This is a genomic window from Leptospira kirschneri serovar Cynopteri str. 3522 CT, assembly GCF_000243695.2.
Classification (GTDB): domain Bacteria; phylum Spirochaetota; class Leptospiria; order Leptospirales; family Leptospiraceae; genus Leptospira; species Leptospira kirschneri.
On sequence record NZ_AHMN02000020.1, the window covers coordinates 70172 to 127842 of the forward strand.

Consider the following 57671-nt stretch of genomic DNA (forward strand, 5'->3'; position numbering starts at 1 on the left):
ATGGATGTGTAAGTTGCTTGCTGATCCTTCGGCTTGTGGAGGAAAAGAAATTCCAGGAATGAAATGTATTCCCGCCGGAGAATTTATACGCGGAAGTAATGTTTACGATGCAGATGAAAAACCGGAAGAGAAGGTTTATGTAAGTGACTTTTATATGGATGTCTATGAGGTCACCAACGAAGATTTTGACAAATGTAAAAACGCAGGCAAATGCCAAGAGTGTTTAAAAACCGGAAAGTGTAATTATATCGGTCCACGTTATGGTAAACCTTACTTAGGCCCTAAACAACCTGTAACAGGAGTTAGTTGGTATACTGCCAAAGAGTTTTGTGAATGGGCCGGTAAAAGACTTCCAACGGAAGCGGAGTGGGAAAAAGCTGCCAGGGGGCCGAACGGAAATTTATATCCCTGGGGAAATGAACCGGCAACATGTGAAAGAGCGGTCATTGAAGTAGGGGACGTTAAAGGATGTGTCTCTAAAAAGACGGAAAAACCTCATTTAATGCCGACTGCAAATGTAGGCACAAAAGCTCCTGGAGTTTATGGATTGTTTGATATGGCTGGAAATTCCTGGGAATGGACCGCGGATTGGTATTCCACTTCCTTTAAGGCTTGTGGCGATTTTTGTAGAGGAAAAGATCCTAAGGGACCTTGTGACGGAAAGGAAGTTTGTCCAGGTTATAAGAAAAAAGTTTTAAAAAGTGGTTCTTGGTGGTGGCCCGCTCATTATGCGAGAGGCTCTAAAAGAAGATCTCATATTCCGGAAAATTTTCCAGAATATCACCATTTCGGATTCCGTTGTGCAAGGGATGTAAATAAATAATATGTTCAATTATTTTAAATTAAGAATTTATGTTATTCTTATGTTTTTTTCTTTTGTTTTTTCGTTCTGCTCTGGACCAAAAAAAATCGAAGAAAATCAAGTTGGTTCTTTAAATGGGGAGGATATAGTTTCTAAACTTAAAGAAACTCCTCAGGAAACTCTCGTTCCTACCAAGTGGGACGTGGGTGACACTACGGTTTCTAACGAAGACCGTTTGGATCTTCTCATTCCTCACGTTCGAAATTTAGGAAACGTTTACGTTGGAGTTGGTTCGGAACAAAATCTTACGATTGCTGCTTGGGCTAAGTCGGATTTTATTTATCTTATGGATTTCACTCAGATTGTGGTTCACGCGAATATGATCACGATTCTCTTTCTACAAAAAGGTGAAAAGAAAGAGGATTTCATTCGTCTTTGGGGAAAAGAGGGGGAAAAGGAAGCGCTTGAATTGATTCAGGTTTCTTTTTCGGATCCGGAAATTTACAAAAAGGTTTATAAACAGGCCTCTCCATTTATTCGAAAACGTCATAGAACCAATTTGATGCTTTCTAAGAAATATGATTATAAGATGTTTCAGACAGACGATGAACAATATTCTTATATTCGAAAGTTGGCTATTGAAGGAAAAATTTTACCGGTTCGAGGAAATCTTTTAGGGAATATTACGTTAACCGGTATTGGCAACACTTTGAAAAAAATAGGCCGTAAAGTGGGGGTTATTTATTTTAGTAATGCGGAAGAATATTTCGCTTATCCTCAAGAATTTAAAAACTCTATCCTCAATCTTCCAATTGCAGAAAATTCTCTTGTGGTGAGAACGATTTCGGTTCGTAAGGATTTGTTTCCTTGGTCTCCCGGATCGGAGATTTCTACGGATCGAGGTTTTCATTATTGTGTTCAAAAAATTTCCAACTTTCAAAAATGGTTATCCAGTGGCAAACCGGGGCTTCGTTCTTTACAAGTAATGGTGGAAGGTGGAACCGTGGATAAGAAAAATGGTATCACGGTTGTTGATAAGGAACCGGTCGTTACGGATGATAAATTGCCTAAGACGGGTGGTTAAATATAAATCATTGTCGTTCTATGGTTAAGTATAGATGATTGGCGTATTATAGTTAAATGGTTTAATAAATATTAAAATTTAATTATATTCAAAAGTTATATTTTTTCTTTTTGTTTGTTTAAACGGCTGCTTTTAGGTGTGCAGGAAATCTGCATTCAAAATTCAATCTCTTTTTTTAGAGACGTAATTTATGTGAGTTCCCACAAATCGTGGATTTACAGTTAAACTTTGAAAATTGTGGGAACTACTATGAAACGCTAAAAGAACCATCGTCCAATTCGATTTTTACACAAAATTACTGTTTTATGGCCATCATCAAAATTTAAAATCCCATTTTAATGTGAGTTTAGCTTAAGAAATAATTTTCTAAAAGTAGTAGTTCCTACAATTTTAGAATTTGTTCGTAAAATCGTGATTTGTGAGAGTTCCCACATCTGAATACGATAGGTTTAATTGTTATAAACTTCCATTTTTTAAATTGTGGTAGTTCCCACGTCTTTAGAGTTTCACAGTAAAATAACGATTTTAAAAACTACTTCACTTGAATTGGGTATAACGCGAAAGGGATCGATGTGAGAGAACTTAAGCAAAACGCTCTCTCAAACTAAAGCGTCTCACTCCCCATCATAACTTTACCCACAAATATTTGGATCTCAATAGAGTTGTTGAAAAATGAATTCTCCATCTGTTTCTATTTCATGGAAACGAGCAATTGAAATAGTTTTGTTAAACTGAACTATGGAATTTTTTAACAACTCTAATATAAATCTGTGGGAATTACGACAAATCCTCTGTAAAAAGATCGGCCCCGCCCCACAACGCGACCCATAGGAAAGCGTTGTGTTGAGTTTCCAACGCGACCCTTAGGAAAGCGACACGCTGAGTTTCCAACGCGATCCTTAGGAAAGCGACACGCTGAGTTTCCAACGCGATCCAGGAAGCTCAGCAAATGCTTCTCTAAGGATCGGCATTCAGGGAGCCGATGCATTGAGTTTGAGGAAGTGTTGTGCTTGAGTTCAATTTTGATTCTAAAATCCTCTTCAACTTGTGTGGGTTGGTTATGGCCTCTACAGATCGCATTGTATATTAAAACTAAAGATAATTATTATATAATGTTTACTGTATACAATTTATTAACCAAAGTCCGGTTCGGTTGCCTGTGGCAAGCCGGATTCGCCCAATCTTTCTTTACATTATTGAAGTTTAAAACGATTTGGTATCTTATTGTATAATCTTGAGTAACAGATAAATTCTGAAATAAAATAATATAGCTAATGAGTATTAGGTGATATATGTAGAGGAAATAAATTTTTAATCTGGTTTTTTAAACTTGTCGCATCGAAAGAACTAACTTTTCGTCCCAGATCTTGAACTACTGCTAAAATATTTTGAATTAAAAGATTAGTTGCGATATCGTCATTCGCTTTTTCGAAATGTTCAAAATCAATATAAAGTCGGTAGTCTGCGGAATTTTGTTTTTTCTGATAGAGTCTACGCTCTTTATAAAATTCTTTAAGATCCGTACGAATTAAGATAGGGATCACACCAATGGATTTAATATTGGCTCCATAGTCTTTATCTAAGAAATGTTTGTTTAGAATCGATTCTACGCTTTTTCTAACGCGGCGAAATTTGTCTGGAACGTTTTGACTGAAACGTCCGTCGATTTCGGAGCTGATAAAAAATTTCATGTTCGTTTATTTTAAATTATTTTCTTTCAAGGTAAAGAATAAAACCTTGCGATAACGTGATTTAATATAATAAGAATCTGTCGAGCGTCAATAGAAGTGAGGCACTTTCGTTATTCAGATTGATCTTTCTGATAAAGTGCGATTTGGTTTTGAGACACCTGTAAGTTAACTGGAGAAAATTGAGTTGTGGTACGTTTTGAGTATAGAGCGGTAAAATAAAAATTTCTAGAAATTCTAATCAAGTATATTATAATTCTCTAAAATATTAATTAACAATTGTTTTCCAAGAAGAAGAAAGTCTAGAGATTTTGCCGTTTTCGGTCTTTTGTATCCTTTCCTTAAATAAAGATTTGCTGTAGTTTTAAAGAACTTGGGTTGAATCAATTCATTTTATAAACCTGAAATTTATCATAAAAAGCTGAATATCGGAATTTATACAATCTGTGATTTTTATAGATAAATTCAGAAAGTTCTAAATCGAACTTATGTTAAATAAAAGAAGAAACGCATGTCTTAGGAATCGATCCCACATAAAATAGTCCTTCTTAAACAAAGGAAGAAACAAATAAAGAATCAAAATTAAACACTAATTACAAAGTTTCAATCCACTTCCTTCTTAAACAAAGGAAGAAACCTGATTGATTTTTTCTCATCGTTTGAAAGCCAACCCGTTTCAATCCACTTCCTACTTAAACAAAGGAAGAAACAGCGGCTGCACAGTCTCTAATTGATGTATTAGGAAAAGATTTATTAGTTTCTCTAGACATAATTATCGCGAACCTACTGACGCCATACTGTATAAACGTTAAGCAAAACTGTTCAATCGCTAAACGGTGGTTATTCGTTTGAGTGCGAATGGGCCGCAATTGATCGGGAGAAACAGGTTCGCAAAAAGCGCTTCATCATAAAATGGTCCGCTTTTTAAAGTCAAGAATATAAACTATAAATTCTTTAGTTTTAAGTCTAAGTAGATGGATATCTAGGAATGAATTTTCAGAAGATTGATTTAAACGTTTAGTAAAAATTCGGTCTCAATAACTCATTTTATAGAGTATGGAATTTTTCTCTTACTTTATGACTACATAAAAGAACCCAATCCAATAAAGAGCATTCTGCTTTAGTTCTAAAAAATGGAGAGCCGTAAGTTTTACTGCAAAACCCTAAAATACTGGGAAATTGATTGTATGGTTCTGAATAAGAACCATGGATTTAAAACAGTTTAAATTTGAACGTACTTTTTATACCATCCTAAATTGATTTGGATCAAGTATAAAAATATTATTAATTTAGTAAATTATATAGTTTTAATGTTATATTAAGAAGATAAATTTATTTTAAGTATAACCTAAGTGACGTTAGTTTATTTTGATCTCCCTTTAGAAATATGTATTTTTATTTATGATAAAAATTGCAAAGGTTTAAACACATTTTTTGTTTTCGTTTTTAAAGTAAACATGAGTCAAAAGATAAACTTCGGATTAAATTAATTTTTATTATTTACACTATATAATAATTTCAGAAAATATTAAACCTCAAAAGGGGAAAGTGAATAGATGAAGAATTATATAATGCGAGGAGGAGAACAGGAACTTCCTCCCCCTTATAGGATGAAACAAGTTGAATTTTATGCTTTTTGTATACAAGGAAATCAGAATGCAATTCAATCGATTGTGGATCGTGAATTAAACGCCCCTGCAAGTGGAAGGGCACACTATCACGTGTTTAGCGACTACTTGTTTTTAGTATTTGCAAAGCAACAATACCTTGCTCCGGGTAATGATTGTGGCTGGGTAGAAGAAACGGATGTAGGTTTTTGGATACCTCTTTTTGAAAAAGAGATTCATGGAATCCGTTTTTATCAACCGTATCTCTTTGTGGACATATCTACTGCTATGGCAACCGGAAGAGAAATTTATGGTTTTCATAAAATTCAAGGTCAATTCCAAATTCCTTCTCTTCGAGTTCCTCCGGAATACTTTTCTGTGGACGCGATTACACCTCGTGGTAAAGATCGTCAGGCTATTTCTCAAAGGATGTTTACTCTTAGTTGTACTCCCGGAGAATCTAGAACAAAAAAATCGTACGATGAATTTTCTAAACTCGGAAATCATCTCGTTGAAATTCTTTTTGATGATCCTTCTAAAATCAAAATTCCTGACGCTAATATTACGATCAATCTCTGGGACAATTTATTTCATTCAGAAATTATAATGGTTTTTTTAAAACAATTTAGGGATGCGGCCGATCCTACATTGGCCTGTTATCAAGCGATCGTAGAAGCGAGTAGTAACGTTACCTGTTTTCGTAAAGGTGGAGATTTAGAAGGAAATTACATTTTAGATGTATTAAGTAATCCATACTTTCCTTTTGTTTCAGATTTCGGTTTAAAAAGTACTTCAATACCGATTCAATTTGGAATTTGGTGCGATTTTGATTTCGATTTTTCTCCAGGGAGAATTATTCATCAAAACGTCTAGAATTTTGTCTCAAAGAAGTATCGTTTATTAGGGTTGAACTGATTTTAAGATGGTTTGTAGGCGATAATAAAATTTTAAAATATAATTTAATTATTGTTAGGTGTATTTATGAAAAATAAAAAAGAAAAAGTAATTATACTCGGCGGGGGATTGGGATCTCTCGTTACAGCTTACGAGATCACTTCTAAACCCGACTGGAAAGAACATTACGATATTACGATTTATCAATTAGGTTGGAGGCTTGGCGGAAAAGGTGCAAGCGGTAGAAATCAAGACGTATTTAACAGGATCGAAGAACACGGATTACATATCTGGTTCGGATTTTACGATCACGCTTTTCAACTGATTAGAAAATGTTACGAAGAACTTTCAAGACCTCTTACCAGTCCATTAGCCATCTGGGAAGAAGCTTTTAAACCGGCTAATTTTTTTGTACTTCAGGAATTCGTCAATGGAAGTTATCAACCTTGGCCGTTTCATTTTCCAATGAACGACCGGATTCCGGGTGATACGACTGAACTTCCAGATCCTGCGGTTTATCCTTCTATGATTTTAGAATATTTGAATGAATATTATAAAAATCGTAAGCAATATATTTTCCCCGAAAATGAATGTGCAAAAGATCATACCATTTGGAAAGAAATTTTAGAATGGATAGGGGACGCGGCGGACGAAACGGATTTGGACGTGATTGGAAAAGCCATTCTCGTTTTGAAAAATCTTTTGAATCAATTAAGCAAAGATTTTTCCCATGATCGTTTTCTGAAACTTATAGATCAATTCGTTGATGGTCTTTGGACAAAGATGGAGAAAAGAATTGAATCGAATACGGAGGCGAGAAGGTTTTGGATTCTCGTCGATTTCAGTCTTATGAATATTAAAGGAATGATCCGAGACAAAGTTTTTGAAAATGGTTTTGAAAGTATAGACGACTTTGATTATAGAGAATGGTTGAAACTTCATGGAGCGAACGAACTTACGATCAACTCCGCAATTGTACAGGGGATTTACGGTCTCGTTTTTGCGGGAAGAAGTCAATATACGTTTGCCGCCGGCACGGCTCTCAAAGGCGCTTTGAGAATGTTATTCACTTATAAAGGCGCGGTTGCATATAGAATGCAAGCTGGAATGGGAGACGTCATTTTCACTCCTATATATGAAATATTGAAACAACGGGGAGTTCAGATTAAATTCTTTCATAGAGTGAGGGAATTGATTCCAGGAAGTTCGGATGGACAATCCTGGATTCAAACCGTAAAAATTGGTAAACAGGTAAACTTAAAAAAAGATGAATATTCTCCTTTGGTCGACGTAAAAGGACTCGGTTGTTGGCCGAGTGAACCTATTTACGATCAGATTGTAGAAGGAGAAACATTAAAAAAAGATCATATAGATTTGGAAGACTATTGGTCTAAATGGCAGGACAAAGAAGAAATTGTTTTAGAGTATGGAAAAGATTTTGATCGAATTGTGTTTGGGATTTCCATTGGTGCAATTCCATTTTTGTGTCCAAAAATTTTAGAACAGAATTCCAATTGGAAACAAATGATAGAATCGGTTCAAACGTGTCTAACGGATGCGTTTCAACTTTGGATGTATCCGGATATCGCAGGGTTAGGGTGGAAGTATTGGAAAAATGAACCTCCCGTATTGGGCTCATATGTAGAACCTTTTGATACTTGGTGTGATATGAGTCATTTGATCAATAGAGAATCTTGGTCTGATTCTCTCTCACCAAATCATATTGCCTATTTTTGCGGACCTTCTCCGCCAGGAATCGCCCCTATCGATCCTTTAGTTGATCCAAATATATCAAAGCAGATGGAAAAATTAAAAGAAAGAGTAATTCAATTTTTACAAGAAAACGCACAAAGTATTTGGCCTAATTCTGTACAAGCCGCCGGATTCAATTGGGATTTATTGTTGGATCCGAACAAGACCAAGGGGTCGAAGAGAATCGAATCCCAGTATCTTCGTTTAAATATTCAGCCTACGGAAAGATATGTTTTATCTATAAAAGGTTCTACAAAATACAGGCTTTCCGCGGGAAAAAATGGATATTCTAATCTTGTGATTACAGGGGATTGGATCGAAAATTCGGTGTTAAACGCCGGATGTGTGGAAAGTACAGTAGTAAGTGGCATCCAAGCCGCTAAGTGTTTTTGTTAGATATTTTGAATGATTCGATCCTAAGTTTATTTAAAAAGATAATAAGTCGGTGCTTCAATTTACTAAAATAGGTATATTATGAAAGTTAAATATTATAAGTCGAAACATATAGGACAACAATTTGACGAATTTATTGAAGAACGTATATATATTTCGTTTTAATTTGCTATTTTATATTCTTCAGGTTTTTGTTTCGGACTCGTATTTTTTTAAAGAGAAAGAATGAAAATCCCCGGTTTCGAAATATTAGATTTATTTTCTGAAAATTATAAATTTATTATATATAAAGCTTTTGACCAAAGGTTTGGAAGAAAAGTTCTTATCAAAACAATTTCTCAGAAAAAGACGGATGTTCAAGAGATTTATCGAGATTTTAGGATTTCAAATTTTATAAAAGGATCAAAAACCCAAAATCCTCTTGAATTAATACGACATGAAGACGTTCCGGTTCTTATATTAGAGGACTTTAATTCAGTTCCACTCTCAAAACTTTTTCCTAATGGAGTAGATTCCGTTCATAAATTTTTCGAAATTGCTTTAGAAATTTCTTTTGCACTTCAAGAAATTCATGAAAGAAGGATTTTACACAAGTCATTATATCCAGAGAATATTTGGATTCAAGCAGATACTGGGATAGTAAGGATTGCGGACTTTTCATCTTCTACTTTTTCGGGTAAGGATATTTCTCCTTCTAATACACCTAGCTTACCTCTTGAAGTTTTTTCTTATATAGCACCTGAATTGACGGGCAGGTTATCCCGTATTTTGGATCTTCGGACTGATTTTTATTCTTTGGGAATTATTTTCTATGAGATGGCGACCGGAACTGTTCCGTTTGTTTCTAAAGATAGAAACGAAATTTTACACTCTCATCTTACTAAAATACCCGCTCCTATTCATACAATTAGAAATGATTTCCCAATTTCAATTTCTATTATCGTTTCTAAGTTGCTCGAAAAAGGTTTAAATTTACGTTATGCTTCCATTCAAGGATTGATATATGATTTAGAAATTTGTTTTAAAGATTTTCAAAATGGAAAAATTAATTCTGAATTTATTCCTGGTTCAAAAGATAATCCTGAAATTATATTAGATTCTTCTAATTTATATGGAAGAGAAAAAGAGATTTTAGTTTTACAATCTTCTTTAGATAAGACGTCCCAAGGAGAAACTAGGGTTGTTTTTATCACTGGTGTTTCCGGTTCAGGAAAATCTGCGCTAGTGAAATCCTTTTTAAAGAGTATTTCAAATATTTTTGTCCAAGGAAAGTTCAGTCAATATGAAACTTCAATGCCGTTTGGAGGACTGATTCATTCTTTACAAGATTTGGTTTCGATTTTGCTTTCTAAAGATGAAAAAGAAATTCAAGAATTTAAAGAACTAATTTATGAACATATAGGAGACAATGGGAAAATTCTTTTAAATCAGTTTCCAGAGCTAGAATTTATTTTGGGTCCTCAGCCAGAGTTGTCCAGACTTCCTCCGGATGAAAATCAGAATCGTTTCTACCATACACTCAGTAATTTTATCAAAGTTCTTACCAAAATTAGTAGGCCATTTGTACTTTATTTAGACGATTTACAATGGGCTGATTCAGCAAGCCTCAGGTTTATAGAAACTATATTAGTACATTCGGAAATTAAAAATTTATTATGTATTCTATCTTTTAGATCTGAGGAGGTTGGTCCTTCAAATACTTTTTCCAGTGTATTAAAAAAAATTGAGAACAGCAAGGCTAAGATAAACCGAATCAACGTAGGTTTGTTAGATGAAAAAAACGTTTATAGACTTATTCAGGATTTATTTCCTGGATGGGAAGAACAGTCTAAATTTGCAACTTCTATCTTTCTAAAAAAAACGTCCGGAAATCCTTTGGCGATTATTCAACTTCTCGAGATTTGTCAAAAAAAACGCCTCATCACTTATCAGTTTAAATCTAAACTTTGGAAATGGGATCTTGAAAAGATAGAAAGGCTTTCAATTTCGGATAATGTAGTGGATCTACTTTGTGCTAGGATTGAAGCTCTTTCTCCAGAACTTCAGGAACTTTTGGGTGTATGTTCTTGTTTGGGAAAAAAATTTACTTTAGAATTTTTATCTAAATTAAGTCTTTTTAATACTACAAAGTTAGAGAAATTACTTTGGTTTGCAGTAAAGGAAGGGTTTTTAAATATTTTTTTTAGTGAGAATCATTTTCTTTTTGAAGAGAAGCTGTTTTCAGAACGAATTTTTAGTTTTTCACACGATAAAATTCAACAAGTTATTTATGACTTACTGGAAGAATCAAAACGAAAAAAAATCCACAAACACATAGGAATGACCCTACTTACAATTTACGGATTACGATCTAAAGACAAGATTCTTTTTCAAATTGTACAACATCTTAATCATACAATTGATACGCTCGAAGAAGAGTCTATAAAAAATGATCTTACGATTTTAAATTATAAAGCGGGTCTTCAAGCTAAAAATTCAGGATCATATGAAAGTTCTCTTCAATATTTGAATTTTGCTTTGAATTTTTTGAATAAGGAGGCTTCCGTTGAGAACTTTGAACTGTATGTAGACGTAATTTTAGAAATTGCGGAAACGGAATATCTTTTAAGTAATTATGAAAGGGTGGAATCTTTTTTAAGATTATTAGAAAATAAAAATATAACAAATTTACAATACGTTCGTAAGGAGACAATTCTAGTTCGTTTGTATTCTAAAATGAATAAGATAGAGGATGCGGTTTTAGCGGGTTTGCGAGGGATGAGACGTTTTAAAATTTATATACCTTCTTTTTACTGCAGGATTGTTTTGGCACTTTTTAAGGAATTGTTAATTTCTATAATTTTATCCATAAAAAAATCCGATTTGGAACTTATTTGTGTAAAAGAAAATTCGGAACCCGAATACGAGGCTTTGATCGATCTTTTTGCGGAGTTGGGTCCTTCAGCTTTTACCTACAATCAAAATTTATTTGCCCTTATTGTATTAAAAATGTTTAATGTTTCTTTGACAAAAGGAGTTTCTAGAAGTAGCGCAATTGTATACAGTGGATACGGTATGATCGTTAATCAGGTTCTGAGGGATCTGAATCAGGCGGTGCGTTATTCTAAACTCGCAATGGATTTGAACAAAAAAATTCCGTTCGATCTTGTAAAGTGGAAGGTAAAATACGTATATTCTGCCTATATCTGTCACTGGGTAAGGCATATCTCTTTCGATATAGGTCTGTTAGACGAAGTTCATAATGGGGCTTTACAAAACGGAGATGTTTTTTTTGCCGGATTTAGTCTTCAGGCCAAGATCCAGAAAAAAATTTTTGCTTCATATTCTATCAATGAACTTTTAACGGACATAGATAATGCGGAAAAGTATTTTAAAATTACAAGAGACGATTTCGCTTCCGTAATTTCAAAAAGTTCTCATCAGTTTATCAGGGCTCTTGCGGGAAAAACCTCTTCCTGTGATTCTTTAGAAGATTCTGAGTTTCGATACCAAGATTTTGAAAATAAAATAATAAAAGATAAAAATTACACGGCACTTTCCTATTATTATCATGACCTCACTAAACTTTATTATTTTTCAGGTAAATATCAAAAAGCTATATTATATGCTACAAAGTGTGAAAAGTTGATTCGGAACGCTTTTGGTTTGATTCCTTTTGCCGAATATTGGTTTTATTATGGAATTGTAATTTTAGCTAATTTTCATAAATTCAATTTTTTTCAAAGAATTAAATATTTAAAAAAACTGAATATTATACTTTCATACTTTAAAAGATGGAGTAGAGATTGTCCGGAAAATTTTATGGGACTTCTGGAGCTTCTTAACGCCGAGAAAAAAAGAATACGCGGAAAGGTTTACGATACGATTGTAGGTTATGAAAGGGCAATTAAACTTTTTCAAGAATCAGGTTTTATCTCATTTCAGGCCTTATCGAGCGAAATGGCTGCGGTGTTTCATTATAAACTTGGAAATTTTTCCCTTGGAAATCATTATTTAGGATACGCGATCAATTTGTATTCCAAATGGGGAGCCTTGTCTAAAGTGTCTGATTTAAAAAGTCGTTTTTCGAACCGACTCCACCTTTGTTTTCTGAACGAAAACGGTGAAAAAAAATCCTTAGCACAAGATCTTGTTTTGGATTGGGAAATTATATTAAAAGCTTATAATGTTATTTCTAAAGAGATTGTTTTAGATAATCTTCTTAAGAAATTGATGCAGATAACGATGCAGACTGCCGGAGCTACAAAAGCAGTTTATTTTAATTTGTACGATAAAAATCCAATGGTTTATCTTATTGGACAAAACGAAAAGACAGGGATTAAGATTGAAAAATTTCCGGAATTAGATAAACCTCAATATCCGGTCTCTTATCTGAATTACGTTTTTAGAACGGGTAAATTGATTTCTACTTTTGATTTTTCTGCGATTAAAGATTTTAGCGATCAATATATCAAAGAAAAAAATCCACAGTCTATGATTTGTATTCCCTTAACGCACATTGGAAAATTGAAGGGAATACTCTATTTAGAAAATGAATTCGTCAAAGGAATGTTTACTGAAAGTAATATTCAAATTTTGAAACTGATCGTTGGACAAGCGGCGATTTTTATAGAAAATGCTAACCTTTATGCGGAATTAGAAGAAAAGGTAAAACAAAGAACTTCCGAACTCGATAATACGATTCATCTACTTCGAAAAGATTTGCTCTATGCTCAAAAGATTCAGGATAAAATTTTACCAAAGCCAGAATCTACGTTAGGCGGAATTAATATCTTTACGAAGTACGTTCCTATGATGTATGTAGGAGGTGACATTTACGACTATGAAGAAATTTCTACGGGTAAGGTGAGGATCTTTTTAGCGGATGCTACTGGTCACGGGGTTCAGGCTGCATTAGTCACAATGTTGATTAAATCCGAATATGAAAGTCTCAAATATTTAAATACATCTCCGGGAGGTTTGATCACCGAACTGAATCGAACTATCATAGCAAAATATAAAACCCTTAAATTCTTTTTTAGTTGCCTAGTCGTTGACGTTGATACTAAAAAAGGAACACTTTACTACTCGGCGGCAGGACATCCGGATCAATTCTACCTTTCCGGAAGGACGATAACAAAATTGACTCGATGCGGACCGATTATAGGTATTCTTGAAAGTAAGGAATACGATTCTCATTTTTTGAAAATATTAAAAGGGGATAAATTGTTTTTCTTTTCTGATGGAATGATAGAAGGATGTAATCCATTTAAAGAAACGTTTGGAGAGGATAGACTTTTGAAATTAATTTTAGATCATTCTTCCAAGCCAATTTCGGAAATCGTTTCGTTGGTATTTTCTGATCTCCAAACTTTTCTTTCAGGTAAAGAAGTTGCAGATGACATCACGTTCTTATCGGCAGAAGTATTGTAATATCTTTTTTTTAATTATACCTTTTAAAAATCTTAACAACTTCTTAACTTTCTTTTTCGCAACTTAACTCTACAATTATTGACTCAGTTCAAAATTTATGATCTACTTGTGTCTTAAAAGATTAGTTTCAGGAAAAAGAATATTATGAATTTAGAAACTATTTTGGCTTTGAGTATGGGTGTATTTTGTATCATTTATCTGGCATATACAATTTTTAGACCGGAAAAGTTTTAAGGAGTTTTTATGGTAACGGAATGGATTCAACTTTCGATCTTTCTGTTTGTGATCCTAATTTTCTCTCCCTTATTCGGTTTTGTATTGTATAAAGTGTATTTATATAAAACTTCTGGTTTCGAAAATTTTTTATATAAACTTTGTGGGATCGATCCCAATCGAAATATGGATTGGAAAGAATATGCTCTATCTTTGCTTGTATTCAATTTTTTCGGTTTTCTATTATTGTTTTTAATTTTATTTTTTCAGAATTATCTTCCACTCAATCCAGAAAAATTTTCAGGATTAGGTTGGGACCTTGCATTTAACACCGCGGTCAGTTTTACCACAAATACGAACTGGCAGGCCTATAGTGGAGAATCTACGTTAAGTTTTTTTTCCCAAATGGCAGGATTGACCACACAAAATTTTCTCAGTGCAACTACTGGATTGTGTGTGCTTCTTGCGCTTTCAAGAGGAATATCAGTAAATTATAATATTTTCGCTTTTGGAAACTTTTGGAAGGATATGATTCGAGGAACGTTATACGTTCTTCTTCCTCTCTCTTTTGTTTTTGCTTTGTTTTTGGTTGGTTCTGGAGTAGTACAAACTTTTTCCGAATCCTTCTCAGCGATTACTTTAGAAGGGAATATCCAAACCATTCCTTTAGGTCCGGTTGCGTCTCAGGTCGCAATCAAACAATTAGGAACAAACGGGGGTGGGTATTTTGGAGCAAACGCGTCGCATCCTTTTGAAAACCCCTCTCCAATTTCCAATTTTGTACAAATGTTTTCCATTCTGATTTTGCCAGGCGCCTGTGTTTTCTTATACGGAAGAATAACCGGAAATATCAGACACGCATGGGTGATTTTCAGTGTGATGTTTACGATACTCTGCGTTGGAATTTTAATCGTCTGGACTTTTGAATCCTCTTGGAACCCGATCAGTGGAGCCTTTGGTTTTTGGGAAGGAAAAGAAATGAGGTTTGGAATTTTAAACAGTTCTATTTGGGAAGTTTCCACAACGGTAGCGTCTAACGGATCTGTAAATTCCATGCACGATAGTTTTTCTCCGATCGGTGGTCTAGTAGGAATGTTGAATATACAATTAGGAGAAATTGTATTTGGAGGAGTGGGAGCCGGAACGTACGGAATGATACTTTTTGTTCTGCTAACCGTATTTTTAAGCGGGATCATGGTGGGCCGTAGCCCGGAATATTTAGGTAAAAAAATAGAAAAGAAAGAAATTCAGATGTCCATCCTAGGAATTTTATTACCTTCTACAATTATACTTTTGTTTACCGCAATTTCGGTAAGTATTTCGGACGCGTTATCTTCTCTTACAAATCGAGGACCTCACGGTCTATCAGAAATACTTTATGCGTTTTCTTCGGGAGCGGGAAATAACGGAAGCGCTTTTGCCGGTTTGAACGCAAATACTACTTATTATAATGTTATGATAGCGATTACGATGATATTAGGAAGGTTTGGAGTGATTCTGCCTGTTTTAGTGATTGCTGGAAGTCTCGCCGAGAAAAAAAGATCGGAGATCGTATCAGAAGGTTCTTTTTCTACGGAAGGAGGAACCTTTTATGTGTTGTTATTATCCGTTATCATCATAGTAGGCGCGCTTACTTTTTTTCCGGTGCTTACTATCGGTCCGATACTTGAGCATTTTATAATGTTTCAGGATGGGACTTTTTAAGGAGAATCGATGAACCGTAAGTCCAAAGTTTTTATAGAATCCCCAATTTTAAAAGAAGCGATCTTTAATACATTCAAAAAGTTGCATCCATTTTTACAGGCCAAAAATCCGGTTATGTTTATTGTATTTTTAGGCGCACTTTTTACGACTTGGATTTTCTTTAAAGATTTGTATCAGGGAGTTTACTCTTCCTTTAATCTACAAATAAGCTTATGGTTGTGGTTTACGGTGCTTTTTGCCAATTTTGCGGAAGCGATTGCGGAAGGAAGAGGAAAAGCAAGAACGGATAGTCTTAAAAAAACTAGATCCAATATAATCGCCAAAAAATTGGTAGGAAATAAGATAGAAAACGTTCCTGGAACTTCATTAAAAATTGGTGATATAGTTATTTGTGAAGCAGGAGATTTGATTCCCGGAGACGGAGAAATTTTAGAAGGGATCGCAAGCGTGGACGAATCTGCGATTACCGGAGAGTCTGCGCCTGTAGTTCGTGAAAGTGGAGGGGATAGAAGCGCGGTTACCGGTGGAACCAAAGTCTTAAGCGACAGGATTAAAATTTCAATCACCGCAGAACAAGGAAAAACATTTTTAGATCAGATGATCGCATTGGTGGAAGGAGCCAAACGTCAAAAAACGCCGAACGAAATTTCTCTTACGATGTTATTGTCCGGTTTGTCGTTTATATTTTTGATCGCTGTGATGAGCCTTCCTTTGTTTGCGGAGTTTGTTGCTAAAGAAGGAGGACAAAACGCAAATCTTTCCATTCCGATTTTAATTTCTCTTTTAGTATGTCTGATTCCTACCACGATTGCAGGATTATTATCTGCTATCGGAATTTCGGGAATGGAACGCCTAATTCGTTTTAATGTAATTTCAAAAAGTGGAAGAGCGATCGAGGCCGCCGGAGATATAGACATTCTTTTATTAGATAAAACAGGAACGATTACATTAGGCAACAGAGAGGCTAGAGATTTTTATCCCGCCAAAGGAGTGGATGAAAAATATTTGGCAGATGTAGCGCAACTTTCTTCTCTTGCAGACGAAACTCCGGAAGGAAGGTCCATCGTAATATTAGCAAAAGATAAATTTGGAATTCGAGAAAGAAATTTAAGCGAGATGGAAGGTGAATTTATACCTTTTAGCGCTTCTACAAAAATGAGTGGAGTGGATTTAAAAAAGGAAGGAAAGGTCGTTCGAAAAATTAGAAAAGGAGCGGGGGATTCGATTCGAAATTATCTACATACGTTTGGTCAAAAAATTTCTGCAGAACTGGAAGATACGATTCAAACAATTTCACAAAAAGGAAGTACTCCAATTTTAGTAACCGAAGAGGATCAGCTTTTAGGTGTGATTGAATTAAAGGATATAGTCAAAGGAGGACTCAAAGAAAGATTTGCAAGTCTTAGAAAGATGGGAATTAGAACCGTGATGATTACCGGAGATAATCCTTTGACTGCAGCTGCGATTGCTGCTGAAGCGGGAGTGGATGACTTTCTTGCGGAAGCGACTCCGGAAACTAAGCTGAAAAAAATCAGAGAACAACAGTCCAAAGGTTATCTGGTTGCGATGATCGGAGACGGAACTAACGATGCACCTGCGTTAGCGCAATCGGATGTAGGTGTGGCTATGAATACGGGCACACAAACTGCAAGAGAAGCAGGGAATATGATCGATCTTGATAGTAATCCAAGCAAACTGATAGAAATAGTAGAAATCGGAAAACAACTTTTGATGACAAGAGGAGCGCTGACTACGTTTAGTATTGCAAACGACGTAGCGAAGTACTTTGCTATTTTGCCCGCTTTGTTCGGAAGTTTTTATGCTACGTCTCAAGTAGGTCCTTTATCTGCTCTTAATCTGATGCAACTAGGTTCTCAGAAAAGTGCGGTGTTAAGCGCTGTGATATTCAACGCACTTGTGATACCCGCCCTTATACCCTTGGCTCTTAAGGGAGTCGTCTATAAACCGTTAGGTGCTGATAGGATATTAAAAAGAAATCTTTTAATTTTTGGTTTGGGAGGAATGATCGTTCCGTTCTTAGGGATAAAGTGTATAGATTTGATGTTAGGTTTATTAGGAATCACTTAAGGAAAACTTTATGATTTTCTTGAATATAATTTCTATTTCCATTCGACTTCTTTTGATTCTTACTTTAATTACCGGAATTTTATATCCGATCGTGGTCACTGGATTTGCGGAACGTTTTTTCCCGTTTCGATCTGGCGGAAGTAAGGTAGTGATCCAAGGTAAAACCGTAGGCTCGGAGTTGATCGCACAGAAGTTTATAAAAGACGAATATTTCTGGCCTAGACCTTCTGTGGCTGATTACAAAACGGGGGCGTCCAATGCAAGTGTGACTAACGCGTCCTTAAGGTTAAAGGTGGAAGAAAGAAAAAAAATCCTCTTTGAAAAACACACAGAACAAACGCAAGTTCCTCCTGATTTATTGTTTGCGTCCGGTTCTGGGCTTGATCCGCATATTAGTCCTAACTCGGCTCTGTTTCAGATAAACCGTGTGGCGAAGTCGCGTAAATTGACGGAAGGCCAAATTCTACGCTTAAAAGACATAGTGGAAAAATCGATAGAAAAAGGTTATATAGGAGAAAACAGGATCAATGTACTTTTATTGAACTTGAAGATGGACTCCGAATTTGGAACAATATTAGAATGATCGAAGATACGGAAACTACTCGTTTGGACCCGGACGAGTTACTTCGTAAGATCCAAAAAGAAGAACAAAAAGAGATTTCCGGAAGACTCAAAGTGTTTTTCGGAATGGTTGCGGGTGTGGGCAAAACCTACGCGATGTTAAACGCCGCTCGAGGACTTAAAAAAGAGGGCGTGGATGTGGTGGTAGGTTACATAGAAACACGTGGCCGAAAAGAAACCGAAGAACTTCTGGAAGGTTTGGAAATATTACCTAGAAAAAAAATAGAACATAGAGGAATCGAATTCGAAGAGATGGATATAGATTCCATTCTTAGACGAAAGCCGGAAGTGGTTTTGGTGGACGAATTCGCACATACAAATATCCCGGGCAGCAGACACGTAAAACGGTATCAGGACGTAATTGAAATTTTAAATCATAGTATTAATGTATTCACGACTTTGAATGTTCAACATTTGGAAAGTCAAGTGGAGGCTGTAGAAAAAAACACTTCTGTAAAAATTAGAGAAACGATTCCAGATTCTGTGTTGGATATGGCGGATGAAATTGTGTTGATCGATCTTTCTCCGGACGATCTTAGAAAACGACTTCAGGAAGGTAAAGTATACGTCCCTGAAAAAGCGAACTTAGCGGGAGATCATTTTTTTAAGAAGGAAAACCTGACCTTTTTGCGTGAAACCGCACTCAATTACACGGCGAGACACGTCAACGTAGCTCTGGATTCAGCAAAGTTTAGGGAAAAAATTCTAGTGGCGATCGGTTCTAGTCCTAATTCTTACTCTTTATTACGTTATGCGAAACGACTTGCTTATGAACGGAACGGAGAATTGTTTGCGATCTACAATCAAACAAGAGAAAATCTTACCAAAGAAAACTTAAGTCAACTTGAAAAGAATCTGAGTTTTGCCAGAGAGCTAGGATGTGAAATTCTTTACGCGGCAGACGAAGATACAGTGGAAGCGATTTTAAGAATTTCCGAACAAAAGCACATAACGCGTGTGGTGATAGAAAAAACTTCTGCAGATTGGTGGAAAAGATGGAATTCAACCGCGTCTAAACTGGCTAGGATGCCTTCTAATTTCGAACTTTGTTTGGTTCCATATTCTTTTGTTTCTGGAGAAGAATCCGTTTTGAATCGATTTTTAAGAACTTCTTCGGGAGGAAAACAATACTTAACCTCTCTAACCTTGATATTGTTGGCTACTTGTATCAGTTTATTTTTGGAACCAATTGCTGGTTATTGGAGTATTTCCTTACTCTATTTATTCTTTGTTTCGGGAATTGGATCTTTTTTTTCCAAAGGACCTACGATACTGGCAGGGTTATTGTCCGGAATTTTCTGGGATTTTTTATTCATTCCACCCAGATATACTTTTTTTATAGAGAAGTTAGAAGACGTACTTATGTTCGGCGCTTTTCTTTTTATATCGATCATCATAGGAAATGTCACATCTAGATTGAGGCAAAAAGAAAAAGTATTGGTCAATCGAGAACTTCGCCTAACAACTTTATACGAATTGTCCAAGGAGTTGGGACACGCGAGAGACGTAAGACGTATCTCTGAAATCGGAGCCGAATATCTTGGAAAGGTATTTCAGACGGAGATAGTTATACTTTTAGAAAATCAAGGAAACATAGATTTCAATTCTTCCAGGGCTGGAAATTTTTTTCCTGACCCGAAAGAAACCGCTGTTTCTAACTGGGTGTATAAAAATAAAATTCCAGCAGGAAAATTTACGGACACGTTATCCTTATCTTTAGGAACCTACTTTCCTATGATTGCTCCGGGTAAAGTGATAGGAGTGATAGGAGTCGTTTTAAACGAAAGGTTGAATTTGGATCAAGAAAATCTTTTACTTACCATGGGAAATCAGATCGCGCTTGCGCTTGAAAGGGAGTTATTGTCTGAAGAAACTAGAACTAGATACTTGGCCAATCAATCTGAAAGACTTTATACGATTATATTTAATTCTTTATCGCACGAATTAAAAACCCCTCTTTCTGCGATCCGAGGAGCGGTGACTGCGTTGTTAGAACCCGAGATAGAAAATTCCAGAGAAGCTAGAATCGAATTGTTAAACGAAATTAACGAAAGTAGTATGATTCTCAATCTATTATTAGGAAATCTATTAGACATGAGTCGTTACGAATCCGGTTTCTTAAAATTGAGAATGGATTGGCACGATCCATCCGATCTGATTCACGTAGTAGTAAGAAGATTGAGACAAACGGTGAAAAACAGTCGTTGTGTGATTCATTTACCGGAAAATCCAGTGCCGACTTGGATGGATTTTACATTGATGGAACAAGCGCTTTTTAACGTAGTATTCAATGCGGTTCAGATTTCACCTGAAGGTGTTCCAGTTTCTATAGAGCTTATATGCAGAAAAGATAAAATACAATATATTGTGGAAGACGAAGGTCCGGGGATTCCTAAGGAAGATCTTGAAAAGATATTCGAAAAGTTTTATAGAAGTAAAAATAGAAATCACGTAGGAAGTGGATTAGGACTTTCAATAAGCAAATCCATCGTGGAAACACACGGAGGTATTCTAACCGCAGAAAATAGAACAACGGTAGGGGCCAGGTTTTGTATCGAAATTCCGATCAAATCGAGTTGAAAAGATGAATCCTAAAATTCTGGTGGCGGACGATGACGATCGTATTCGCAAGATGATACGAATCAGTTTGAACGCTTCTCATTACGAAGTGATCGAGTCTGCCACGATTCAAGAAACGATACTCAAAGCCGCTAAAGATTCTCCGGATTTGATTTTATTGGACTTACAATTTCCGGATGGCAACGGAATTACTGCATTGAGGGAGATACGATCTTGGAGTGAAACGCCGGTGATCGTATTGTCCGTTCTTTCTTCCGATCCAGAAAAAATTTCCTTGTTGGACGGAGGAGCCGATGACTATATTACAAAACCGTTTAGTATGGGAGAACTTCTGGCAAGAATTCGGGTCGCTCTTAGAAATAAGACTCAGGATCCAGGATCTCCTATTTTTGTATCCGGAAATTTATACGTAGATTTATCAAATAGAAACGTAAAAATATCTGGAACCACGGTGCATTTGACTCCGATCGAATATACATTTTTGACCTTATTGATTCAACACGCAGGAAAGGTATTAACACAGGAACAGATCATACGTCACGTTTGGGGACCTTTTGCAAAAAACGAATCCGGATCTTTGAGAGTTCACGTAGCAAGTTTAAGAAAAAAAATAGAATTGGACCCATCCAGTCCGGAGTTGCTTTTGACAGAACCAGGAGTGGGTTATAGGCTTGCAATTCATTTATAATATTCAGTTTATATCATGTAACATAAGTTAAGTAAAAATTACAAGACGCTACTCGAAGTTATATAATAAATATCTGTTCGGAATTGTATAACAGAATACCCAATCCAATATTTACGCTTTAATCGCTTTTACATTGAATGGCCCCAACTAAAACTCTATCACGAAATTTGTAGAACTCGATTTTATGGAGATCGGTAAATAAATATTAGTATATTAAAGTATTATTTTGTATAAAAGTATAAAGCAGTTTGTTGGAGTGCCGCACCCAAAGGTGCGGCGGAGGCGTAAAGAAATTAAAAAAGAGAAAGGAAAATAGACGGTTTAGAAAACGGAGAGTTATGAGTCGCTTCCGGATCCGAAATGGTGATCGCGTTCAAACCTTCTTGAAGATATTGAGCAAGACCTTGTGTTTCCGACTGGCTGAAAAAAACGTCTTTGTCCATCCACACAACTTTCAGATTAAAACCGTTCCATATATTCTGTGTCACAAACATTCTAGGAACGGCATTTGTAGTTTGGGCGGTATAATCTAGTCCGACAATGTTTGCGGCCGCTACATAGGGTTCTAGATCACTCATCGTTTTTAGTTGTTCGGTGGTAGGTGCTCCTGTGACCGGAACACCGTTTACGGCGTATTTCGTATTAATATAAAAGTCGTCTGGAGTTTTTACGAGCCAACCAAATTCGGCATAAGGCGGATCTGGAATACTACCTAAAATTTTTAATATTCTAAAATTCCAAACAAAACTTTTTGCAGAATTTGGATCACTCATAGGAGCGTTTCCGCCATACCAAGGTAAAGGAGAAGGAATATCGCTGCCGAGTAAGATCGTGTTTTCGATACCGAATGCACTTAAAAGGCCACCACCGTTTTTATGAAATAAACTTTGTATCGTTTGGATGACTAACCCGCCTATACTATGACCGACGATAGTCTGGATTTTTTTACCTTCTGTGCTGGTCATTCTACCAAGTAAGGCGCGGAGAGCGTCTGCGTAATTTGTAACGCTCAACTGACTGTAGTTAGCTGGATATTCCGATGTTCCAGGAGCCATCGTACTACCTCCGTGACCGGGAAGATCCATGATATAAACACTTTGAGCTTTTCCCTTAAGGATCAATTCTTTTGCCAGAGGTTCAAAAAGAGAGCTGTTATCTCCGAAGCCGTGAACGAACAAAACCGATTTAGGGTTGAAAACGATCGGACCACCCGGATCTCTTACGTATCTGTAATGGACTACATTGATTGTATAATAGGTGGTTTTGAGGGAATAGAAATTACGACCTACTAAATCATAAGTAAGAATCTCTCTCGCATAAGAGGCGTTAATCGAACTTACGCCGAACAAAAAAAATAGGAAACATAGGGTGAGTCCCACTTTCCTAAATCGATTTCGAATACCCAATTGAATCTTCATAAATATTTATCTCCTTGTTTGATCTAAGAAGAGAACTCTATCTCTATATAAGCTTTTTTGATTGTAATGAAGCGATACGGAGAGATCATTTTTCGGATTATCTGTAAATCTAAAATTATGTTTTTTTGAAAATAAAATGGAATTCAATTGAAATTAAATTTAGTTTTGATCTAAATATCATGATTAAGGCATATATCTGATGGTTTATTGTAAATAATATTGGCACTTAAGTGCTAACAAATACATCTAAGTATTTAGATTAAGAAAACTTTTATAAGATCAATTTTAAACTAAGACTAGTTAGGTGAGATTATTTGATGTAAAATTCGATTTTTGTTTTTATAGAGGTGGATTGAATTACTGATTTAAAAATTAAGTTCGAAATATAGTTATAAATTTATGTCGTCTGTAGTTGCGACCTCGAGTAAGTATAAAAAGTTTTTATTTGAACACTAACAATTTGGTCTTTTTTCGCTTAATGAATGCTAGGTCTTTTTGTAATCTAAAAATGGTTTTGTTTTTTGGAGATCAGTATCTTTTTATTATAAATTCAAATTTTAAAGTAAAACTTTTATAAACTCGAAAGTATAATACTAGTTTGATACAAGTCCCAATGTAAAAAGTATTTCACCTTAAGTATGTTAGTTGAGTGATTGGTTCTATTTTTACGAATTATAGTGTTTAAAAAAGAGTTTTGCTACAGTGGGAATTTTGTATTTATCAAGGACTTTCGGTTGTTCTGTTACCTAGTTTTCCTACTTAAGAGCTTAATCAAATTGTAATAGAGTGTTTAAAATTTTGTGATTCACTTCAAAAATTTAAGATATTCTAACTTAATTCTGTAGAAATCGGCATGAACACAAAATTCGATTTGGAAAAAACGTTCGGTAAAATTGAAAAGGATGAAGGTTTGGAGAAATTCTGCATGTCATAATTTAGGCATTTAAGTTTAAAATTCATTTGAGTTGACTCGAAAAACGTTACATTCTAAAATTGAAAAAGGAGGTTCATGTGAAAGAAATTTTTGATTTACCACCTAACGCTGATTTATGGTCTTCAAAATCAGCTTCGACAACCGATACACAAACTCTTTTCCCGTTTAATGAAAAATATGAAATGGCTTTAGAAATACTAACTGAATTCGAAAACTTGTCTATAGTTGATTCTTCGAACTTGAAAACTTCATCCACACAAAGTTATGATGGAGAAATTCTTACACAACTGACTGAAATTCTAAAAACCGGAAGCTTTCATACGGAGTATCAACCGATTTTATCTTTGGAAACGGGAAAAATTTATGCATATGAGGCCCTAGCCAGATTCCGTATCAAAGGGGAAAATATTTGTCCGGAGTTTATATTTAACGAACTTCATCAAGATCCGGATCTATTTTTTGAATTTGAAAAAGAATTGAAACGATTTCAGATTCGAAATCGCCCGCGGGACAAACATTTATTTTTGAATTTGGATCCACACGTCTGTAAAAACCGTTCACAGGCCGCCGAATGGCGAAAACTTTTAAGTAAGAAAAAAGATATAGTCTGTGAAATTATTGAGAATACTGATTCTACTTTAATCGAAAATACTCGATTTTGTTTGGATGTTTTAAGGCGAGAAAACGTTCCAATTGCTCTTGACGACGTAGGTGGAGATCAAAACCTTTTTTGTTTTAATTTTTTAGAATATTCTAAATTTATTAAATTTGATAAATGTTGGCTGCGACTTTTTAAAACCAAACCATCTTATAAAAATATCGCGTGGGGTTTCTTAGACTTTGCAAAAGAATCGAATATGTTATGTATATTAGAAGGAATCGAAACCTCCGAGGATTTTTTGATGGCCGCAGAAATGGGATTTCCTTTGGCACAAGGGTATTTATTTCAATCTAGGAACGTTTTAGTTTAAAATTTCGTTTTTGGTCAGATGTTATGAATGTTTAATGTTACCGCCTTCTGTAACACAATTTTACTCGGTACTGTATATTTAAAAAGTAAAATATTTTAATATAAGGATCGAATATACGTGTATGGAAAAAGTCTATATTAGAGTTGTTGAAAAATTAATTCTTGATCTGTTTGTATTGGATTGAATGGACAATTGAAGCAATTTTACGAATTTTCACTATGGAATTTTTCAACAACTCTAATATAAAATTAAAGTTTCCAATAAAAAATTGAATCTGGAAACCACTATCAGAGTTCAATGGCAAAAAGTCTGTTCAAAAAAACTATGAAAGGTGTAGTTTGTGGGCTACTATATTTTAAAAACGGACTTTTGGGAATTCTATTTTATATTTTTCTAAAGTGTAGAAATTGTTACTCTGCTGAAATCGAGAATTCAAACTGACTTTTCCATTCTCCAGCAAAAATGGATCTTTTCGTTTTTAAAATCTTCCGGGATCGTAAACTTTGAAATATCTTTCAAGTTGTCCCATAAAATGGATTGTTTAGAAAATTCAAATTTTCTAAAGTTTGTAGAAAAAAACAAAACTGCGCCTGGAAGCGCAAAATCTCGATAGAGTGTATTTAGAATTTCGACGTGATCTTTTTGTATATCAAAAATATCAGTCATTTTTTTGCTGTTAGAAAAAGTAGGTGGATCAACTACGATCAGATCATATTTTTCTCGATCCGGATTTTTTCTTTCATGACGAAGCCATTCCATTACGTCCGCTCTAAGTACACAATGTTTTGTAAGTGAAAAACCGTTTAGTTTCAAATTTTCTTCGGCCCAGTCGGAATAGGTGTTGGAAAGATCTACGCTTAGGCTTTTTACGGCTCCGCCTGACGCTGCGTAGACGGTAAACGATCCGGTATAAGAAAAAAGATTTAGAAATTTTTTTCCCTTGGATTCCTTACGAACAAAATCTCTAGTGATTCGATGATCTAAAAACAGCCCTGTATCCACATAGTCTGATAAGTTCACATAAAATCTAAGACCATTCTCTCCTATCTCGAATAGTTCAGATTGTTCGGATTGTTTTTCGTATTGTTCCTTACCTTTTTTAGGTTCTCTTTTTTTCCAAAAGACTTGATTTGGATCGATAGAGAGGGTTTCGCAGACGATTCTATTGATTTCTTCGTTCTCTTTTATTCTATCTTCATCTGAAATTTCGTAATTGTTTTTATATACAGAGATATGACAGAGAGGACCATAAAGATCCACGCAGACAGGGACCTGAGGTATATCACGGTCGTAGATTCGAAAACATTCTATGTTTCTTTTACGAGCCCATTTTTTCCAGTGTTTAGCCATTCTGGTTATACGATTTCGAAACATCACCATAGGATTTCCAAAATCGTTAAGCGAATTGGATCGTTTTTCCGACATGAAACCAGAATTAAAAAATCTATTTTAAAATCCAATCAGAACAGAGAATCAAATTTCGTAAAAAGACTGGTAAATTTACAATCATAAACTACGGTTGCGAGGCCACTGGGATTTTATTAAGAAATAAAAATAAAAACTAAAAAATACGCGCACTGTTGCATCTATAAAAAATTGGAAAACGAAACTTAAACGAAGAGGATTTGGCCGGTTTTTTTACGTAAAAACTTTGCGGTATAATTTTTTTTGCGAAAAAATTGTATGTCGTCTTCTCTAAAGAGAATGTACTACTCATCACTATGTAATAAAGTATCTAATATTTTGCATGGAATCAGTGTTTTGTGATAAAATTAAAGGTACTCAATTTTATAGAGATCAGTAATTTAGGTTCATATTACTGACATTTGTAGTTTAAGTATTTTGAATTTTTAGTTTAAAGTGACAATAGGAGTCGAAAGTTTGAAATATACATATCTAGAAAATCAAAAAGTGAAACTATTTCTTTCTTATTCGGAAACGGATTCTAAGAATGTGATTTTATTTGTTCATGGATATCCGGATACACATAAAACTTGGGATTTACAGGTTAATGTTTTAAAGGAAAAATTTACGTTAGGTGCAATTGATCTAAGGGGATCTGGGAGATCTTCCAAACCTTCAGAACAATCTGAATATAATTATACGATGATTCTTTCCGATTTATCGGAGGCGATCCGTTTTCTTTCCAAAGGTAAAAAAGTACATTTGGTAGGTCACGACTGGGGAGCCGCTCTCGGTTGGTTATTTATTAGTGATTTTGAATATTCAAAATGTGTAAGTTCTTTTACTGCGATTTCCGGTCCTCATCCTTGGCTTGCTGGAAAACGGATTATCGACGATTTTTTTAGTTTTGATCTAGGTAACTGGAGTAAGGTGATCGACCAGGGGTTTCGTTCCTGGTATATATGGTTTTTTCAAATTCCTGTATTGCCGGAACTCATTTGGCAAAACTTTGGCGAATCTATTTACGAATGGATCATGGATTGGGGTGGGGTTCCTAAAAAGGATTCTTTGAGGAAGGTGAGCAAAAATGATATTTATAACTCTGCCATCGTTCCCATTAACCTGTTCCGAGAATTATTGTTTGGTAAAACGGTCATTTCGTCTCCTTCTCATATTAAAGTTCCGGTGCAGTTGATTGTTCCTCAAAAAGATTTTATCGTTTTGCCAGAGGTTTACGAAAACTCTTATGATTATGTTGAAAAATTAGAAATTCATAAAATATCTTCTAACCATTGGGTTCACAGAGAACAACCGGATTTAGTGACTGAACTTATTGAAAAGTTTATTTTTAAATATTCCACCTAACCGTTATTATACTATAATTTCTTATGATCTCTGTAAAATTAAGTGAGTTTCATTTTACACAAAATAGTGTTTCAGTATAAAATATAGGATACTTTATTTTGTCCTGAGTAGTAAGAGTTATAATAAGTCACCTTGAACTTGTGCGGAATTATCACTTAAAAGCGGAATTTTTTGATAATCTATTATGTGATTCTCAGTAGTAATCCTTATTTAACGTGAGTTCGGCGTTAGAAAATCGGGGCGAATCCGGCTTGCCAAGGCAGCCGGCCGGGCTCTTTAGCTCCGGTCAATAAATTGCATACAGGAAACATAATACAACAATCGTCTTTAGATTCAATTTATTGACCCCGCATCGATCCCTTTCGCGTTATACTGAATTCACGTTATTTAACATAAGTTCGATGTAAGAAAATGAGAAAGAATTTTTTAAAAGTGGTAGTTCCCACATTTTAGTATTTACGGCAACTTCAAGTTTTTGTGAGAGTTCCCACATTAATTTTTTTTACACCGAACTTATGTTATATGAGTCACCTTGAGTGTTACATGCAAAATAACCATTTCTCTTAGAAATAGAAATTAATTATCCAGTTTTCAGTATCTCGTTGAACGTTTTTATTTTTGAAAATAAAAAAGGCCCGGTGTTTTTTACCGAGCCTTTTAGGATCAATTTCAGCTAACTAACGTTTATTGAAGGTTTTCCGAATTTTCTTCCTCTCCATTTTCTTCTTCGGGTGAAGGTTCTTCATTTTCTGAAGATTCTCCACCTGTCTCGTCATCTGAAGTATCGGTAGAAGGAGGAGTTGTTTCCGCCTTTTTCTTGTTATTCGATTCTCCAGTTTCGGAATCTTCAGAAGAATGTGTGGCCGGTTTTCGATTTTCTTCGATAGCCTCTACTTCTTCTGTAGCCGGTTTTTTCTTTCTGGACGGAGATTCTACTTTGTCCAATTGAGTAGGGCCTTTTCGAGGAGGAATTAATAATACTTGTTTCGGATAAATCAAATTTGGATTTTTGATTTTGTTTCGGTTCGCTTGGTAGATTCTTCTCCAGAGTTTAGAAGTCCCATAATGTCTTTTGTCTTTTGCGATTCTCCAAAGACAATCCGCAGGGACTTTTTTACGAACCACATAACGTTTCCAACCTTCTGGTAGTCCGTTTTCTCCAATTTTAGATGAAGAATTTTTGCCTTCGGTTGTAGATTGATTTTTAGTATTTTTATTCCCTTCTGTTTTTGTATCACGACCAGCAATCTTGTCAGTTGTAGCTTTTCTTTCTATTCTTTCAGCTAACTCGGTGGCTTGGTCTACTACGATTCTGGAAAGACGAATTGCTTCTTCGGAACGAGAAATAGAATCCTCATATTTTTCGGAAGAATATAGATCTTCTGCGGCTACTCTGGATTCTTCAGCCGCTTTTAAATTTTCTTCCGCTCTTTGGTAAGAAACTTGAAAATCTCTAGAGGAATTGATTTTATTTCGATCGAAGGAAGCTAACCTTGTAGTTGCGGATGCTACACTTTGTTTTGCAAGTTCCTTCTGCTTTTCTGCATAAATCTTAATATTCTTAGCGACTAGTTCTCCGGATTTTTTACGAATATCGTCTATTTCGGAATATCCTTCTTTGATTTTCCCTTCTTCTATTTTAGATTTAGAAGAATCGAGACGATTTCTAGTTTCGGAAACCTCCGGATCTTTTCCTTCCGCATACTTATCTGCGTCATTTAGATTTTTATCTATGTCCGCAAAAGAATCGATCAACTGTTGTTTTTGAGAAAGAGCTAATACTTTGGATTCGTCCGCAGCCTTTTTAGAATCCGCATATTTTTGACGAGAAGCCTCATACTGATCAAACGCTGCCAATCTCATTCTTAGTTTTGCATCGTCTCCAGATTCTTTTGGATACGATTCTAAGGTGCGGTCAGCAGTTTCGCGTAGAGAATCACCTTCTTTACGAAGTTGTACAGAAGTATTATAAGGTTCGGAAGCAAGTTGGGAAGCATAGGCTTCTTCTGCGGATTCGATCGAAGAGCTAGATTCTTTACGAGCATCATCAACAGAAGACGGGAAGGATTTTTCAGAAGCGTCTAAAGCCTTGGCTCTTGCATATAACGCAGATTTTTTAGTCTCTGTAAGATTTTCTTCCGAAGCTTTTTGATGAGCTGTGAGTAAGTTTTTGCGAGCTTCTTCTAATTCTGCAGGAGCGTATTTTTCAGCACCTGCAGACTTGGCTCTTGTGATCGAGTTCTTTGCATCACTTAATTCCTCAATAGGAAGTTCGGCTCCACAGGAAATAAAAAATCCTGCGAGTAAGATTATAAAAGAAGAAAGTATTTTTCTTTGAGTCGATTTCATTGTGGCACCAGATTTTAGAAAAGGTAGGATAAAATTAAAATTCCGATTTACTTAAAAGCAGAAACTGCTTCTGATTCATTATCAAAAATCTCAAAAAAAGAAGTTAGCTTTGTTAGTTCAAATACCTTTCTTACAGATCCTGAAACATTGATAATCTTAAGTCCACCCTGATATTTTTTCAGATTAGAAAGGCTGGAAATGAGAGCACCAATACCAGAAGAATCTATATAAGAAACTTTTTCGAGATTGATGATCGTATAATATTTTTGCTCCTCGATGAGTTTCGCGATTACATCTTTAATTTCTGGAGCATTGTAGAGATCGATTTCTCCGTTTATGTCCAGAATGACAATGTTCCCGCTTTCTCTTCTGGTTATTTCCATAAATAATCAGCAACTCCTTTCTATTTCTTTCCAGCCAGCTCTACTAAAGGAAAGTCGATTCTTTAAATAGTCAACCGGAAAATTCGGGCTTTTCATACAAATTTTTCCACTTGGCATAGATTTCTAAAAATTCTCCTTTTTGAATGGAGTTTTGGATCTCTGTAAGAAAATTTTTCATAAAATGTAAATTATGATACGTCGAAAGCGAGAATGCAGTGATCTCTCCTACGTGATGTAAGTGTCTGATGTACCCTATACTATATCTTTTACACACCTTACACGTGCAATTCGAGTCTATAGGAAAATCGGAGTTCTTCCATTTTTCGTTTCTTAAATTGATTTTCCCTAAAGTTGTAAATACTTGGCCGTTTCTTGCGTTTCTGGTCGGAAGTACACAATCAAACATATCGACTCCATTTTTCACTCCATCTAAAATATCCGGGACCGTACCAACTCCCATCAAATAAAGAGGACGATTTCGATCTGTGTAGGTTGCAATACCGTTCAAAATTCGAATGAAATCTTTGCGAGGTTCTCCGACCGAAAGTCCTCCTATTGCGATTCCGTCAAACGGCAGTGAGGTGATCGCGTTTAGACTTTCTAATCGAAAATCAAGATCAATTCCTCCCTGAAAAATTCCGAAAAGATGTTGGGAGTTCTTATTCTTTTCCCAATATTGTACCGACATTTCTGCCCATCGATGGGTTCTATCTAAGGATTGTTTGAGCCTTTCCGGGCCAGAATCGAAAGGCGCACAGTCGTCTAAAACCATCATTATATCGGAACCGATACTTCTTTGTATGTCTATCACTGAATTAGGAGTAAAATAATGTCTGCTCCCGTCTATATGAGATTGAAAACGAACTCCGTCCTGTTCGTACTTAAAAAGTGAATTTAAACTGAATACTTGATACCCGCCGCTGTCTGTTAGAAGTGCTTTTTTCCAGGTCGAGAATTTTTTGAGTCCCCCAAAACGATCCAATACGGAGGTCCCCGGTCTGAGATATAGATGATATGTATTTCCTAATATTAGAGAATACTCAAGTTCTTCTAAGTCGTCCGCTGAAAGGGTTTTAACGACTCCTCTTGTACCTACGGGCATAAATACAGGGGTTTTTAATTCTATTCCGTTTAAATTTAAAATTCCGGTTCTGGCTCTAGTGAGAGTGTCTTCCGAAGTTGTTTGAAAAATCATTTACTAGAAGAATGTTCGTTGCAAGTTCCGTAAATGTTCAAGCTATGACCGGTGATTTTAAAACCGTTTTCTCTGGCCGCTTGTTCTTGAAGTTGTTCTATTCTTTCGTCTAAAAATTCCACGATTTTTCCGCAGACTGTGCAGATGATATGATCGTGATGCTTGTGTCCTATTATATGTTCGTAATATTTGTAATCCTTTCCAAAATTATGTTCTTGTAATAGACCTGCTGAAACCATTATGGAAAGTATCCTATAAATTGTGGCTTTGGAAATTTGATCTCTTTGATCCTTAAACTCTTCTAAAAGCCCTTCCGCGGTAAAATGATTGTGAAGGGAAAAAATTCTTTCGGCTACTAACATTCTCTGATTGGTAATTTTTAAGCCTTCTTTTTGTAAATATTCAGAAAATGTCTGCATTTCCATACGGACTGCTGGTTCCGTTTTATTTAGAATGGCTTCTTGTTTTTCTCGATTCATGTTAGATCACCAAAGGACGAGTCAAGATTATCAGGGATCGATCTTTCCGGCAATAGAAAAATACCAAGCCCTTTCTGTCTCTTCTGCGATCCGAACTGCCATAATTTTTAATAGTCTAGCTTGAGCTTGGCTTTCACTTTCTCTGAACCCAATTTGATCGGAGAATATGATTCTCACTGGGATCTCGTCTCTTTCCAGAATTATTTTTTGTCCACCCGCTTTTTGTAGTTCTATACGGACTATGATCGTCATTTCTCTAGAGATCGATTGTCCTCCTTGATCGAGTAAGTTTCCGACGAGTTGGTAATGGACGACTTCTCCATAGAGTCTATAAGAGGCGTTTGATTTTTCTCTGGTTTGAAGGAATCTTCCTCTAGTATCTATCTCAGCTCGAACTAATTCCGTAAGGAGTGTCTGGACTCCCATTCCGTACGAATTGTTTCGAAAGTTTTGAATATAGATTTTCCTCTGTTCATCAGGGATTGGTACTCCGCCTATCTTGGGAGGATTTCCCGGTTCTCTTGTAAAGTATGCACATTGATTGAGTTGTAGAAAAACTAAAGCCAAAATCGCCAGTCGGGCAATAAACATAGTTGGAAAGGTCCTTTGTGGTCGTACCTCCGTGCAAGGAGTTTTTTCGATTCCCTTTTCAGCTTTACAAATTTCATTTTTTGGTCCATTTTTTCGGAAGATGAAAAGATTTTTCGTTTTTTCAATTTATGTTGTCCTGTTATTTTTTTTGATTTTCCGGGAACTGTGGGCGGAGGACCGACCAGAATTCCCAGAGTTACAAGGAAAACTTAGGTTTCCTATGGAAGTGCAAACACCCGTTTCAGGTTCTTTTGCAGAATATAGAACTCACCATTTACATATGGGAGCTGATTTTAAAACCTTTCACTTGAACGGTTTTCCTGCAATTGCTCCTTTTGATGGAGTTGTAGAATCTATTTCCGAATCTCCGACCGGATATGGACTCAACCTAATGCTTCGTTCTTCTTCCGGGTTAAGAGCTAAATTTGCACATCTTTTCAATTTAGAAGGTGCAAAAAAAGAACTGGAGAATTTGAGACAAGCGCTTTATCTTTTAAGTGATGGAATTTTCTCCGTAAAGTTTTTAGATCATAAATTTTCCGTAAAACAAGGACAACCGATTGCAAGAATCGGGGAATCGGGTACCGGAGTTCCACATTTACATTTTGAACTTCATGGAAATGGAGATACTTTTAATCCTCTTGCGTATTTAAAGATGAATGATCGGGACGGAACTCCGCCCGAATTGTTAGTTCTTTACGTAGATTCTTCTGACGGTCAGAAATTTAGAATCCCTCTTCAGAAAAAAGAAGAGGGGATTTATGAACTCAATGACCCAGAGCCGCTCAAGTTAGGTGGGGAAGTTAGGATCAAACTTGGTGCGTTCGATCGCATGAATTCTCGCAATAAGAACAATCTTTATTTTGCGAGACTTATGTCCGAAGGAAAAATTCTCTATGAAAGAAAGTTTGAAAAAATGAGCTATGCGGAGGCGAGAGATCATCAATCCATTTATGATTCAAACCGTTCTTCTCTCAATCCACCTGTTTATGTTTATAATCTTTTTTCTTCTCGTAAACCAAGTCTTGATCTTAGGGAATTTTCAGTGAACCAAGAAATTCCCCTGGAGATCATAGCAGGAGATAAGGAAGAAAACCATTCTTCCCTTAAAATAAGAATTTCTAATTCTGGTTTTAAAGGACATTCGGAGAAAAAAACTGAGACGGAATATTCGTCTTCGGATCGTAGGTTTTTACTCAAGACTCCGAAAGAAAATACATTCGGAAAAGGGAATATTTTTTTCGAAGTGGTCGGAACTCCAGCCAGTGAAAATTTTCTACCTGAAGGTTTGGTTTTAAAGAGTGAACTGATCGAAATTGAATCTACCGGAATTAGTTGGTCTGGTGAAGCCAAACTTCTCTGGAAAGGTAAAAAGCTAGGAAAAGGAGAAAATCTTTATCTATTCGAAGAAGGAACTAAACGTTGGGTGATTCTAAAAACATTTTCGGAGATTGGAGGAATCGGAGCCGTTTTAACTAAGATAGGAATTGTTGCAGTTTTGGAAGATCGTTCTAAACCCAAAATTGATCATCCATTTTTAATTTCCCGTTATAGATTTACGCCGGAGGTCCGACCAACTGCCGTCATTGAAAGAATGTATTCTATATCTGATGTAGGTTCAGGATATGCGGGAGGAGCCGAGATACTTTTGGATGGACAAATTTTTCCGTATGAATTTGAATCCGATCGTAAAATGATTCTTGTAAAGATCCCCCGATCCTTTGCAAAATTTAAAAGAAGACTTTTACTTCAGGCGAGAATTAGAGATAGAGCTGGTAATTTTTCTGATTGGTTAACCGACCTGATTGATCTAGGACAAATGCTGGAAGACGAAAAAAGCTAATTAACGTGAGTTCGACTTAAGGAGAGAGTAAAAGTTGTAAATTGTCTTTGGATCTCAAGTTTGAAGAAGGTTTTTTGGGAAAAAATGCAACTAAACCGCTTAATAGATTAACGGCCCAATTGAGAAAACTTCGTATAGTATGTTGAATCTGACAGATATTTTTAAGTTTATCATTACCGATTCAATGATAGCTCTTTTTCTTAAAAGAATTTTATCAACGAAAGGTATTAATTTATTCTTCATATTCTTTTTAAGTTTTGTAATGAGTTGAATTCCTTTTTCATAAAGACTTTCAAACAAAGATTGGCTTATGTATCTCCAAAAAGTTTACAGCGCGTCCCAAAACTGTATTTTACTTTATCAGAAAGATCAAGCTGCAAGGTTCTTATCGTAAATATTTTTAACAAGTGGAAAGATCACTTTCAAATTCCTATCGTCCACATTTTCAGGAGGTTTCATAAATGATAATATTTCACCTCGATCATTTATGATTAAATGCAATTTAAAGCTGTAAAACCAGCCTGTGCTTGATCTTTCTGACAAAGTAAACTAACGTGAGTTAGACGTAAGAAAATTGGGGCGAATAATAAACTCAATGCAACGACTCCCTACGGGTCGTCGTCGCAGCTCGCAAATTTCATAGTGGACTGGCTCACGACCTAAAACGCGATCCATAGAGAGCGTTTTGCTGAGTTACTTCGAGCGACCGTAGAAGCGAGACGCTGAGTTAACGCTTTTGTAAAAAGCGTTTTACTGAGTTCTTTTCGCTCCAATTCCTTCGGAATTTTTCAAACTCAGGTGCTGTTCTCTATGGATCGCAGCATAATAATCGCTTTCGCATTTGTTATGCCGAACTCACGTTAAACTAGAGTTTTGAGACCGGCGCTGTAAAGGATTTCGATCATTTTTCGAGAAGTCGCATGATTAATTTTTTAGCACCTTTTTTAACGTGAGCAGGGCGTAAGAAACTCATGATTCTGAAAAAAGTTAGAATCTGAACTTTATAGATTGATTTCTTAAATGTAGGAACTACTGCAAAATTTCATTCGGAAAAGTATGATTTAAAATCGTAAAAAAGATAAAAAGAGACGTAATTTGTGGGAACTACCACAATTTATAAAATAGAAGTTTATAATACTTGAATCTATCGTATTCAAGTGTGGGAACTATTACAAAACTTAGGTTTGTCTGTAAAATGATGTGGGAACTACTGCAAATCACGATTTTACGAACAATTCACAAAATTGTAGGAACTATTATATTTGTTTGAAGTTTTACTACATTTTCAAAGGGTTACACTGAAATTTCGGAGTCTGTGGGAACTACAACGTTTTATTAAAAGATGTAAAGATGATTTAGTTTTGGGGTGAATCTTAATTTAAAAAATTCTATGGAGAATCAGTGAGTAGGGCCACCCTTTCTAAATGTAAGTCCCTTTAAGTATTTGGAAGGATTGACGGGCCGCCCATTTTTGATAACTTCAAAATGTAAATGAGGTCCGAAAGAATAACCAGTAGAACCTGATCTTGCGATTTTCTTTCCTGCTAAAACGTAATCCCCTCTTTGAACGAACAGTTTAGAGTTATGTGCGTAGAGAGTTTTGAAATCGTCCGTATGTTCGATGACTACTACGTTGCCGTAACCACCCATCCAACCGGCATAAATCACCTTACCATTTCGGGCTGCTGCGATTGGTTCGTAAAATGCTTTTAAATCAAGACCTTCGTGGAACTTTTTTCTAGGAAAGGTTCTAAAACCGAAATTAGAAGTTACAATTCTAGATGCAACCGGGATCACCCATTTAGGTGTAGGATCTGGAATCACCGCGCCTGGTAAAAACACTTTCTGACCTGGTCTAAGAATATCTAGATCGTCTAATTTGTTTTCCAACAGAATCTCGTCTAAATTGACTTTGTAAAGACTGGCTACTTTGGCGACTGTATCACCGGTTTTCATCTTGTAAAGAAGACCTTGTTTATTCGGAATACTCAATACTTGTCCCGGATAAAGAGTATCTTCAATTTTGATATTGGAAGAACCGGCTATGGACTCCATCGAAACTTTAAAACGGGTTGCTATTTCGGCTAACGTTTCATTCCGTTTTACGCGATACGAAGTAACTTTGAATTGTTTTTTCTTTTCGGAAGGGTTCTTTAATTCTTTCGCCATCAAAATCGTAAGTTTCGCTTTTTCGGATTCTTCCAAAAATTTTTCGTCCCCTGATTTTGCTTTTAAGTCTTCGGAATCGTTTTCTGTAACCTCGTGTCTGGAAGAATCTATCATTGCGTTACTCGGATTCATTCCGAATCCCAAGATCGCAAGAAAAATAAGTACGGATGCAAAGATAGGAATGAGTCTGAATTTTCTTCTGCGAAAATCCAAATTTCCGTGATAGAGGTTTCCTCTAAAATAAAAAGAATAATGAAAATGAAACGCGCCCAGATAAATCAGGGTGAAACTTTCTGTCCTAAGGATTTCTTTTCCTGCGGTCAGTTGTCTGGGCTTTTTGAAGATCATATAGAAAAAATATCGGCCGTTTTTCGCCCTTTCCTAATACAAAGGGAGAGGACTTATTCGTCCTTTCCGTTATCTAAGGTTCTGGTTCCGCCGAAAGATTCTTCTACGATTTTTTTTACGTCTTTCTTTTGTCCGCCAGTGATTGTTATATTTCCTTTGGCAACCACTCCTTTGGCAAGATGAAGGGCAGGTGCTATGATGTCTCCTAGAAGTCTTCCGGTTTCTTCTAAACGAACTTCGTTTTCGGCTTTGATGTTTCCGATCATGGTTCCAGAAACGGTCACTTCTCTGGCCGAGATATTGGTTCTTACTTTACCGGTTTCTCCGATATAAAGAGTATCGTCCGTTTTGATCTCTCCTTCGAATTTACCGTCGATCCGAAGAGAACCCGCAATATAAAATTTCCCTTCAAATATGGACCCTGGACCGATTACGCTGTTATTATTTTCCCTGCCGATGGCCATCTAAAACTCCTGCTAACAATCGAAACTGTCCCTTGGTTCGGGACATGCCGTAAATCTATTTGTGTATTCAATCCCAAAACGACAAGTATTTTTGTTCGGAATTAACGAATCAAATCATCGTCTCCCTGGAAAATATTCGTTTTCTGCTTCTTTTTTGGCTGTGTATGATGAGTAGTTGGTTCCGGCTCCGGAATAAAACCGGCCCCACGATGATCGTCACAAACTTCTTTCGGTACGGTTTCCTTGGTAAAATACTCTTCTTCGGTTTGATGACAATGAGAGCCAGGAAGTTTTCCGGAAATAGAACAGATTTGTTTGCGAACTACTCCCGTTTCTCCGAAGTGAAACGGCTTCGATTTTTCTCTGGAAAGTGCGTTGGACATAAACCTTCCCCAAATGGGAGCCGCTACTACTCCACCCGACATCCCTTTTCCCATCGATAAGGTTCCAGTGTCGTAACCTAACCAAACCACGCTGACTAACTCAGAAGAATAACCGGCAAACCATGCGTCTCTAAAGTTATTCGTGGTTCCTGTTTTACCCGCTGCGGGACGACTGAGCCCGTACGAGGCCGCGCCAGTTCCGGTTCCCTTTTTGATTACGTCTTCCATCATGGAAGTAAGAATGAAACAAACCGCTGGAGAAAGAATTTGTTTTCTTTCTTGTTTGTTTGCTTCTTCTCTAAAATCCTTGATCACTTTGCCGGACCCGTCTTCTACATAAAGAACGCTGAGAGGAAATACTTGTTTGCCTCCGGATGCGATCACCGCATAGGCACGCGCTAATTCGTAAGGTGATACTTCAAAAGTTCCTAAAGAGATGGAATAATTTCTAGGAATGGGTCTGTTTTCTATCTGAAGAATTTTTTCTAAAAAAGGCATCAGATTGCTGATCCCCGTATGTTCCAATACTCGGACGGCGACGCTGTTTCTGGAAAGCTCTAAGGCCTCTCTCAATTTTATAAATCCTGAATATTCTCCCGTATAATTGGATGGATTCCATTCATCACCGTCTTCTAATACGTATTGCAAAGGAGAATCCGAAAAAAGAGATGCAGCGGTTACGTTTTTTTTGGGATCCGGATGTTCATTAAAATATTCCATAGCTGCAGCGTATATGATAGGTTTGAACGCAGAGCCCGGTTGACGATAGGCTTGAAAGGCTCGGATCTGCTGATTGTCAGAACGAAATCCGGAACCTCCCACCACTGCGGTTATATATCCGGTATCCGGTCTCATCGAAATCAAAGCGCCTTCGACCGGTAAAAGAAAGTCTTCCGTTTGTTGGTTTTTGTAGTTCCAATCGATCGTTTCTCCCAAACTTTCGGTTCCGCTCAATAAATTGAGAGCGCTGAGTTCGTCTCTTAAATCTTCTTGCCAAGCGCGGTTGAAGGTTCTTGCCGATCTGGAAATTTTAAATTTAAAATCCGGGATGTCGTTTAACATCGATAATAGATCGTAGATTTCTCCGTAGGCGTCGTCGAACGCGTCTATTTTTGTGAACGTTCTTTGATTGGATAACGCGGTTTGCGCTTTGAGTCCTGCATACAACGCTTTTTCAGCCTGCATTTGGTGTTGTATGTTCAAGGTGGAATAGATCTTGAGACCACCGCTGTAAAGTGTGGATTTTGGAATATAACGTGTCAGATTTTTACGAACGTATTCTGTAAAGTATGGAAAACGATTGAGTCTGTCTCCAAATGCGGAATCGTTGGGAGAACGATTTAGAGTAATATAATATTCTGAAAAACTTTCGTATTCTTTTTCCGCGGTTTTGACGTCTAAAATTCCGTTCTCCACAAATTTCTTAAATACAACTCTGACCTTGGCGCTGGATGAATTTGGATTTACCAAGGGAGAAAATTCGGTGGGCCTTGTGGTAAGGCTCGCTAACAGTGCGGATTCTCCCCAGGTTAAATCTTTTACGTCTTTTCTAAAATAAAATCTGGCAGCGGCTCCTACTCCGATCGTTCCATGTCCGAGTGGAATTTCGTTGAGATAAATTTCCATCAGTGTGTTTTTATCGAAAACCACTTCTAAAAGTAGTGCCAGCCAGGCTTCTCTTGCTTTACGAAGAAAAGAACGTTCTGTATTTAAGAACCTAAGTCTTGCTACTTGTTGGGTGATCGTCGAGGCTCCTTCTTTGATCCTTCCCGCAAGTATGTTTACCATAAACGCTCTAAAAATTCCACGCAGATCCAATCCCCAATGAGAATAAAAATTATTATCCTCGGTGGAGACGAAACTTCGGATGAGTTTGTTCGGTTTACCGTCCGCTTCCGGTGGAAGTTCTTTGATGTTCAAAACGACCCTGGAAAAACGATAAAATTCTGCGATCGGTTCGTATTCGTTTTTTTCGCCTAATCCATATAATACGGACGGTTTTTCGTATTGATTGGATTCTGGAACTCTCCATAAATCTTTGATGGAGAATACGAATAAAAACCCGTTCAAAAACAATAAGGCCGAACAGAGTTTGAGCAGTTGTTTAAGTGGGTTTTCGGAATTTAAAATCCTAGATAGGATTTTATCCCGGAAATGAATGACGAAAAAACGGAAAAGATAACTGACTGGTTCTTGTTTCATGTTCGATTAAACTTCTTCCAACGGTGAAAATTCCTTCATACTATCTACTCCTTGAAATCGGAGTCCAGTATCCAAGTTGTATCCTTGGTATTCTTTTAAAAATGCGGATCGGCTCATTTTGTTTTCCAGATAATTCCAGGCGTGGGTCAGTGCTTCTTTGCCGTTTTGTGCGGAACTGTTGATCAGTTCTACAAAAGAATCTTCTCTTACGATCGATGGATCTGCGGGATAGTTCCATTTCTTTTTTTCTTCGTTCATAATCCGTTTGTCTATATGTTCTTTGAGCGGAAGCATGAGTACCGAAGACCTGACTTTGTGAAACGTGATCTGATCTAGAAATTTTAGCGTTCCTCGTACCCATCTACTTCTAGAATCCATAATTTTATGAAATTCTAAATAACCTAAAAAGGATTCGTTTAACAAATCTCCCGGAATGATTTTATCTTCAGAACCTATATAATATTTTTTGAATTCTTCGGAGAAAGTGGATTTGAGTCCGCGTAGCCAAAAATGCCAGAGCATAGGGTCCATTTTCCAGATTTTTTTTTCGGATTTAAAGATGGCGTCTACGTGATGTACAAAGTCGTATTCTTTTGGAGTCATTCCCCATCTATAGTCTAACAACCAAGAATCCAGTGCGTTTTCCACTCTCATATGATTGTATTGTGCGAGACTACTGATTTTTTTGTCCTTATTGTAAAAATCTCCGGAGATATAAAAGATATACGGATGAGTGACTATGTCCACGACACAATGACATATATAACCCAATGTAAACGCGATATAACGATCTCTGTGAATTCCTTCTTCTGTCTGTAGAATCAGATCCAAAAAACTCAGTACTAGTTCCGCGACTAAATTGTGATGACTCATGTCTCCCCATCTGGTGGCCTTCTTTGTTTTGTGGGGAGAAAATATATGATAAAAATAAAATATATCCGGAGCGATGGCTCCTATGTTTGCGAACTTTCGGTTGGATTCTGCCCGCATCAGAACTGCGATTTTTCTTTGGTCTGCGGTTCCGTGATCCAGATGTTTACAAATCTGAGAAAGTACTTCTAGATGAGTGATTTTACCTGCCATGACTGAAAATGCCTTTTAAAAAACGGAACCCTTTCGGAGCGTGTTCTAAAACCATTTAGAATTGTACGTTTCACTATGCAATCAATAGAAAAATTAAAATTTTTAACAGAACCACAGGTGAGATCCATCGCCGAACAATTTGGAACTCCTGTTTTTGTTTATTCCAGAGAACGAATCGAAAAAAGTTGTGAGGTCGCTCTTGCGTTTCCGAACGCTTACGGTTTGACCGTTCGATACGCTATGAAGGCCAATCCCAATCGTACCGTTTTAGAAATTATGAAACGAAAGGGAATTCAAATTGACGCAAGTTCTGAATACGAAGTCTTGAGAGCGATCCACTACGGATTTAAACCGGAGCAGATCATGTTGACTTCTCAAGAACTCGCCAAGGGTCTTAAGGAATTGGTAGAAAGTGGAGTGGTTTTTAACGCTTGTTCCCTTCGTCAGCTCGAAACCTTTGGAAATTTATTTCCAGGAAAAGAAGTCAGTGTTCGGTTTAATCCGGGACTTGGTTCCGGTCAGACTAAAAAGACGGACGTGGGTGGAAAAACTTCTTCCTTTGGAGTTTGGTACGAGGATATAAATCGGGTGAAAGAGATCGCGTCTAAGTTTGATCTGAAAATTTTTAAGGTTCATACTCATATCGGATCTGGAAGTGATCCGGACGTCTGGAAAGTGGTCGCTCAAGTTTCGCTTGATATTGCCGCTCAGTTTTCGGAATGTAGGATCTTAAATTTAGGCGGTGGTTTTAAGGTAGGTAGAATGGAAGATGAAAAAACTACTGATTTTCAAAAGATCGGTCCGCCAGTGGTTGAACTCTTTCAGGAATTTGCAAAAAAACACGGAACTGAACTCCATTTAGAAATCGAACCTGGCTCGTTTTTAATGGTGAATAACGGTTCTATACTTACTACCGTGGACGATATTGTTTCCACTGGGGAGGGTGGTTATACCTTTGTTAAATTAGACGCAGGTATGGACGTAAATACTAGACCTTCTTTGTATGCCGCCAAACATCCTTTAGTCGTTATTCCCAAAGAAGGAGTTCATTCCGGCAAAACTGCGGACTATGTGTATGTTGGTCATTGTTGCGAGAGTGGGGATTTATTTACTCAAGCGGATGGTGGCGGTCCGGTTACAAGAATAACAGGAGAAGCTAAATTAGGAGATTATGTTGTTATGGAAGGTGCTGGGGCATATTGTTCTTCTATGTCTACGAAAAATTACAACTCCTTCCCTGAAACGGCTGAGGTTCTACTGAATTCGGATGGAAGTTTTCAGCTGATTCGAAAACGTCAGAATTGGGAACAGATCTTTCAGAATGAAGTCTTTGTTTCTCTCTGAAAAAATCTACGTTTTGATTTTAGCCGGCGGGACCGGTTCTAGAATGGGTTCTAAAATTCCGAAACAGTTTTTGGAATTAAACGGCGAACCCATTCTTCTTCATTCTTTAAAAAGATTTCAAACTTGGGGAAAACAAAAACGAATCGTACTGGTTTCTCATTCCGAATCGATCCAAAAAATTGAATCGATCTGCTCCCCTTATTTAGGAAACGAAGATAGGATCGTTGAAGGTGGAGAGTCTAGGCATTCTTCCATGTTATGCGGTTTGTCTGTTTTGGATTTTAAAGACGAAGATATTATTTTGATTCACGACGCTGCCAGGCCTTTTGTTCTTGCGGAAGAATTAGATTCTCTTTGTGAAAAAGTGCGTTCCGACGGGATAACCACTTTGGCTTCGCGCACTTCCGAAACTGTATTAGAAGAATTGAATGGAAAAACCGTGTCGTTTTTAGACCGGGAACACATCTGGTTTATGAAAACTCCTCAGGGGATTCGTGGCGATGTTTTGAAAGAACTGCTAACGTTTTCTGTGGACTCGATTCCCACCGATCTTTGTTCCTGGGCTTTAACTTTTGGGAAAACTTCTTCTATTGTGGAATCGAATCCTTTGAATCTTAAAATTACTCGTAAGGAAGATTTGGACCTTGCGGAAGTTTTTTTTTCTTTATTTCAAAAGATTTCATCGGATATATAACTACTCAGAACTATATAACAAAATACTTATTTAATAGTTTATGCTTTAATCCTATGAATTCAGAGAAAGAAAATAGGCGCCGTCGGACCGGGTTCTTTAGCTCCAGTCAATAAATTGAAGGTTCGCTTGAAAACAAAACCTTTTCCTAAATTCACGTGAGTTCGACGTAAGGACTCATCATTCTGAAAAAAGTTGAGATTTGAATTTTACTGATTGATTCTTAAAATGTAGGAACTACCACAAAACTTAGGTTTGTCTGTAAAATGATGTGGGAACTACTGCAAATTCACGATTTGTGAGAGTTCCCACAAATTTTGTCGTATTACGAATTTTTAAACATTCATTTTGAGTGGTTGGAATTTGTAATAGCTCCTACATTTTTAAAATCGAATTGTTAAAATCTGTGAATTGTGGTAATTCCCACATTTAAGTAGGGATGTAGTTACGACCTAAAGTTTTACTGTTAAACTTTGTGAGAGTTCCCAAGTCCAATTTTTTTCTAAAAAATTGACCTAGGATAAACAGATTCTTTACACCGAACTCACGTTATATTATTCTGAGATGCCCCCGAAATTAGTGCCATTGTAAAGTATTAAAAATCTCCTTAAGCAGATCGTCTTAAATATTCCTCCGGAGTTATCCCCTCCCCGAGTGAACTATGCGGCCTCACTGAATTGTAGAAGTTTCTCCAAACTTCGACAAGACATCGGGCTTCTTCAATATTTTTAAACCAATTTTCATTTAAACATTCGTTTCGCATCTTACCGTTAAAACTTTCAATGAAAGCATTTTCCGTCGGTTTTCCGGGAGTAGTAAAATGAATATCAATCTTTTGTTCCAAGGCCCAACTTAAAAAAGATTTTGAAGTAAACTCAGAACCGTTGTCCACAACGATTTGTTTCGGCAGACCATAAACTTTGATTGCTTCATTCAAAATTTTTATAACTCTTTCAGAAGGAATTGAAAACTCAGGTTGAGTTGCTATCGATAAACGACCATAGTCATCGATTATATTCAAGATTCTGAATCTTCTGCCTGAATAGAGAGAGTCCTCCATTGACCATCTTTCTCCAGGTGCTTTTGGTAGAAGTTTAGGAACTGTTGGCAGAGACAAGCGCTTGTGTTTTCGTTTGATTCGGTATTTTAACCCCAATTCCACGTACAATCGATAAATTCGCTTATGATTCCTCGCTTCTCTTTTCGTATAAAATTATGGATCTGTCTGTAACCTGCTCTTTTATACTTATATGCCAATTCTCGAATGCGCTCTTTAAGATCCTTATCTTTATCAAAGTATTCTAATCTGTTTCGAAAGCCGGTTCGAGATACTTTCAGGATGCGACAGGATTTCCGTTCTCCAAGTGTTGGCTTGATGAGCACTATCGCTTCCTGTTTCTGTTCCCGGCTTACCACTTTTTTTCAAGTAACATCTTGATCGCTTCGTTTTCCAAGGCCAACTCTGCATAGAGCTTTTTCAGCTTACTGTTCTCTTCTTCCAAGGTCTTCATTCGTTTTAAATCGCTCAGTTCCATTCCGCCGTATTTCATACGCCATCGGTAAATCGTATTTCCGCTAATTCTATACTTACGACAAACTTCTGGAGTCGATTCCCCTGACTCCGATTCCTTCAATACCTTGTGAATCTGTTCTTCACTAAATCGTTTCTTCATGCTTCCTCCAAATTTATTATACATCAAAGAGGATTTCAAACATTCTAACTGGTTCTAATTTCGGGAATTTTAGTAGAACGCTCTCACCATAACCAACCACACAAGTATTTGGATCTCAATAGAGTTGTTGAAAAATGAATTCTCCATCTGTTTCTATTTCATGGAAACGAGCAATTGAAATAGTTTTGTTAAACTGAACTATGGAATTTTTCAACAACTCTAATATTAAATCTGTGGGAATTACGACAAATCCTCTGTAAAACTGAGTTCCCACCCCACAACGCGATCCATAGAGAGCCATAACCTTACCCACAAGTCAGGCTTTGGTAAGTAATTTGAACATAAATCCGATTTCAACAGCTCTCATAAGGCCTTTAAAAATTACAAGCGGTCCAGGGGGAGCATCGGACTTACGAGCCAAGTGGCCACCTAATTTGGCAATCCAGCTCAAAACCGTATCCAAATCTGGTTCTTTGTTAGGTGGTTTTGGAGTTTCAAAAATTCGACAATAAATGCCCTTCCATTCAAAAGACTCGAATAGGATGGACGCTTTTAAGCCTGGAATATTTCTACCTAAGAATGTTAACATCATAACTCTCCAAGCAACGATAGCAGAGACTGCAATACAAGCTTTGAATCGATCGCCAAATTTAAATTGAGTGGATTCAATATTACATCCCGACTTTAAAACCTTGAAGAATACTTCAATACCCCAACGGCTTTTGTAATATGCGATCATTCTTTTTGCATCGTCTGGATTGTGAATAGGAATTGTGGTTAGAAATTTCCAATCGATGGATTCTTCCTCGGGTCCGTCTACTTCAGTTGCGGTTAACGCATACATATCAATATTTTCTAATTTCTTATATTGAGGAGGTTTTATCGTTAGCTTTTCAAATCGAAGTTCAATTATTGCTTCTCTTGCTTCTTTGCCTTTCTTCCTTGGAACAGTAATCGTATATGTATGTGCAGGCTCCAAAGTTTCAAGATAGGACCAAGAACATCCTCCACCTTCTATCTTCCTTTCGTGATTTGCACGTATAAGCATATCAGGCGCGTTTTCGCCAGCAACTACGTATTCCTGGAATAGCTCGTATATATCCGCTTCTCTATCGCAGATATATACGTATTTCGAATCGGATTCTCTTGCAAATTCACAGAGGGCTCTGTATCCTTGAATCCACTTTACACTTTCCTTATCTTCGATGGACATCTTTCTTCCGTCTTGAGTTTGGTTAGCGCCTAATTCCGTCCGCGACCACATTTTTAAGTCCAATATTCCTAAAGGAATTCCATCAGGCGTAAACGCTATCGATGGATGCAAAAGAAGACCCTGATTGTATTCAGAGTTCATCGGTCCCAAGCCTTCAACGTGATCCCTTTTTCTATAATAGACTTCCGTTGTGTCGCTTAATACCAATACTGTTTCTTGTTTTTGAATTCGTTTCTTTGTGGATTGGCGATGAGGAGATATTATCTTATCATAACATACTTTCGGATTTGAAAAAAAACGATATGCGCCTTTTGTGTCTGACCAATTGCCAAATATATCTGGCAAACTCGTTCCGCCTCGCTTTGTCATTACACTTACTATTTTCTTAAGTCGTTGATCTAATCTTTTATCTCCTAAGTTCAATGACAGATATTCTTCTTCCACCCAATCTAATTCCGTTACGAGTGTACTACTCCAATGTTTAGTGTTCATTATATTCACCTGAACTATTTTGGAAGATTGGGTTTTAAAATCTAATTTTTTATGATATTTGTGGGTAAGGTTATGGCTCTCTACGGATCGCGTTTAAAACTCAGCAGAACGTTCTTTCAAACTAAAGCCGCCTCGCTTCTACGGTCGCTCGACAGATCGCGTTCTAAATTGAAACTTAAGACGGAATAGAATATTAAATTTATTTTATGTAGTTAATTGACTGGAGCTAAAGAACCCGGTTCGGCAGCTTGTGGCAAGCCGGATTCGCCTATATTTTCTTACGTCGAACTCACGTTAAATTTAAAAAAAACTGATGTAGTTAGTCATTTTCAGGATACGTAAAAAGCTTGTGTACGAATAAGAATTCAATTTTCATGAGACATTATGATTCGACGTTATGCCTTCCTATTTCTTTGGCTATTTAGTGTATCGCTCATTTTAATATCGGGTAAACAACCGAATCCGTATTTAGTTCACGTTTGAAAAATTCCGTTGCCTCATGCTTATTCCTGGGTTAACTTATTGTTTATTGATAATTGTAGAGATACTTATTTTGTACTGGATCCTTAGACCGAAAACCTACAATCTATCTTGGTTACGAAGTTTAAGCGGTTCTCTATTTTTTTTCATTTTAGGAGGAGCCCATTTATTTACATTGATGCACGCAGCACCTTATATGCTTTCTCATTGTATGTTTTTATTTTGTATCGGGATAATTATGTTCATTCTTTCGATTTGGTCCTTAGTGAACAAAATCGATTTGGAAGTAATTCAAAAAAAAGTATAAACTCTTAAAACGCAGCGATTAAAATCGTTTCGATTTCGTTTTTAGGAAGTTCCCTCGGAAGAGAATCTAAAAAAGGAAATGAAGCTGCAAGATTTGCGATCGAGGGAAGGTCCATCTTTCTCACTTCGTATTCCGAAAGTCTTTGAGGAATTTTCAGTTCGATAAAAATTTTACGAATTCCTTCCACTGCTTTAATTGCGGCTTCGATCACAGAAATGTTGGTGATATCCTCGTCTAAGGCTCTGGCTATCATTACGTATTTACCCGCCGAGGAAGTTAAATTGTACTCCATTACGTGAGGGAGAAGAATGGACATGGATTGAAAAATATCTAAATTTGTAATATTCGAACTTGCTAATGAAAGAGCAAAACAAAGTCCGAGTGAGCTGGAAGACTGTGCGATTCCTGTCAAAAGACTGGCCGCGTATAAACCGTTTTTATAGTTTACGTTTTTTGGGTCTCGAATCGATGGGATTAAGTTCTTTTGTAAAAGTTCGATTGCACGGAGCGCGGAAGAGATCGTAAGTTCTGTGGAAAATTTGGAAAGAATCGTATCTACGGCGGCGGCCAAAATTCCCACCCCTACTTTAGAAATGTCCATGGAACTCATAAACGAAGAAATTTTAGGATCTGCTATGATTAGTTCAGGAAAAAGAAGTTCATGAGAGAAGTATCTAGTAATCTTTTCATCCCCTAATAGAATTGTGGAAATAGGAGAACATTCTAAACCGAAAACAGGATGAGTAGGAATCAAAATTAAGGGAATCGGCTTTTTTAGTTTTATCTTTCTATCGTTAATCATGTCCTCCGCAAAAATATCGTTTGTGATCAGTAGAGCGATCAGTTTGGACATACTGATCGATTCATAAGAACCGTAGCCGATGATACAATCCGCATTTGCGATTTTTGCAAAGTAGGCGGCAGTATCCAATTCTTCGGGGGAAGGTTCTTTAACGATGTCGTCATATAAGATGACCCCATCGATATGTTTTTCTAAACTAGTCTTGATGACGGAAAGTTCGTCCATGTTTTCTAGTTCTTGTTGTGTGGAAAAAATGACGGTTCTAGAACCTATGTTTTTGACGAAGTTACCCACTTTGTAGCCACAATCAGCTTCAAAGTGGATTTTTGGGGGAAATGTATAGTGAACCCAATCGGGGAGTATCGGCATCGTTGTCGTCTCCCGGAGACCCTTAGCGATTTTCTAATTTAGATAGAGGTAAAAATCAGTGATTCGTCGTACAGTTTTTATTGCCCCAACATGGTTTCTGAAATTCTATCAGCGATTGTATTTAGAACCTCTGGACTCAAATTGTCATAGTCTCCGTTTTTTAACTTTTCTTTGATTTCTTTCAGTTTAACGGAACGATCCTGATCGTCTGGAGTAGAAAGAATTTTGCGAGTTATAGTTTGAATTTCCGCTTGTAGTTTTGCTTCGGAAGCTTTTTGTTTTGCGGTATCGGAAATAGAAACATTGTCAAAAGTCTCTTTTGATTCCGTTTTTTTAACCGGGGTGGTTCTTTTCGGTTCGTACCCGCTTCCACCGATCCCACCGATTTTATCGATAGTCATGATTTGTTACCTCTACTGAATTCTATCGGCCGATCCTATAGAGCCTTTAAGCATTTTTTTACGATTCGTATTGATTAAAACCACAAATTCACCCTTAGAAGCAAATTCCTTTGATTTTTCGGTTGTAAAAGGAGAAAAATGGAGGATTTCTTCGTGAATTTTAGTCATTTCCCTACCTACTAGAAATTCACAGTCCGAAAATACTTCTTGGATGGCGTTCAAAGTATCCTCGATTCTGTGAACGGATTCAAAAATCATAATCAGACCTTGGAACTCTTTCCATTCGCAGAGTTGATTTCTTTTTTTTCCTTTTTTTTCGGATAAAAATCCTAAAAATAAAAACGGATTTGCCTGCCATCCCGAAACTCCGAGTAGTGCGGTCAGTGCGCTTGGACCCGGAACGGGGGAGACTTTAAATCCTTTTTGTCGAATCACACGAATCAAATGAGAACCCGGATCCGAAATTCCGGGAGTTCCCGCATCCGAAACGAGTGCAAACGTTTTTCCTTCTTTCAATTCTTCTAATATACTAAAGTAGGGTTTTTCAGATTGGTCTTTATAAAGTGTGGAGCATTGAGTATGGATTGAATAAGATCGAAACAATTTTTTAGAATGTCCCGAGTTTTCACAAAGAATTCGGTCTGTATTTTTTAGAATTCTAAGCGCTCGGAAAGTGAGATCTTCCAAGTTTCCGATCGGTGTGGAAACAACGTATAAAGTTCCAGGTTCGAGAGGAATTTCCGAAGATTCCTCCTCTGAATTCATAAATTACAACCTGGAGGAGAAACTCCAGTAGGACAAATACAACCGGTTTCTTCCGATCCAGAAATTGTACAAGGATTACAAAGAGTTCCTACGGGACAGTTTTGTTTTACTGCTGTAGTACAAGAGGAGTTGTTACATTCCGCTGGGTTACAACTGGAACCTACAGGACAAAGAAAAGGACGAGAAGAAGAACACATCTTTACAGGAGTTGATGGATTTGAGAAAATTCCACTGTTTAAAAGTGCCCTCATTGTGAACGTATAAATCTCACACTTGATGAATGGAAATACTCCCGGAGGAGGAATTTGATTAAGGACTCTATGAGTTTGTAGTTTAGAAGAACTTGTAGAAGCTTCGGAGGCAAGATGAGGAAAGGAAGGTTGTACTCCATTTTCTAAGTAGACGTTTCCTGAGGTTAGAGTTTCTGCGACCGAAGGAGCCGCTGTAGTAATGTATAGATTATAACCTACGAATTGAGGCTCTGCGTTGGTTACGTAATAACGAACTAGAAATTCAGGTTTATAGTTATTCGGCTCGGATTGAAAGTCCGTATCTTTTGTAGCCGTATCTGTAATTCCTTCGTTTACGGCTAGGATACTTAAGAACTGAGGAACTCCTACTGGAGAAATGAATATGAAAGGTGATTGTGCTACGTCTGTATTCATACCACAACCGAATAAAATCCAAATGAAGGTAAGTATTGGAAGGAACGTAGAACGAAAGATTTGAAAATGCATTTTTATCTTGCGTAGGATTCGATTTCTCAAAAATTAGAAACGAATCCAGGATAGAATTTCCTGGATCGACGGTCTTACAATCAAAATTTCCTGAATTTCTCGGAGCGTTTCTCGTGATAAGCATTCGTAAATTAGTTATTTATTCTGGAATTTCAGTCTCATTGATCGTGCTCGTTTGGATTCTTTTTTCTTCGGAAGATTCCGGCGAAAAAGAAAGAAAAAGCAAAGAGGCGGATAGTGTTGCGCTTCTTTTAGGTGGAGGTGGGGGGAGTTCCTCTTCTTCCGGATCTTCTGGAGGTAAAACGAACGAGTCCATTTTTGATTCTTCCTTTTATAAGTCTGGAAAGGGAGAATACATTGAGTCCAATAAAGGAGAACCAAAAGAAGCAGATCCTAACGCCGCGGATGCGGATAATCCTGTGAATCCTCAGACAAACAAACCTTATACCAATGAAGAGATGGAACGTTTTAGTCAGTTGCGGGAACGTTTTCCGGATAATTCTCTTATTCCTAAAAAGTTAAGTCCTGCCGAAAAAGAGGCTAAAAGACAGGAAGATAGCCGAATTGCGGAAGCGGCGCGTAACGTTTTTGCAAGGACAGCCACTCAGGATCAAATTCGTTCTTATTATCAAAACATGGAAAAACAAACTCAGGATCGAATGGATATTATCAATTATCTTGTGGATCTTCAAAAAGGTTCGGGAGAAGAAGAGACCGAAAAGAAACTGAATAACATTCAAGAATCTATCAAAAATCAACTTCAACAGGTTCAAAAAGAAAAGGAAAACGCGTTCAAACAAGCTGGGATTTTGTAGAGATTTGGTTCAAAAGTATTTTTCAAACTATTTGGATTTCCATTTAGAATTGATTTCGTTTTCATTTTAAAAACACGATTTTCATAAAACGTGGTAGTTCCCACATTTTTAGGATTTAACTGTAGAACTTTGATTTGTGAGAGTTCCCACATTTTTAGGATTTAACTGTAAAACTTTGATTTGTGAGAGTTCCCACATTTTTAGGATTTAACTGTAAAACTTTGATTTGTGAGAGTTCCCACATTTTTAAGATTTAACTGTAAAACTTTGATTTGTGAGAGTTCCCACATTTTTCCCCGAACAATTCGGACATATCAAAATTGATTTCTTACTCCAACCTCACGTGAATTTAGCGTAAGAAAGATTGGGCGAATCCGGCGTTGCCGGACCGCGCTTTCAGCTCCAGTCAATAAATTGCATGAAAGAAACGTAATATAATATTTTGTCTTGAGTTACAATTTATTAACTACGCTTCAATCGCTTTCGCATTGGATTATTCTGAACTTACGATCCTATTCAAAAGCTACGAAAAAAAATCAATTCTACAAGGATCTTGTAGAATTTAAAAGATTAACTGTTTGAATTTTTAAGGAAGAACTTTTATAGAATGAATTTATTGTTAGAATATCATCACGAAACAGCGATTTTACGAGAAAATATGATCTTATTCAAATATAGTGTTCAGGGTTTTGTTCTATGAAATGTCTCAGAATTTATAATACTTTATTAGAGTTGTTGAAAAAATCCATAGTGAAGATTCGTAAAATTGCTTCAATTGTCCATTCAATCCAATACAAACAGATCAAGAATTAATTTTTCAACAACTCTATTATAAATTGATATTCTTTTAAGGTTTTATAAATGCTTTTTAAAGCGGATTGTTATATATATTTAATTTATAATATTCAGAATTTATAATCCACTTTCCTCTGAAAGAATCGGAAAGCGAAAGCTGGATTTTGGGTCCAATCCATAATCGTCTAAATGAAATGAAGGAGGAAGCCTTTCCCGTTTCCACTGATTTTTATGAAACAGTGAAATGTATTTTTTTACCGATTCTTCTAAAAATCCGGGAGGTAAGTATTGTATTTCAGAATCTTCGGAAAGAAGTTGTATGATTTCAGGAAAACCAGCTCCTCTTACTATAAATAGCTCTTCTATTTTTTGCAAGAGTGGATAGGGCATCAGATCTTTTTCGTCTTCTTGTTTATCTTCCTGTGGTTTTAATTCGGCGCTGGGTGGAGAGAGTATGATTTCTTTGATGGAAGGATATGCCGGAAGGATTGGGTCTTTTCCATCTGAAACAAAACGTAACCATCTCAAAATAAATTCTTTACTAACTCCTGTTAATGGTGCAATTGATCCTGAAGAATCCCCATCCATTGTCGTATAACCTACGCTTGCTTCGCTTCTATTTCCGGTGGAAAGAAGAAGATGTCCGTTTAAATTGGCGAGCATCCAAATGATAGGAGAACGAACTCTCGCCTGAATGTTTTGTAGAACTAAGTTATGTTCATCCCAACGAAAGAAAATTCCGGTAAGTTTGGAGATTTTTTCGGAGATACTTTGTATTTCCGAATCGATCGTCAAATCTCCGTGAATCGATTGAATTTCTTCCGCTAATGACTTGGCCAGAAATTTAGTCCGATCTGAATTATTTGAAGTAGACTGATAGAGTGTACAAAGTATATTTTCTTCTGGAATTCCTTTGGATTTAAAAAAATTTTCGCCTAACTCTAATTTTGCGATTTTTTTCATTGCGGTTACGAGCAGGGCGCACGCAGAACTGTCGGCTCCTCCGGAAAGAGAAAGTGTATAACCTTTCGTATTGGAATACATTAGATAATCAAAAAGTCCTAATGCCACCGCTTTCGTAAAATCCAGGTATGATTCCTCTTCTTTGGAAATTGAAATTTCCAGTAAGGATTTGTTTACTTTTGGGGTTCTTTTAGGAAATTCTATGCCTAAATAGATTTTATTTTCTTCGGTTGATTTTGTTTTACTAAAACGATTTCCGGAAGGACGAAAATTTTTTGCTCTATCTGCTTGGGACGCTTCGAAGTCGATCTCGTTGGAGCAAAGACTAAAATCTCCGAAAAAGAGTCTTTCTGATTCTGAAAGTAATTTCCCATTTTGAACGATCATGGAACCGCCTTCGAAAATCAGTCTTCCGGATTCGTTCCCACATAAATTAGAAAATAGATATACGTTAGACTCTCTTCTTGAACTTTCTTGGAAGATTTGTCTACGAATTCTTTGTTTTCCAAATGCAAAATGAGATGCTCCTGGAGAAAGGATTAGATCCGTTCCAGCTTCTGCAAGTGGTATAGAAGGTTTTTGTAATACCCATGAGTCTTCGCAGATTTCTACGCCGAAAGAAAAATAGTCCGTTTCAAAAACGAGAGAACCGAAAGGGATCGTTGATCCATCTGGAGCTACGAAATTTTCTTGAGATTCTTCACCTCTGGTGAACCATCTATTTTCATAATGAACTCCTGTGGAAGCTAGATTGGATTTAGGTACAATTCCCGCTACAGCGCCGTTACAAATTACTGCAGCACAGTTGAATAAATAAGGATTTTGGAATATAGGTAGGCCAACTATTATGATCTTATTTTCCGTATGAGGGAGTAGTTGTATTAAAGAACTCCAGGATTTTTTCCAGATTCTTGGAAAATAGAATGCGTCTTCGCATCCGTAACCGGATATACAAAGTTCTGGGAATAAAATCAGATCCGATTTTTTCTCTAATTCGAGAACTCTTTTGATCTTTTCCAAGTTCCCTTGAAAATCGAATACTTTCGTTTTGAGAGAAACGGACGTAAGTCTTACGGACTGCATGGATTACAGGATTCATGTAGGAAGCCGTTTTGAAAGTTTTTTTTATTTCGAAAACGGGTTTCCGGATTCTTTCCTGGAAATTCACTGGTTAAAAATACTTAAGAAAGAACTTTCTATGAAACAAGAACTTTTAGAACTCATTCGAACTCATGTGTATCGTTATTCGGAACAACCTTTTACATTAGCTTCCGGAAAGAAATCCAGACATTATTTTAATTGTAAGGAAATTACTCTTGTTCCGGATCGTTTGGAGCTTTTATGTAAATTTATCGTAGAACAGCATTTAGGCGAATCTGGAATTTTACTACCTCAGGCCTTTGGTGGTCTTACTATGGGAGCTGATCCGATCTGTTACGGAATCAGTTTGGAATTTAGAAAACAAAATAAGAATGTATATCCTTTGATTGTACGCAAACTTTCCAAGGATCATGGGACGAAAAAATTGGTGGAAGGTTCGGCTCATTTGGTGAAACAATGTGTGGTCGTAGACGACGTAATTACTACGGGCGGTTCTACGATTCAAGCAATCCATAGTTTAAGAGATTGTGGAATCAAAGTTGTCCAAGGTGTTTGTATTTTGGATCGTCAAGAAGGTGGGAAGGAAGTGATTCTTGCGGAAGGTGTGGAAATGTTTCCTATATTCAAAAAAATTGATTTTGGTAATTTGGAACATGAGTGAGTTCCAGTACGATTCAGCCAAGTTTACAAGAAATCTGATTTTTCGTTCGGTAGCGGTGATTTTTCTTTATTGTGCTTTTATTATTTGGAATTTTTTTAAAGTTCCCGATGAAAATAGATTCGATTTCGTTAAAATTTTCGGTCTTCTTTCTGTACTTTTAGGTTTTTTACTTTATAGAAATTTTTCCAGACAATTGAAAGTTTTAAAAGGTGCTAAAGTAGAATTGACTTCTAATTTTTTGAAACTTTTCAATTCTAAAGGTCAGTTTTTGGAAATCAAACTGAAATCTGTTGTTTCGATTGAAAGAGATGTTTTTCGTTCGTATGTTCGTTTTTTGATTACCACTCGAGAAGATCAGATTCCGGTTTTGAATCTTTTGGAGCCAGATCGATTTCAAGCCGAGTTAGAGAAAAATTTCGGTCAAAAGGTGATCGTTCAAGAACAAAACCCCGGTTTTTTTCATTCTAAAACTCTTTTGTATTTTATTCCTTCTTTTGCCGCTTTAGGCGCTTTGTTTTACAAACCTTTTCATTTTAAGATGGAATCCTTTTATTTGATTACAAATATAAATGCGCTTATCGTTGCGATTTATTTTCCGGAGGATAAGGTAAAACTTGTTTATTCCGCAAAACGCAGATGGATTTTTCTTTTGGGTGCACTTTTGATTGCTCAGTGTGTAATATATTTAAAATTATTATAATTTTTTAATATTCTAAATTTGCATTACGTGAATTTAGGTTACCTTTGATTCCTTTTTGTGAATGTTTTAAATTCGTTTTTTTAGTATGTAAAATTGATGTTTAGGTTTACACCGTAATTTCCGGGTTACTTGGTGGCTTAACAGATCGACGTCAAGGATATATCTGTAAGATCTGTGAAATGTGGGAGCACCCGCATTTACCGTATTGACGATAGAATCCCCAATACCCAAGGTTTCCAACCAAAGAAGATAATTGAAAAGATAACAACGGGACACTCCATGTGCTTGTGCAAGGATTCCAAAAAGAATCCAATTTTTGGACTTAACTCGAACATTAACCCGTTTCATTTTTTGATTTTTCTGGCTGGGCTGGTATAAGGTTTTCCCTGCTTTTTTGCCAATATGTTTTTGGGAAGAAAGATATTTACCGTAGGTTTTTAAAAATTCGGGAATTTTCTTGGGAAGAATTTTCCTATCGTTTTCGAAAAAACGAAACCAAGTATCTTGGGGAATTAATAGAGTAACCGTCTCGGAATGATTGTCTTCGAGATGGGAACAAATTTCATTATTAGAATTGAGTAATAATGTTTCCATACTTCTTACGGTTCCTGATAGGAATTGAATGGAGCCGATTTTTAGAAAAAAACTGTAAGAGAATTTCTATAAAATCTAAAATAATGATTCTTAAATCAAATTTCTGTATGAAATCTTAGTTTTGGAACCGAAGTTAGTTTAAACGTGAATTCGGTGTAAGAAATTCTTTTTATAAAACCTGATTTTTCCGTAAAAGCAAAATGTGGGAACTCCTGCAAATTCAGGTTTTACAGATGAATTCAGAAAACATATGATCTAATTAGGAAAGATAAACGTTTAAAAGTTCGTAATGTGACTTAATTTGTGGGAACTCCTGCAAATTAAGAATTTTACGGTAAAACTTTAAAAATGTGGGAACTCATACTTTTAGAAAATTCTTTCTTACGTTCCTGCTCACGTTAAAATCTTAAAAGAACTAAAAATTTAAAAAAGCCAATAGTTTTGGGCGGTCTCTTAAAAAGACTAAAACGTTTTAGGTTTGGCAATTGAATTGAGTTTTCTTTGAGTGAGTCTTCTCAGTTCGGTCATTTCATCTAGATAAGAAGCAAGAACTTTATCCACGTTGACGTTTTTTTCCATTTTCAATAAACTATCACGGATTAGGCGAAGATTTTCTTCGCTGGTTATTTTCCCGGAAGTGATTAATTTGCGGACCGTTTCAAATTCACATTTTCTTAGATGTACTCTAAGTAAAAAGTCGGTCGAAAATTTGGAAACCATTCTTCCCCAAGGACTATTTGGATTGATGTTAGTCGGAATTTCCATACGATCTGTGGCCCTTTGAGAAAGGCTTGGTCCGAAAGAATTTGACAATGGAGTTTGTCTAACGGGCGCTTCTGAAGTGTCTCCTTTAGATAGAAGTAAATCCTCCATTGCCTGAGATCGAAATTCTTCCTGAAAATCGTTCGGATTATTGTTCATCATTCGTATATACTCTTCGAGCATAACGGCTATGTTTACCATCCGTCCGATCGGTGTGTTGTTTAATTCCCTGATTTTAGGAAACAATTCTCTGGTAATTGTGGAAGGAGATTTCTTTTTATAATAGGTCGCCTCATAAAGACGTTCTAATTTTTTTTCCGAATAATATTTTAAGTCGTTAAGAATTTTGAGATCCGCGTATGCATAAGCGTCTACGCCTGGCTCGTTCATTTTACTCGCTTTGTCATCTGGAAGTACGATCTTAATGATGAATATAATTTTAGCAGTGCGAAGAGTTTCTAGTATGTTTCTAAGTTCGTCCGGTTCTCTCGAAAAGAGACTCATCAATTCCTTGATAAAAGTGTCCGAAGTCGGAATTCTTTGATCTTCACGAAGATTCACTTTCCGAATTTCGGAAGCAATTTGTAGTGCTACTTCGCTTAATGCGCTCATAAGAATGAGAGCATCCTATTGCAAATAAGGTTTCGAATCAAGTTAGTTTTGATTTTACTACTATTCTCGGCTGATCCGAAAACTCAATTTTTGTAAAGTGTATAACGGAACCAAACAGGAAAATACCCCAAGGATAGGAGAGAATGCCAGAAAAAAGATCGGTATTTCCGGAGAAACTGTGAATTTTAAAGTCCATCCAAATGCATTCTTGTTGACTACATACAATACGATTGGGGAAAGAAAAAATGCCAAAACAAACAGAAATGATCGTGATAAATATACTTTCG

The 57671-nt window shown here is 36.6% G+C and carries 41 protein-coding genes and 4 pseudogenes (2 of these 45 running past the window's edge); 22 read left to right on the forward strand and 23 right to left on the reverse strand.

Going from position 1 to position 57671, the window contains the following annotated elements:
- Together LEP1GSC049_RS209210 and LEP1GSC049_RS209205 are read left to right on the forward strand one after the other, a co-directional pair.
- Positions 1 to 823, forward strand: the 3' portion of a protein-coding gene (locus tag LEP1GSC049_RS209210; protein WP_004759463.1) for a formylglycine-generating enzyme family protein. 62 nt of this gene lie to the left of the window's left edge; only the last 823 of its 885 coding nucleotides appear in the window; its start codon lies beyond the left edge, outside the window; its stop codon occupies positions 821 to 823.
- A gap of 1 nt (position 824) precedes the next feature.
- Positions 825 to 1886 carry an LIC_10091 family lipoprotein gene (locus tag LEP1GSC049_RS209205; RefSeq protein ID WP_016748542.1) on the forward strand — a complete coding sequence of 354 codons (1062 nt, stop codon included), beginning with the start codon at positions 825 to 827 and terminating at the stop codon, positions 1884 to 1886.
- Positions 1887 to 3157: 1271 nt separating this feature from the next.
- Here LEP1GSC049_RS209205 and LEP1GSC049_RS209200 read toward each other — a convergent pair.
- Positions 3158 to 3577, reverse strand: a complete 420-nt coding sequence (locus tag LEP1GSC049_RS209200) for an Imm44 family immunity protein (RefSeq protein WP_004755163.1) — start codon at positions 3575 to 3577, stop codon at positions 3158 to 3160.
- Positions 3578 to 5130: 1553 nt separating this feature from the next.
- Between LEP1GSC049_RS209200 and LEP1GSC049_RS209195 the strand changes: the two genes are divergently transcribed.
- The 9 genes from LEP1GSC049_RS209195 to LEP1GSC049_RS209160 all read left to right on the forward strand — a co-directional run bounded on the left by LEP1GSC049_RS209195 (position 5131) and on the right by LEP1GSC049_RS209160 (position 21526).
- Positions 5131 to 6054, forward strand: coding sequence for an acetoacetate decarboxylase family protein (locus tag LEP1GSC049_RS209195; protein WP_025178459.1), 924 nt, complete (start codon positions 5131 to 5133; stop codon positions 6052 to 6054).
- A gap of 108 nt (positions 6055 to 6162) precedes the next feature.
- Positions 6163 to 8223: an NAD(P)-binding protein gene (locus LEP1GSC049_RS209190; RefSeq protein ID WP_004769624.1), complete on the forward strand. Its 2061-nt coding sequence runs from the start codon at positions 6163 to 6165 to the stop codon at positions 8221 to 8223.
- Positions 8224 to 8445: 222 nt separating this feature from the next.
- Positions 8446 to 13632: a trifunctional serine/threonine-protein kinase/ATP-binding protein/SpoIIE family protein phosphatase gene (locus LEP1GSC049_RS209185; RefSeq protein ID WP_016561154.1), complete on the forward strand. Its 5187-nt coding sequence runs from the start codon at positions 8446 to 8448 to the stop codon at positions 13630 to 13632.
- A 144-nt stretch (positions 13633 to 13776) separates the two neighbouring features.
- Positions 13777 to 13866, forward strand: a complete 90-nt coding sequence (locus tag LEP1GSC049_RS2000000227045; RefSeq protein ID WP_004753500.1) for a potassium-transporting ATPase subunit F — start codon at positions 13777 to 13779, stop codon at positions 13864 to 13866.
- Positions 13867 to 13875: 9 nt separating this feature from the next.
- Positions 13876 to 15549, forward strand: coding sequence for a potassium-transporting ATPase subunit KdpA (kdpA, locus tag LEP1GSC049_RS209180; RefSeq protein ID WP_016561169.1), 1674 nt, complete (start codon positions 13876 to 13878; stop codon positions 15547 to 15549).
- 9 nt (positions 15550 to 15558) lie between these two features.
- Complete coding sequence (kdpB, locus tag LEP1GSC049_RS209175; RefSeq protein WP_004759406.1) at positions 15559 to 17637, forward strand: potassium-transporting ATPase subunit KdpB; 2079 nt, start codon at positions 15559 to 15561, stop codon at positions 17635 to 17637.
- 10 nt (positions 17638 to 17647) lie between these two features.
- Positions 17648 to 18220, forward strand: a complete 573-nt coding sequence (locus LEP1GSC049_RS209170) for a potassium-transporting ATPase subunit C (protein ID WP_004761545.1) — start codon at positions 17648 to 17650, stop codon at positions 18218 to 18220.
- Complete coding sequence (locus LEP1GSC049_RS209165; RefSeq protein WP_016561147.1) at positions 18217 to 20838, forward strand: sensor histidine kinase; 2622 nt, start codon at positions 18217 to 18219, stop codon at positions 20836 to 20838. Before LEP1GSC049_RS209170 ends, LEP1GSC049_RS209165 begins: the two co-directional genes overlap by 4 nt.
- Positions 20839 to 20842: 4 nt before the next feature.
- Positions 20843 to 21526: a response regulator gene (locus tag LEP1GSC049_RS209160; protein ID WP_004753765.1), complete on the forward strand. Its 684-nt coding sequence runs from the start codon at positions 20843 to 20845 to the stop codon at positions 21524 to 21526.
- A gap of 293 nt (positions 21527 to 21819) precedes the next feature.
- On the opposite strand, the gene LEP1GSC049_RS209155 is transcribed toward LEP1GSC049_RS209160, so the two are convergent.
- Positions 21820 to 22944, reverse strand: a complete 1125-nt coding sequence (locus LEP1GSC049_RS209155; protein WP_004754443.1) for an alpha/beta hydrolase — start codon at positions 22942 to 22944, stop codon at positions 21820 to 21822.
- 1011 nt (positions 22945 to 23955) lie between these two features.
- Here LEP1GSC049_RS209155 and LEP1GSC049_RS209150 point away from each other — a divergent pair.
- Complete coding sequence (locus LEP1GSC049_RS209150) at positions 23956 to 24849, forward strand: EAL domain-containing protein (protein ID WP_004754504.1); 894 nt, start codon at positions 23956 to 23958, stop codon at positions 24847 to 24849.
- 432 nt (positions 24850 to 25281) lie between these two features.
- On the opposite strand, the gene LEP1GSC049_RS209145 is transcribed toward LEP1GSC049_RS209150, so the two are convergent.
- Positions 25282 to 26274 carry a class I SAM-dependent methyltransferase gene (locus tag LEP1GSC049_RS209145; protein WP_004755459.1) on the reverse strand — a complete coding sequence of 331 codons (993 nt, stop codon included), beginning with the start codon at positions 26272 to 26274 and terminating at the stop codon, positions 25282 to 25284.
- Positions 26275 to 26730: 456 nt separating this feature from the next.
- Between LEP1GSC049_RS209145 and LEP1GSC049_RS209140 the strand changes: the two genes are divergently transcribed.
- The gene (locus tag LEP1GSC049_RS209140) at positions 26731 to 27618 is read left to right on the forward strand and encodes an alpha/beta fold hydrolase (RefSeq protein ID WP_016561179.1); all 888 of its coding nucleotides are present in this window, start codon (positions 26731 to 26733) and stop codon (positions 27616 to 27618) included.
- Positions 27619 to 28302: 684 nt separating this feature from the next.
- On the opposite strand, the gene LEP1GSC049_RS209135 is transcribed toward LEP1GSC049_RS209140, so the two are convergent.
- From LEP1GSC049_RS209135 to lptE, 5 genes are all read right to left on the reverse strand, one after another.
- Entirely contained in the window at positions 28303 to 29967 is a 1665-nt protein-coding gene (locus tag LEP1GSC049_RS209135) for a lipoprotein LipL71 (protein ID WP_004754299.1), read from the reverse strand.
- A 47-nt stretch (positions 29968 to 30014) separates the two neighbouring features.
- Positions 30015 to 30350, reverse strand: coding sequence for an STAS domain-containing protein (locus tag LEP1GSC049_RS209130; protein WP_000406878.1), 336 nt, complete (start codon positions 30348 to 30350; stop codon positions 30015 to 30017).
- A gap of 70 nt (positions 30351 to 30420) precedes the next feature.
- Positions 30421 to 31545 (reverse strand): tRNA guanosine(34) transglycosylase Tgt, encoded by a 1125-nt coding sequence (tgt, locus tag LEP1GSC049_RS209125; protein WP_004754012.1) that lies wholly within the window; start codon positions 31543 to 31545, stop codon positions 30421 to 30423.
- Positions 31542 to 32024, reverse strand: a complete 483-nt coding sequence (locus tag LEP1GSC049_RS209120; RefSeq protein WP_004754831.1) for a Fur family transcriptional regulator — start codon at positions 32022 to 32024, stop codon at positions 31542 to 31544. The genes tgt and LEP1GSC049_RS209120 overlap by 4 nt, the downstream gene beginning before the upstream one ends.
- 30 nt (positions 32025 to 32054) lie before the next feature.
- A complete protein-coding gene (gene lptE, locus LEP1GSC049_RS209115) occupies positions 32055 to 32615 on the reverse strand; it encodes an LPS assembly lipoprotein LptE (protein ID WP_016561180.1) in 561 nt (186 codons plus the stop codon).
- A gap of 15 nt (positions 32616 to 32630) precedes the next feature.
- On the opposite strand from lptE, the gene LEP1GSC049_RS2000000228900 reads away from it, so the two are divergent.
- Positions 32631 to 32828, forward strand: coding sequence for a hypothetical protein (locus LEP1GSC049_RS2000000228900; protein WP_004777305.1), 198 nt, complete (start codon positions 32631 to 32633; stop codon positions 32826 to 32828).
- Positions 32829 to 32835: 7 nt separating this feature from the next.
- Positions 32836 to 34458, forward strand: a complete 1623-nt coding sequence (locus LEP1GSC049_RS209110; protein WP_004754513.1) for a M23 family metallopeptidase — start codon at positions 32836 to 32838, stop codon at positions 34456 to 34458.
- Positions 34459 to 34557: 99 nt separating this feature from the next.
- On the opposite strand, the pseudogene LEP1GSC049_RS2000000227055 reads toward LEP1GSC049_RS209110, so the two are convergent.
- The 5 genes and pseudogenes from LEP1GSC049_RS2000000227055 to LEP1GSC049_RS209085 all read right to left on the reverse strand — a co-directional run bounded on the left by LEP1GSC049_RS2000000227055 (position 34558) and on the right by LEP1GSC049_RS209085 (position 41107).
- Positions 34558 to 35001 (reverse strand): annotated as a pseudogene (locus tag LEP1GSC049_RS2000000227055) (transposase).
- Positions 35002 to 35856: 855 nt separating this feature from the next.
- Entirely contained in the window at positions 35857 to 36975 is a 1119-nt protein-coding gene (locus tag LEP1GSC049_RS209100) for a peptidoglycan DD-metalloendopeptidase family protein (RefSeq protein WP_004753514.1), read from the reverse strand.
- A 53-nt stretch (positions 36976 to 37028) separates the two neighbouring features.
- Entirely contained in the window at positions 37029 to 37439 is a 411-nt protein-coding gene (locus LEP1GSC049_RS209095; protein WP_000974282.1) for a bactofilin family protein, read from the reverse strand.
- Positions 37440 to 37540: 101 nt separating this feature from the next.
- Complete coding sequence (locus LEP1GSC049_RS209090; protein ID WP_004754730.1) at positions 37541 to 40024, reverse strand: penicillin-binding protein 1A; 2484 nt, start codon at positions 40022 to 40024, stop codon at positions 37541 to 37543.
- A gap of 6 nt (positions 40025 to 40030) precedes the next feature.
- A complete protein-coding gene (locus LEP1GSC049_RS209085; protein WP_004755366.1) occupies positions 40031 to 41107 on the reverse strand; it encodes a zinc dependent phospholipase C family protein in 1077 nt (358 codons plus the stop codon).
- A 75-nt stretch (positions 41108 to 41182) separates the two neighbouring features.
- Between LEP1GSC049_RS209085 and LEP1GSC049_RS209080 the strand changes: the two genes are divergently transcribed.
- Both LEP1GSC049_RS209080 and LEP1GSC049_RS209075 read left to right on the forward strand, forming a co-directional pair.
- Positions 41183 to 42451 (forward strand): diaminopimelate decarboxylase, encoded by a 1269-nt coding sequence (locus tag LEP1GSC049_RS209080; RefSeq protein ID WP_004763064.1) that lies wholly within the window; start codon positions 41183 to 41185, stop codon positions 42449 to 42451.
- Positions 42429 to 43145: an IspD/TarI family cytidylyltransferase gene (locus tag LEP1GSC049_RS209075; RefSeq protein ID WP_004755107.1), complete on the forward strand. Its 717-nt coding sequence runs from the start codon at positions 42429 to 42431 to the stop codon at positions 43143 to 43145. Before LEP1GSC049_RS209080 ends, LEP1GSC049_RS209075 begins: the two co-directional genes overlap by 23 nt.
- A gap of 604 nt (positions 43146 to 43749) precedes the next feature.
- Here the strand turns inward: LEP1GSC049_RS209075 and LEP1GSC049_RS2000000229315 are convergent.
- Together LEP1GSC049_RS2000000229315 and LEP1GSC049_RS209060 are read right to left on the reverse strand one after the other, a co-directional pair.
- Positions 43750 to 44815, reverse strand: a pseudogene (locus LEP1GSC049_RS2000000229315) (IS3 family transposase).
- Positions 44816 to 45131: 316 nt separating this feature from the next.
- Positions 45132 to 46520 carry an IS4 family transposase gene (locus tag LEP1GSC049_RS209060; RefSeq protein WP_004782460.1) on the reverse strand — a complete coding sequence of 463 codons (1389 nt, stop codon included), beginning with the start codon at positions 46518 to 46520 and terminating at the stop codon, positions 45132 to 45134.
- 553 nt (positions 46521 to 47073) lie between these two features.
- Here LEP1GSC049_RS209060 and LEP1GSC049_RS209055 point away from each other — a divergent pair.
- Positions 47074 to 47307, forward strand: a complete 234-nt coding sequence (locus tag LEP1GSC049_RS209055) for a hypothetical protein (RefSeq protein WP_004761607.1) — start codon at positions 47074 to 47076, stop codon at positions 47305 to 47307.
- A 4-nt stretch (positions 47308 to 47311) separates the two neighbouring features.
- On the opposite strand, the gene LEP1GSC049_RS209050 is transcribed toward LEP1GSC049_RS209055, so the two are convergent.
- The 4 genes from LEP1GSC049_RS209050 to LEP1GSC049_RS209035 all read right to left on the reverse strand — a co-directional run bounded on the left by LEP1GSC049_RS209050 (position 47312) and on the right by LEP1GSC049_RS209035 (position 50381).
- On the reverse strand, positions 47312 to 48433 hold the full coding sequence (locus LEP1GSC049_RS209050) for an iron-containing alcohol dehydrogenase (RefSeq protein ID WP_306294009.1): 1122 nt from the start codon (positions 48431 to 48433) through the stop codon (positions 47312 to 47314).
- Between the two features lie 122 nt (positions 48434 to 48555).
- The gene (locus LEP1GSC049_RS209045; protein WP_004753859.1) at positions 48556 to 48879 is read right to left on the reverse strand and encodes a flagellar biosynthesis anti-sigma factor FlgM; all 324 of its coding nucleotides are present in this window, start codon (positions 48877 to 48879) and stop codon (positions 48556 to 48558) included.
- Positions 48880 to 48891: 12 nt separating this feature from the next.
- Complete coding sequence (rsmI, locus tag LEP1GSC049_RS209040; protein ID WP_004754841.1) at positions 48892 to 49644, reverse strand: 16S rRNA (cytidine(1402)-2'-O)-methyltransferase; 753 nt, start codon at positions 49642 to 49644, stop codon at positions 48892 to 48894.
- On the reverse strand, positions 49641 to 50381 hold the full coding sequence (locus LEP1GSC049_RS209035) for an LIC11073 family putative lipoprotein (protein ID WP_004753792.1): 741 nt from the start codon (positions 50379 to 50381) through the stop codon (positions 49641 to 49643). Before LEP1GSC049_RS209035 ends, rsmI begins: the two co-directional genes overlap by 4 nt.
- Positions 50382 to 50494: 113 nt before the next feature.
- Between LEP1GSC049_RS209035 and LEP1GSC049_RS209030 the strand changes: the two genes are divergently transcribed.
- Positions 50495 to 51196 (forward strand): LIC_20245 family lipoprotein, encoded by a 702-nt coding sequence (locus LEP1GSC049_RS209030; RefSeq protein ID WP_004754291.1) that lies wholly within the window; start codon positions 50495 to 50497, stop codon positions 51194 to 51196.
- Positions 51197 to 52108: 912 nt separating this feature from the next.
- On the opposite strand, the gene nadE is transcribed toward LEP1GSC049_RS209030, so the two are convergent.
- On the reverse strand, positions 52109 to 54037 hold the full coding sequence (nadE, locus tag LEP1GSC049_RS209025) for an NAD(+) synthase (protein ID WP_016561162.1): 1929 nt from the start codon (positions 54035 to 54037) through the stop codon (positions 52109 to 52111).
- Between nadE and LEP1GSC049_RS2000000228585 the strand changes: the two are divergent.
- From LEP1GSC049_RS2000000228585 to LEP1GSC049_RS209015, 3 genes and pseudogenes are all read left to right on the forward strand, one after another.
- Positions 54036 to 54131 (forward strand): annotated as a pseudogene (locus LEP1GSC049_RS2000000228585) (orotate phosphoribosyltransferase); the annotation flags it as partial. The gene nadE and the pseudogene LEP1GSC049_RS2000000228585 sit on opposite strands and share 2 nt — an antisense overlap.
- A 21-nt stretch (positions 54132 to 54152) precedes the next feature.
- Entirely contained in the window at positions 54153 to 54716 is a 564-nt protein-coding gene (gene pyrE / locus LEP1GSC049_RS209020; RefSeq protein ID WP_032828502.1) for an orotate phosphoribosyltransferase, read from the forward strand.
- On the forward strand, positions 54709 to 55416 hold the full coding sequence (locus LEP1GSC049_RS209015; protein WP_016748551.1) for a hypothetical protein: 708 nt from the start codon (positions 54709 to 54711) through the stop codon (positions 55414 to 55416). Before pyrE ends, LEP1GSC049_RS209015 begins: the two co-directional genes overlap by 8 nt.
- Before the next feature lie 66 nt (positions 55417 to 55482).
- On the opposite strand, the gene LEP1GSC049_RS209010 is transcribed toward LEP1GSC049_RS209015, so the two are convergent.
- The 3 genes and pseudogenes from LEP1GSC049_RS209010 to LEP1GSC049_RS01390 all read right to left on the reverse strand — a co-directional run.
- Entirely contained in the window at positions 55483 to 56010 is a 528-nt protein-coding gene (locus tag LEP1GSC049_RS209010; protein WP_004753773.1) for a DUF1564 domain-containing protein, read from the reverse strand.
- Between the two features lie 462 nt (positions 56011 to 56472).
- A complete protein-coding gene (locus tag LEP1GSC049_RS209005) occupies positions 56473 to 57384 on the reverse strand; it encodes a hypothetical protein (protein WP_004754457.1) in 912 nt (303 codons plus the stop codon).
- Positions 57385 to 57444: 60 nt separating this feature from the next.
- A pseudogene (locus LEP1GSC049_RS01390) lies at positions 57445 to 57671 on the reverse strand (ABC transporter permease) (it continues 2228 nt past the right edge of the window).

Coding starts and splice junctions, on each gene's coding strand:
- LEP1GSC049_RS209205 (WP_016748542.1), top strand. CDS start 825: ATGTTCAATTATTTTAAATTAAGAATTTATGTTATTCTTATGTTTTTT.
- LEP1GSC049_RS209200 (WP_004755163.1), bottom strand. CDS start 3,577: ATGAAATTTTTTATCAGCTCCGAAATCGACGGACGTTTCAGTCAAAAC.
- LEP1GSC049_RS209195 (WP_025178459.1), top strand. CDS start 5,131: ATGAAGAATTATATAATGCGAGGAGGAGAACAGGAACTTCCTCCCCCT.
- LEP1GSC049_RS209190 (WP_004769624.1), top strand. CDS start 6,163: ATGAAAAATAAAAAAGAAAAAGTAATTATACTCGGCGGGGGATTGGGA.
- LEP1GSC049_RS209185 (WP_016561154.1), top strand. CDS start 8,446: ATGAAAATCCCCGGTTTCGAAATATTAGATTTATTTTCTGAAAATTAT.
- LEP1GSC049_RS2000000227045 (WP_004753500.1), top strand. CDS start 13,777: ATGAATTTAGAAACTATTTTGGCTTTGAGTATGGGTGTATTTTGTATC.
- kdpA (WP_016561169.1), top strand. CDS start 13,876: ATGGTAACGGAATGGATTCAACTTTCGATCTTTCTGTTTGTGATCCTA.
- kdpB (WP_004759406.1), top strand. CDS start 15,559: ATGAACCGTAAGTCCAAAGTTTTTATAGAATCCCCAATTTTAAAAGAA.
- LEP1GSC049_RS209170 (WP_004761545.1), top strand. CDS start 17,648: ATGATTTTCTTGAATATAATTTCTATTTCCATTCGACTTCTTTTGATT.
- LEP1GSC049_RS209165 (WP_016561147.1), top strand. CDS start 18,217: ATGATCGAAGATACGGAAACTACTCGTTTGGACCCGGACGAGTTACTT.
- LEP1GSC049_RS209160 (WP_004753765.1), top strand. CDS start 20,843: ATGAATCCTAAAATTCTGGTGGCGGACGATGACGATCGTATTCGCAAG.
- LEP1GSC049_RS209155 (WP_004754443.1), bottom strand. CDS start 22,944: ATGAAGATTCAATTGGGTATTCGAAATCGATTTAGGAAAGTGGGACTC.
- LEP1GSC049_RS209145 (WP_004755459.1), bottom strand. CDS start 26,274: ATGTCGGAAAAACGATCCAATTCGCTTAACGATTTTGGAAATCCTATG.
- LEP1GSC049_RS209135 (WP_004754299.1), bottom strand. CDS start 29,967: ATGAAATCGACTCAAAGAAAAATACTTTCTTCTTTTATAATCTTACTC.
- LEP1GSC049_RS209130 (WP_000406878.1), bottom strand. CDS start 30,350: ATGGAAATAACCAGAAGAGAAAGCGGGAACATTGTCATTCTGGACATA.
- tgt (WP_004754012.1), bottom strand. CDS start 31,545: ATGATTTTTCAAACAACTTCGGAAGACACTCTCACTAGAGCCAGAACC.
- LEP1GSC049_RS209120 (WP_004754831.1), bottom strand. CDS start 32,024: ATGAATCGAGAAAAACAAGAAGCCATTCTAAATAAAACGGAACCAGCA.
- lptE (WP_016561180.1), bottom strand. CDS start 32,615: ATGTTTATTGCCCGACTGGCGATTTTGGCTTTAGTTTTTCTACAACTC.
- LEP1GSC049_RS209110 (WP_004754513.1), top strand. CDS start 32,836: ATGGAAGTGCAAACACCCGTTTCAGGTTCTTTTGCAGAATATAGAACT.
- LEP1GSC049_RS209100 (WP_004753514.1), bottom strand. CDS start 36,975: ATGATCTTCAAAAAGCCCAGACAACTGACCGCAGGAAAAGAAATCCTT.
- LEP1GSC049_RS209095 (WP_000974282.1), bottom strand. CDS start 37,439: ATGGCCATCGGCAGGGAAAATAATAACAGCGTAATCGGTCCAGGGTCC.
- LEP1GSC049_RS209090 (WP_004754730.1), bottom strand. CDS start 40,024: ATGAAACAAGAACCAGTCAGTTATCTTTTCCGTTTTTTCGTCATTCAT.
- LEP1GSC049_RS209085 (WP_004755366.1), bottom strand. CDS start 41,107: ATGGCAGGTAAAATCACTCATCTAGAAGTACTTTCTCAGATTTGTAAA.
- LEP1GSC049_RS209080 (WP_004763064.1), top strand. CDS start 41,183: ATGCAATCAATAGAAAAATTAAAATTTTTAACAGAACCACAGGTGAGA.
- LEP1GSC049_RS209075 (WP_004755107.1), top strand. CDS start 42,429: ATGAAGTCTTTGTTTCTCTCTGAAAAAATCTACGTTTTGATTTTAGCC.
- LEP1GSC049_RS209060 (WP_004782460.1), bottom strand. CDS start 46,520: ATGAACACTAAACATTGGAGTAGTACACTCGTAACGGAATTAGATTGG.
- LEP1GSC049_RS209045 (WP_004753859.1), bottom strand. CDS start 48,879: ATGACTATCGATAAAATCGGTGGGATCGGTGGAAGCGGGTACGAACCG.
- rsmI (WP_004754841.1), bottom strand. CDS start 49,644: ATGAATTCAGAGGAGGAATCTTCGGAAATTCCTCTCGAACCTGGAACT.
- LEP1GSC049_RS209035 (WP_004753792.1), bottom strand. CDS start 50,381: ATGCATTTTCAAATCTTTCGTTCTACGTTCCTTCCAATACTTACCTTC.
- nadE (WP_016561162.1), bottom strand. CDS start 54,037: ATGCAGTCCGTAAGACTTACGTCCGTTTCTCTCAAAACGAAAGTATTC.
- pyrE (WP_032828502.1), top strand. CDS start 54,153: ATGAAACAAGAACTTTTAGAACTCATTCGAACTCATGTGTATCGTTAT.
- LEP1GSC049_RS209015 (WP_016748551.1), top strand. CDS start 54,709: ATGAGTGAGTTCCAGTACGATTCAGCCAAGTTTACAAGAAATCTGATT.
- LEP1GSC049_RS209010 (WP_004753773.1), bottom strand. CDS start 56,010: ATGGAAACATTATTACTCAATTCTAATAATGAAATTTGTTCCCATCTC.
- LEP1GSC049_RS209005 (WP_004754457.1), bottom strand. CDS start 57,384: ATGAGCGCATTAAGCGAAGTAGCACTACAAATTGCTTCCGAAATTCGG.